The sequence below is a fragment of the Celerinatantimonas yamalensis genome (assembly GCF_046054155.1).
GTDB lineage: Bacteria > Pseudomonadota > Gammaproteobacteria > Enterobacterales > Celerinatantimonadaceae > Celerinatantimonas > Celerinatantimonas yamalensis.
This window is the reverse complement of sequence record NZ_JBEQCT010000010.1, coordinates 1-56,800: the sequence shown is the minus strand read 5'-3', so window position 1 is coordinate 56,800 and position 56,800 is coordinate 1. Positions and strand designations below refer to the sequence as shown.

Below are 56,800 nucleotides of genomic sequence, written 5' to 3'. Positions count from 1 at the left end.
CCATCCAAAAGTCACGCACGCAGCTGATTATACGACCCACCTTCCAGGCGGCTTTGGTGCCGTCCGAGAAGTGTGTGATCTATTGCTACAAGCACATGGCATCGATGATTATACGCAAGGCGCGAGCTTATGAGCACACAGAATATTGTCATTATCGTTTTATTAGCAGGCGCAGGACTACTTTGGGGCTGGTTGAATCTACATCCTGATGATTCGCAAACTAACACCAGCTCACAATCACCTGATTTTACAGCAAGTGAGCTATATACAGTCAGTTATGATAAATTAGGAAACGTACAATATCGGGTGTATGCCGATAGCATGAAATACTATGAAAAAAGCCAAACCAGTAGCTTTGAAAGCCCACGGATTTTAATTTATCCTGGTCCACAACGCCCTATTTGGCAGATTGTTTCACGTACAGCGAATGCGTATAAACAAAATTTGGTTACTTTTCATAAAGATGTAGTGATCAAAAATCTAAGCAACGATGGCTACATTCAAGATTTGCTGACATCATTACTTCATGTAAATTTAACTGAGCAAACGATGAGCACCGATCAAAAAGTGACCGTTGTGGGTCCGCAGTATGATCAAATTGGAATAGGCATGCATGGCAGTCTTGCCACTGAGGTGGTAACACTCCATCGGGACATTAACGCGGTATATCATAATGAACAAAATTAAATGGATAGCTTTCGCATTATTGACATTTAGCGCTTCAAGTCAGGCGTTAGAGTCCGATTATAGTCAAAAAATTGTTGTCAATGCCGATCAACAAAAAGTTGATATTAAAGATAATCGAGTCACATTCTTCAGTCATGTCATTGTCACGCAAGGATCGATCAAACTAGAAGCAGATCGGGTCACCGTTTATGGTACGGGGGAAAAAGGCAGTGAAGTGATGATCGCTGAAGGCAAGCCTGCACAATTTCAGCAAAAGATGGATAGCGGTCAACTGATGAAAGGCCATGCGAACCATGTTCGTTATGAACTGAAATCAAGAATTGTAACGCTAACTGGAAAAGCCCAGTTACAACAACAAGACAGTTTGGTCAAAGGTGATACCATTCGCTATAACATCAAAACACAAGAAATGGTGGCTGATGGTGGTAAAAAAGGTCATGTGACGACCATATTTGAGCCACAGCAACTCCAACAGACGAAAAAACAGTAGAAGTAACCTATATGGCATTGCTGAAAGCGGAAAGTCTGGCAAAAAGTTACAAAAAACGCCAGGTGGTAAAAAACGTGAGCTTACAGGTCGAGACTGGACAAATTGTCGGTCTACTTGGACCAAATGGCGCGGGTAAAACAACTACGTTCTACATGGTTGTGGGTCTAGTGCCACGAGATGAAGGCAATATTAGTATTGACGACCAAGATATTACGCTAAAGGCAATGCATTCGCGCGCGCGCATGGGGATCGGTTATCTACCGCAAGAAGCCTCTATTTTTAGAACGCTGTCGGTCGAAGATAACATCATGGCAGTGCTCGAAACGCGTAAAGAGCTCGACCGCGGTGCTCGGCGATTAGTTCTCGATGAACTGCTGGATGAATTTCACATCGGCCATATTCGGAAAAGCTTAGGACAGAGCCTCTCAGGTGGCGAGCGTCGACGTGCAGAGATCGCTCGAGCACTAGCCGCAGCTCCCAAATTTATTTTATTGGATGAACCATTTGCAGGGGTTGATCCGATTTCGGTGATTGATATTAAAAAAATTATTGAACACCTACGCGACCGCGGACTTGGGGTTCTTATTACTGATCACAACGTGCGAGAAACGCTCGATGTTTGTGAATATGCTTATATTGTTAGTCAAGGTGAACTGATTGCCTCAGGCTCGCCTGAGCACGTTTTAGCTAATGAGCATGTAAAGCGAGTCTATCTCGGCGAAGAATTCAAGCTATAGTCTTTTTATCAGTATTTATTATGCCTTACGGCTGAAATTTAGAAGGGATCAGATTCGTTCATGAAAGCCGCTTTGCAGTTACGTTTGGGTCAGCAACTGACCATGACACCGCAGTTACAACAAGCGATTAGATTGTTGCAACTGTCGACGTTGGATCTTCAACAAGAGATCCAAGAGGCACTCGATGCCAACCCACTCTTAGAATCTGATGAAAACGACTTAGAACATGACAATGACACGCAACATGACGATAACAATGAAGCCGCCACGGAAACGACTGATAGCAGCCAAATAGAGACCTCTGAATCAGTCACCAATGAGACGGTGAGTGATGATCTTCCGGTTGATTCAACGTGGGATGAAATCTATAGCGCATCATCGGCACCAGCAGCTCCGATCCCTGATGATAACGAGCATGTCTATCAAGGTGAAACCAGTGAATCATTGCAAGATCACCTATTATGGCAGATGCGACTCACACCATTTAGCGAAACAGATCAAGCCATTGCACTCGCTATTATCGATGCTGTCGATGAATCCGGCTATCTCACCTCCAGTTGTGAACAACTGCTAGAGGGCTTAAATGGCGATGAACAAACCATCGGATTAGATGAAATTGAGGCGGTGATTAAACGCATCCAGCATTTTGATCCACTCGGTGTGGCTTCACGCTCTTTACAAGAATGCTTACTACTGCAATTGGCTCAATTTGCCAAAGATACCCCTTGGTTAGAGGAAGCCAAGCTTCTCGTAGGGGAACACATTGATTTGCTTGGCAATCGTGATTATCGAACCCTATCGCGCAAAACAAAACTCAAAGAAGCGCAGTTAGCCGATGTCATGCGCTTAATTCAAAGTTTAGATCCAAGACCTGGAAGTAGTATCAATTCCAGCCAAGCTGAGTATGTTATTCCTGATGTATCGGTGAAAAAATACAATGGCCACTGGCAAGTTGAGCTCAATCCTGATGCAGTGCCCAAATTACGAGTGAATGCTCAATACGCTGCATTAAGTCGCAATTCGCGTAACAGCGGCGATGGCCAGTTTATTCGCACTCATTTACAAGAGGCGAAATGGTTTATTAAAAGTTTGGAAAGTCGCAATGAAACGCTATTAAAAGTAGCAAAATGTATTGTTAGTCATCAACAAGCGTTCTTTGAATATGGCGATGAAGCGATGAAACCGATGGTGCTCAATGATGTCGCCGAAGCTGTTGAAATGCATGAATCAACAATTTCACGCGTTACAACGCAGAAATATATGCACACGCCACGAGGCATCTATGAGTTAAAATATTTCTTCTCTAGCCATGTAAGTACAGAAGGGGGCGGCGAATGCTCATCAACCGCGATCCGTGCGTTAATCAAAAAATTAGTGGCGGCTGAAAATCCAGCTAAACCGCTAAGTGACAGTAAAATTGCAGACATCTTAGCAGACCAAGGAATCCAGGTCGCACGGCGAACGATTGCGAAATATCGTGAATCACTGGCGATCCCACCTTCCAATCAACGCAAGAGCCTGATATAAAGGCCGGTCAATAACGGAGGATGAACCTATGTCCCATGATCATGACAACGATAGCTCATTTATAAGTCAGTCGAGCATCATTAACTAACGGGCAGTTCAACCCATCAACCGAGTCCCTAACGGGTGGTCAATCGGCGACACGCTTATAGCAAACTATCCAATTGATAGATATTGATATTTTTAGTCCCAACCACTCGATGAGGCAACAGTGAATAGACATTAACGTTATGCAACTGACTCAAGTTTTAAGCAAAGACTGCACGCACAGTATCAGCGATTGCCAGTCTAAAAAACGCGCACTGGAAATAATCAGTGAACTCGCCGCCACGCAGCTTGGTATCTCAGAAAAAGAGATATTTGATAGTTTATTTGGCCGCGAAAAACTCGGTAGCACAGGAATAGGTCAAGGTATCGCAATTCCCCATGGCCGAATTGAAGACAGCTACCCCCCTACGGCGATTTTTATCCGCTGTGAGCATCCCATTAGCTTTGACTCTATCGACAAGCAACCTGTTGACCTAATTTTTGCGCTATTGGTGCCAGGAGATGAGAACAAACAATATTTGAAAATCCTCGCAGCTGTCGCGGAAAAGCTTCACAATAAACAGATATGTAAAAGCTTACGCCAAGCAGACAGTGATGATGATATATATCAAATCATCACCACCTGAGGAACAATATGGACTTTTTTATTGTAAGTGGTCGATCAGGTTCGGGGAAAACGGTCGCCTTAAGGGTGCTCGAAGATCTAGGATTTTACTGTGTCGATAATCTTCCTTTAGGGCTTTTACCGCTACTCCCGGCTACATTAGCCGGTCACTATCTCAATGCCGCCGTCAGCATTGATGTGCGTAATTTACCAAGCGATCCCAAGCAACTCCAAGCGATTATCGCCAAATTTCGTGAGCAGGTGAAGCTCACCAGCTTATTTGTCGATGCAGATGATGCTACGTTAATCCGCCGTTATAGTGAAACTCGGCGAATTCATCCGCTGAATAAACAACATTACTCACTCGCTGAAGCAATCAGTGCTGAGAGTATGCTACTCGAACCTTTGTCTTGTCATGCTGACTTACGGATTAATACGAGTCAACTGTCTATTCATCAACTTCGAGAGTTGCTCAATGAGCGAGTCATGGGCAAACCAAACCAACAACTTGCCTTAGTATTTGAGTCATTTGGTTTTAAAAATGGTCTCCCCCCTGATGCCGATTACGTTTTTGATGTGCGATTTTTACCCAATCCTCACTGGCATGATGAACTACGTCCGTACACTGGCTTAGATGCTCCCGTGCAGCACTTTTTTGGTCAGCAGCCTGAAGTTCGTGAACTAATCTGGCAATTAGAGAGCTTGCTTAGTAGTTGGCTGCCTCATCTTGAACGCAATAACAGAGCCTATGTAACGGTTGCTGTCGGTTGTACTGGCGGGAAGCACCGGTCGGTATATGTCACCGAGCAGCTCAGTGATTTCTTTTCGAACCAATACCATGTCCAAACACATCACCTAAACTTACCAAAGGTAGAAGCGGCTGCCGATGAAAATTAGACAACAATTAACGATTACCAATAAATTAGGTCTGCATGCGCGTGCCGCCATCAAGTTAGTGGAATTAGCGGCTATGTTTGATGCTGAAGTCATGCTGATTACCGAAGATAAACAAGCGTCGGCGGCAAGCGTCCTTGGGTTACTCCTATTAGAACGAGCCCAAGGCCAGCAAATTGTAGTTGAATGTGACGGTCACGATGCACAAGATGCATTGACGGCAGTTAGAGCGTTGATTGAAGCGCGTTTTGAAGAGCAAGAATAATGCTTTCGCATCATCAGTGATGTTATAAAATCTGATTCGGTTTACATCGATCATGTAAATCATATTTGAGGGCACCTTTATGCCAGAGCTGGAACAGCATCATCATAGTCAACATCTACGGATCCTCGAACTTAATCGCGCCCTCAATGATGGGATGTTCGTCCATGTTAGACGAATGCTCCAGCAAATGCCGGCTTGTGACGTTGCGCTTTTACTACAATCGACCCCTATTACAGAACGAAAAATACTATGGCAGTTAACCGATCCTGAACAGCAAGGGGAGATTTTAGAAGAACTCAACGAAGATGCAATGGAAAGCATTCTGAAAATGATGGACCCGGAAAACCTGGCTGCTGCCACCGAAGGGATGGATATTGATGATCTAACCTATGTGTTACGTAGCCTGCCAGACGATGTTTATCAGCAAGTGCTCGAGCAGATGGATAGCGATGAGCGTCATCGTGTCGAAATAGCATTGGCCTATCCTGAGGATACCGCTGGCAGCTTGATGAACAACGATACGATCGCTCTTCGTCCAGATGTATCCATTGATGTTGTACTTCGTTATCTGCGCCTGCGCGGCGAGCTTCCTGAGGCGACCGATGCGCTGTTCGTCGTCGATAAAGAAAACAAATATCTCGGCGATGTTCCGCTGGCAAGATTATTGACCGTCGATCCAAGCGAAAATGTCGAATCCATTATGGGCAAACGCCCTGAACGAATTATCCCTGTTTCGATGAGTGAAAATAGCGTTGCGCAATTGTTTGAACGCCACGACTGGATCTCTGCGCCTGTTGTGGATCTACAAGGTGAGTTAGTCGGTCGAATAACCATTGATGATGTGGTCGATATTATTCGTGAAAACACCGAGCACTCGATGATGGGGATGGCCGGGGTCGATGATGACGAAGATACTTTCGCCCCGATTTGGCAAAGCACCAAAGGACGAACCCTATGGCTTGGCATCAATCTATTAACCGCACTATTTGCCGCCTCAATTAGCAATTTATTTGAGAACACCTTAGCCCAAATGGCAACGCTTGCGGTATTGATGACCATTGTCCCAAGTCAAGGAGGGATCGCGGGTACACAAACATTAGCTGTTGTGATCCGGGGGCTAGCTGTCGGTCATATTGGCGCGAGTAATATGCGTTGGTTAATCTTTAAAGAAGTCGCTATCGGTGGCCTAAATGGCTTGATTTGGGCGGTGACCATCGCTGGGGTCGTCTATATCTGGAAAGATAGTATTCAGTTAGGCTTAATCAGTGCAGCAGCGATGTTCGCGGATATGTTTATGGCAGGCCTTGCTGGGGTATCTATTCCTCTTTTTATGCAAAAAATGAAAATTGATCCGGCTTTAGCCGGAGGCATGGTGCTGACAACGGTCACCGACTCAGTCGGAATTTTCTCATTTTTAGGAATTGCGACACTATTACTCAACCATCATATTGCCATTTAAAATCAATTGACGGTGAAACCAGCAATGCTCGTTTCACCGTCTTATCATGTTAACTGCCAGCAATTTTCATTGAATCAACCAAAATGGACCCTACACTAATTGCATGATTAGCATCACGATCATTGCCAATAGCGACAATATTTTGATAGATATCTTTGAGCTGACCGGCGATGGTGATCTCATGCACAGGATAGGCAATTTCACCATTTTCAACCCAAAAGCCAGCTGCGCCTCGCGAATAATCACCCGTCACAATATTAACGCCCTGCCCCATTAGTTCAGTCACCAGTAACCCAGTTCCCATCTGTTTGAGCAAGTCACGCTGCGTCAGTGCACTATCAGAAACAAGCCAGTTATGAATACCACCCGCATGACCCGTTGGTTGCAAGGCCATTTTACGCGCAGCATAACTGGTTAATAGATACGTCTGTAACTGTCCTTGATGAATAATATCGCGCGCACGCGTTTGCACCCCTTCATTATCAAACGGGCTACTTCCCAAGCCTTTTTTAACCCATGGATCTTCATGGATAGAGAACCATTTAGGAAATAGATCATCGCCGAGTGTATCTAGCAAAAAAGATGAGCGCCGGTATAAATTGCCACCACTAATCGCCATCGCAAAATGCCCCAACAAGCCACCCGCGACATCTTTATCAAAAATAACAGGCACATGGCAGGTATTTATTTTCCGGCTGTTTAAGCGAGCCAGTGTTTTATGCGCCGCTTCATCGGCAATCGCCTGAACATCACGCAGATCCGCAAAATCAACCGCAACGCTATACGCATAATCACGTTGCATATGCTGACTTTCACCAGCGATCAACACACAACTTAAACTATGTCGACTCGTTGGAAAGCCTTCGACAAATCCATGGGTATTACCATAAACTCGTACCCCGTAATGACTATTCACGCTTGCACCATCACTCGCACGAATGCCTTGATGAGTAAGCGCATGACGCTCACATGCGCTGGCCATTTCAATGAAACGATCAGCATCCAGCTCAGTCGGATAAAACAGATCTAGATCAGGAATTTGAGTCGCCATCATCTCTTTAGGTGCAAGCCCAGTAGCCGGATCAGCAGATGTCACCTCACTGATATCGACGGCGGCCTGAACGGTTCGACAAATAGCTTCTTTGGATAAATCAGAGGTGGAAGCATTCCCCTTTTGCTGACCTTTATAGACAGCAATACCGAGTGCACCATCACGATTAAATTCTAATGTTTCGACCTCACATTGGCGGGTTGAAACCGAAATACCAGTTTGCTTTGAAATAGACACTTCTGCATCACTGGCGCCACGGCGCTTTGCCTCATCAAGGGCAAATGCGACGGCCTGCTTTAACTGCTTGAGCTCTTTTGCTACAGATTGCTGAACTGATGACATATTCGACCTTTTCTCTTGGCATCTATCGGTCAAGCATAACAAATATGATACCTAGTTTGTTAAAATAACCGTTACATAATCTAAACTTCGCTTCGTAAAGGTTACGCACTCGCAGACAATTCTTGGTAAACTAAAGGTTATTTACAGCAACGAAGTAATCCTATGAGCGACCCTAATAAAGACTGGCAGGATGATGATGAGTGGATCAGCAAAAGCGAGCTGAAACGAGAAGCTCAACAGTTACAACGCCTAGGCAAAAAGATTTGTGACCTACGCCCAGCCTTTTTAGCCACGATTCCGTTAAGCGAACCAATGCAAGAAGCAGTCGCTTTAGCGAAACGCCTCACTGGCAAACGCGAAGCACTACGCCGTCATATGAACTACGTCGGCAAGTTGATGCGAAACGAAGATATCGCAGCAATAGAGCAAGCGATGGAAAAAATAACCAATCGCCATCTCTATGCCAATCAACGCCAGCATCAACTCGAGCAATTACGCGATGAGCTTATCAATGCGCCCCAAAGTGACGATGTCATCAATGCATTGCTAGACAATCAGCCCCAGTTAGAACGCCAAAAGCTGCGGCAGTTGATTCGCCAAGCAAAATTTGAACAGAGCAAACAAAAAGCGCCAAAATCTGCTCGTGAGTTATTTCGCTACCTCAGTGAGCAATACCACGACTAAAACAACCGCCATACCAGCCTTTGATGATGATTGGCACCCTGTTTACAAGGTGCCAATGTACTATGCGGTGCCGCCAACGGTTAACTCATCCAATTTTAGAGTTGGTTGTCCAACCCCAACAGGGATACTTTGCCCATCTTTACCACACACACCAACGCCTGCATCTAAATCTAAATCATTACCCACCATAGAGACTTTAGCCATCGCCTCGGGCCCATTACCGATGAGTGTCGCACCTTTAATTGGAGCGGTGATTTTACCATCTTCAATTAAATAGGCTTCAGAGGCAGAAAAAACAAATTTACCCGAGGTAATATCAACTTGCCCGCCACCAAAATTCGGCGCATAAATACCACGTTTAACCGAGGCTATCATTTCCTCTTTCTCTGATTCACCAGGCAACATATAAGTATTGGTCATGCGCGGCATAGGAACATGAGCATACGATTCACGTCGACCATTACCTGTTGGGGCAACCCCCATTAACCGAGCATTCAGTTTGTCCTGCATGTATCCTTTGAGTACTCCATTTTCGATCAATACATTGTATCGACTAGGGGTCCCCTCATCATCAATAGAAAGCGACCCACGCCGATTGGCTAAAGTGCCATCATCGACAATAGTACACAGGTTCGATGCAACCTGTTCACCCACTCGGCCACTAAATGCCGACGAGCCTTTGCGGTTAAAGTCACCCTCTAGGCCATGCCCAACCGCTTCATGTAACAAGACCCCTGGCCAACCTGCGCCGAGGACCACAGGCATAAGTCCAGCTGGTGCATCGATGGCTTCTAAATTCACCAACGCCTGACGAACAGCTTCGCGGACAAATCCCATGGCACACTCTTCACCTGCGACATCTTCTAAGAAAAACTGATAGTCAAAACGCCCGCCGCCGCCAGCACTTCCTCGTTCACGGCGCCCGCCTCGTTCAGCTAATACACTGCAGTTAAATCGAACTAAGGGGCGAATATCAGCTGCAAGCGTACCATCTAATCCAGCAACCAGTATTTCTTCATAAACGCCACTTAAGCTAACGATCACCTGCGTAATGCTCGGATCTAAGCTGCGGGCAAATTTGTCAGCGCGCTCAAGTAAGGCAATTTTTTGCTGTTTATCTAGGCTTTCAATCGGGTTGCTATCAGTATAAAGCGCTCGTGTTGGCATGGCGGAAACAACCTGTATCCGCCCTTCACCTTGACTGCGGCTGATGCCGCGCGCCGCCTGACACGCTTTGGTCAAAGCGCTTAAATTAATATCATCAGAATAAGCAAAGCCGGTTTTCTCGCCCGCAATTGAACGCACCCCAACACCTTGTTCAATATTAAAGCTGCCCTCTTTAACAATGCCATCTTCGAGCACCCAAGATTCATGGCGACTATGCTGAAAATAAAGATCACCCTGATCGATATCAGGTCCACTGAGAATACTTAGCGCTTGGTTCAATGATGATGAATCTAGGCCCGCAGGGGCAAGTATAGATTGATTAACTTGTTCAAATGACATTGTATTTATTTACTCCAGCTGATCGTCATATGGGAATTAGGCTGCAACGGCATCCGCTGTCGCAATGATTGCAGTAAATGGTGATCGAATTTACCATAACAGATCCCGCACTGATCATCTAATTGGGCGATCACGTTCCCCCATGGATCAATAATACAAGAGTGCCCCCAACTCTGGCGAGTACTATCATGATGACCTACTTGTCCTGCAGCCAGTACATAGCACTGCTGCTCAATCGCGCGAGCTTTGAGCATAGTCAACCAATGAGCTTGTCCGGTTACCGAGGTGAACGCCGCAGGAACAAGTAGAACTTCACAGCCTTGTTGGCGTAGCCAGTGATACAAGTAACTAAAGCGTAAATCAAAGCAGATCGATAACCCGACCTGAGACTGTTGATGAGAAAACCATTTGGGGGTGTGCCCTGCGATAAACCGCTCCGATTCGCGATAATGTCCAACACCATCCGCAACATCCACATCAAACAAGTGCAACTTATGATAGTGAGTAATATATCGCCCCTTGGCATCAAACACGATACTGGTTGAACGGCAACGCTTTTCACCAGTCACGCGCGTTGGCAAACTCCCTGCGACTAAGGTAATTTGATATTGCTGTGCTAAGCCACTTAGCCATTGTTGCAAAGGCCCATCCCCTGGGGCCTCTGCAATCGAGCGGTAATCGGCACCGGCGCCCAACATCGCAAAGTTTTCCGGCAGTAACAGTAAATCCCCCGGGTTAGGTGGATTATGGGCAATAATATCCGTAATTTGACATTGATTCTGTCGCACATCAAGGGTTGCGCACATCTGCAGCGCAGCTAATCGCCATGAGTGTAATGAATGACTCATTGGTTACCTCATCGTTGCTTGTCTAACTGCTTCGGTTGTAATTTAACTTTGCCGTGCTCACGTTTAACTTCTATCAGTTTGGGATGATCAACATTGCCTGTAATATCAAAGTCGACTTGAGTAATCACTTCAATCATCGGTTCAAATAGCTTAGATAACGCCAGCACTGCAGCGCCCGTAATCGGTGTTACCGCAAAAGCGGCCAGTACTGGCAAGCTCGATGCGATCTTGGGTGAGAAGCTCATTCGATAATGAATTAACCCTGAATTTAAATCAACTTGCCCTTTCCCATGAATCACCCCAGGTACTGCATCCATATAAAAATTACTATTTTTGACAACGCCATTAGTCACATTCATCGAGGCTTTTGCGCTATTAAAATACAACCCTTTATCAAATATATCGCGAAAATCGAGCTTGAGTCGACGTCGCAGCGTATCAAGGCTTGCCAACGTAAACAGCCGCGTTCCTTTGTCACTTACATCCGTGAGCACTCCCTCGCCTGCACTCCATTGCCCTTTACCATTTAAAGTGGCGTACTCCGGATGATAGGGCAAACCGAGCCAATTGAGATCAAAGCTTCCTTTTAAAGGGGCTTGTTCAAGCTCTTTAGTAAAACCAAGCGACTCAATATACTTACCACTATCTTGGGTTGCGAAGGTACCTTGGACAAAACTTCTCATGCCTGACGGCGTCGCCAGCCAATTTAACTTGGCATCCAACTTCATTTTACCAGCGCCGCGAAGGCTTAATTGGCCATCTTTCATCTGTCCATTGGCAAAAGGAAGCCATAGCTTCAGCGTACCGATGTGATAACGCCCAAACTGGCAAGATTGACAATTGATAGACACAGGAACAGGCGTGGCCAACAATGAGCCGTCGCTTTGAACCGGAGTAACAGATGATCCAAACTGAGTCAGCGCCGATAAATTAAGCTGGGGTAAATCAGCCTGTTGAATATTAAGCTGCCAAGGATGAGTCAGCGACGGTTGCACAGGCAAAACTAACTGTCCGTTGAGCTGCTTACTTTGTAATTGCCAAAAGGCGTTACTTTGTTGATAGATAAGTTTTACTTGCTGTACAGGCTGAGCAAATGCGTTCACCTGTTTTGCTTGTAACTGCATTCCTACAAATGGGGGGAACAACGCTGCCGCTGCCGACGGCAACGATTTATCGGTTTTATCACGCTGAGTAGAGCCTGATAACAATGGCAAAACATAACCCAACCAAGGTTCAAGTGGAGCTTGATCGACATTGATATCTAAGATACTGCCGGCCGATGGGAGTTGCTGTGATAGTTGCGGTAACGTTTGCATATTGCCCACGTTTAATCGCAGTGCATTCAAATGAAACGGCGTATTATCGAAGCGAAATCGGCTATAGATTTTGTTTTTAACACTGACGATCCCACCGCCTGAGCGCTCATTGCCACTAACATATAATGTTGCTGGCCACTGCTGAGTTGATTTAGTCAAAGGTTTAGGTAGTGCCAATGTTAAATGTGTGAGTCCTGAATGAAATTTTGCGTTATAGTTGAAACCATCATCATATCCTAAGGAAACATTGACATCACCTTGCCAATTGAGTTGCCCGCTGGCGGGCGCCAACCAATGTGGATTACTTAAGCGTCGCTGCAGCGCGCTAATATCCCACCGTCCCTGCAAACCGAGGCCAATTTGGTAATGACTAGGTTGACTATCACCATTGAGATCGATACTCAACGGCTGTCCGTCCCATGTTGCATTCAGGCCATGAGCTCGTAATTGGGCATCTTGGAAGTTTAATTGACCATTTAAATTCGCCAAATTCATTGCCAAACTCGCCACGCTCATCTTCGCACGGTTAAATTTAGCATCTCCGGCCACTTCAACGGGTTGACCATTGAGAGGGATCTTTAAAAATAACCGTCCAGAAAGCCCCCCAGCGCTCATTGGCAATGCCTTCATCGACGCGGCTAAAGCAGGCACAGGCGACTTTTCAAGCAACTGATGCACTTTGACTAATGAGACATTGTCAAGAAGTGCATGAATCGCAACATCCCCCGTTGGTCGTAAGGTTTCAATTGCAGCATTCACGTGTTGAATCGGCACATCGGCTAACGTGCTCTGCTTACTTTCCATATGCAGCGACTCATTTTGAAACAAGAGATCAATATCTAAGTGCTTCAATGCAGGCCAATCAGGTTGAAACTTAAACGTAGCCTGACGCAGCGGCATAAAGGCCTGAAAAATACCATCAGGCTCGCGATAGGGAAACTTCGCTAAATCACCATACCAGAGCATTTTGGCATCTTGCGCCTGTCCCCCCTGAATAGCTTTTTGCAGATAATCAGCGACAATCTTAGGCATCAATGGAGATGGGTAAAAATGATGCGCTTGTTTGGCATCAAGGAGATCAAGCTTGCTACTAATGCTCAGCCAAGGCAATCGATGACCAGCTTGCCATGATAGTCGCCCTCGAGATTGAGCTTTAACCCACGGGCTATCTAATGTCAACTCATCCACATTCAGGGCATGCTCTGTTGCAGACCAGTTCAATGAGCCTTTAGCACGTAAGGCGGTTACCGGCCAACTGCTATCAAACAACGGTTGGAGTACAAGCTTTCCTTGGTTGATCTGCAGTTGATAGTTTAACTGTGTGTCATCCCCGCTCACATGGCCTGCCAAATTTGTAACGCCGGGCCACACCCCGGAGTGGGTCATTGAAAAATTATCCAACTGGGCTTGGTAGCTCAGTGAGCCTTGTGCCCATTGATAACCTAGCTGAATATCGCGTAATTGCCCCGAGGCCACTTTAGGGATCAGAAGGTCATCTCGATTGGAAAACAAAGAAAATAATGGTGCCAAAGGCGCTAATGAAATTTGATTAAGGTACCAATGCTCTTGTTTTTCACTCAATATACCTTGCAACTGCAACGGCCCCCAAGAAACGCCATCCGTATTCACCAGCAACTTATCACTATCAACCTGATAGTTTGCCCCGCGCCGTCGCAGTGCTAACTGACCACCATCAATATTGATCTGATGGGCAGATCTGTCTTGAGCACTTTCCCAATGCAGTGAACTAGGCAGCCATTGCCACTGCCATAATAAGGGTTTATCACCACCAAAACTCCCCCAAATATTGAAGTTTAAATCAGTATTCAGATGAGTTAAGGCCTTCGATTGAAATAACTCGCCGATGCGAGCCAATTGCAAATGCCGACCACTGGCATAAAAGCGCCCCGGAATATTTAGTAAACTATCTGAATGATGATCGTCATTAAGCTGCACCGCAAAGTGCACCGTACTATTGGGTTGCCCTAAATGTGGTAGATAAGCGCTTCCTTCGCCTTGATGCAACCCGTCATGGTTGCGCCAACGCATCGACTGAATATTGAGGATATGAGGAGGTTGGTTGGCGACAAATAATGAGAGCTTAGCATCTTGGATCTGGAAATTATCAAGTCGGCGTAAAAATAGATCGGCAAACACTTTGGCTGCCTTTAAATCAACCGAATCAGAGGATACATCTGAATAATCATTGACCCAAGGAAGTGATAACTGCACACCTTGCAAACGAATGTTTCGAAAGACAACTTGTCGCGTTTGCAAAGAAGCCAACATATTAAAATCGAGGATGACGGAACGGCTTTTTAACTGATAACGTTTTTCATTAGCTGGATGAAAACGCATATTTTTAAACACTAACACGGGCCGAAAATGATAAATAGAAGCACTCAATTGACCAATCTGTAATTCCTTGGTCGAATAGCCCGTCAACCATTGCAGCATGTCACCACGAAAATTATTGGCGTAGGCAAACAGGCCGCGGGCAATGCTGAGTAAAATTGCCGCGCAGATGATAATCCCTGCGAACGTTAACCAACAATGATGCAGTAGCCGCCTCAGTATCAGTGCCATAGCGTTACATCATTACCACATCAAATTGCTCTTGGTTATACATCATCTCTATTTGTACACGAACTTCTTTGCTCATAAATACCTCTAGCTCGGCCAAACTATGTGACTCATCACCTGTTAACATGTGCGCAACATTTGGCGATGCATAAACAATAAAGTGATCGGCTTTATAGGCTCGGTTCACACGTAAGATTTCTCGCAAGATCTCAAAACATACTGTTTCCACCGTTTTGACCGATCCACGACCATGACAGGTTGGACATGGACCGCAAAGTACATGCTCAAGGCTCTCGCGCGTGCGCTTGCGCGTCATCTCGACTAACCCCAATTGTGAAAAGCCACTAATATTGGTTTTAGCTCGATCACTGGCAAGCGCTTGCTCTAAACTTTGCAGCACTCGCTGGCGATGTTCGCCACGTTGCATATCAATAAAGTCGATAATGATAATGCCACCTAAATTGCGTAACCGTAATTGACGCGCTATCGCTTTGGTGGCCTCAATATTGGTATTAAAAATTGTTTCTTCTAAATTTCGGTGACCAACAAATGCGCCAGTATTGATATCAACTGTCGTCATGGCCTCTGTTTGATCGATGATGAGATAGCCACCTGATTTAAGATCAACACGTCGATGCAGAGCGCGTTGAACTTCATTTTCGATATCATAAAGATCAAATATAGGACGTTCAGCCGAATAATACTCTAGAATCGGCGCAAATTCGGGGACATAATCTTGACAAAAAGTCACCAATTCATCGTAACTGGTTCGCGAGTCCACCAGAATACGGTTGAGTCGTGTGCCTACAAAATCACGAACCGTGCGAGGTGCCAAGGAAAGATCTTCATAGATCATGCTACAACTCGGATATTTTTCTCGGCGCTGCAAGACTTTTCGCCATAACCGTTTCAAAAAAGCCGCATCTTGACACAATTCATGTTCGCCAACACCTTCTGCAGCGGTGCGGATAATAAAACCACCCAACTCATCCACATATTGAGTCGCTAGCATTTTCAACTGCTCTCGCGCCTTTTCACCTTCGATTCGTTGTGAAACGCCCACATGCGCACTTCCCGGCATCAAGACCAAGTAACGTGAAGGCAGGGTTATATCAGTGGTTAAGCGCGCCCCTTTAGTTCCCAACGGATCTTTGACCACTTGCACCATAATATCCTGCCCTTGACGGACCAATGATGCGATGTGTCGAGCTTGGAAATTAACCTGTTCTTGGGAGTCCACACACTCCGTATGAGGGACAATATCGGACGCATGTAAAAAAGCAGCTTTATCTAAACCTATATCAACAAAAGCCGCCTGCATGCCTGGGAGCACTCGACTAACCTTTCCTTTATAGATATTACCCACAATTCCGCGCTTAGCTTCACGCTCAATATGTATCTCTTGCAAGATCCCCGTTTCAACCAAAGCAACACGGGTTTCTGTTGGTGTTACATTGATTAATAATTCGGCCGGCATGACAACTCCTCATTATCCGAATTAAACGGACAAAAATAGATTTAGTAAGCGTTCACTCTCAACTAAAGGTAAACCAACTACAGCACTGTAACTTCCATGAATCGCTGTTATAAACTTACCACCAATCCCTTGAATTGCATAACTGCCCGCCTTATCACACGGTTCCCCCGTCTCCCAATAGCGGATGATTTCATCATCACTAATCATGCGCATCTGTACATCAGTACTCACCAATACACACTGACATTGGTATGCATTAACCATCGCTACAGCAGTCAGTACTTGATGCGTCCGTCCGCTCAGCTGTCGCAGTATCAGTTGACTATCCGCTAAATTAAGCGGCTTCCCGATAATTTGACCATCCACACTAATTGTGGTGTCCGCTCCTAAAACAGGTTTGGCGAGCGCCGCATGCGTATAACCGCGCTGAGCTTTGGCTTTGGCCATCCGCTGCACATAATCACACGCTGATTCGCCAACTTCTGCCGTTTCATCAATTTGCCCGTCAATAACGGCAAACTGATAATCTAAATAACGAAGTAACTCTTGACGACGAGGCGATGTGGAAGCCAGATAAAAATCCATCGTTACTCCATTCGAAAACGACGCCGTAATTTGCGCAGAAATAAAAAGATCCAAGGCCAAATGAGCATATTACTCAGCGCAGAGTAAAAATAGCCATTCGGTAAATGAATCGCATGAAGAATATAGTTCACCCAAAAAATCACGGCCTTATCGATAACCGTTAAGACACCAATTACCATGGCTTGTTGCCATAAAGAAAGATTACGCAGGCGAACATAATTAATTGCACTAATATAGGCAATTAGTGAAAAAGACAGCGCTCGAATGCCAAGCGTCGAGCCCAAGAGTAGGTCTAAGGTAAGACCACAGACAAATGCACCGACCACATTGAATCGATGCGGCAGCGCAATACACCAATAAAGCACACAAGCAAGTAGCCAATCTGGGCGAAAAGCATCAAATTGACTAGGCACTGGTAAAATTTGCAGCACCATCGCCACCGAGCAACTGAGCCACAGTACAACAAAACCCGTGATATTGATCATGGTGTTGCCTCTAGCGAATGCTCTTTCTTGTTGACCACTCTAGGCTGACTTTTATCTGGCCAAAGCAATAATAGATAACGTAATCGGTCAAGCTGCACCACTGGCTTGGCCTCTATGCTCATAAAAGGTTGCCCCTCTTGATAAGCTGCTTTGGTCACAATCGCGACGGGGTAGCCTTCAGGAAAACGGCCGCCCAATCCTGATGTAACTAATCTATCACCGACTTGGATATCTGTACTGCGCGCGACATTAGGGATCTGCAACCCAGTCATATTGCCATTCCCTTCAGCAATAGCGCGAATATCGTTACGCATCACTCGTACAGGAATAGCAGAGGAAACATCACTGATCAATAGAACCCGACTCGTTGTTTGAGCGACGTGTAAAACTAGCCCGACCACACCTCGATCATTGACCACGGGCTGTCCTTCATAGACCCCTTCTTCACTACCTTTATTAATCACTACCTGCTGAGAAAATGGATCCGAATCAACCGCCATAATCTCGGCCACCATGCGTCGCTCTTGATGATGCACGCTAGAGCCAAGCAAGGTACGCAATTGCGCATTTTCTTTGGCTAAGTTGGCCATGGTTAATAATTGTGTTTGTTGAATACGCAGTTGCTGTTTGAGTTTGGCGTTTTCCAAGCGTAACTGATGGGCTGAAATAAGCTGATCAGATGCATCATCCAGAAGAGTACGCGGTGAATTCGCCAAATATTGCAACGGTGAAACAAGCGAAGATAAGTAACCCCGAATTTTAGTAAACGGGGAAAAATGTGAATCCACATAGATGAGAGCCACCGAGACAACAAGCGCAACTAACAGGCGCAATTGCAACGATGGCCCACGAGTAAAAATCGGCTTCATAAGCAAAAACCTGTGCTAGCTAAAGCCAATCTTTATTCATATTGAAAGAGATCGCCACCATGCATGTCAATCATTTCAAGCGCTTTACCGCCGCCACGAGCAACACACGTTAATGGATCATCAGCGATAACAACCGGAATCCCTGTTTCTTCCATCAGCAATCGGTCGAGGTCTCGAATTAGAGCGCCACCACCGGTTAAGACCATGCCACGCTCTGAAATATCAGACGCAAGCTCAGGAGGCGACTGCTCTAAGGCAACCATCACCGCACTGACAATACCTGACAATGGTTCTTGGAGCGCTTCCAGGATCTCGTTGGAATTCAACGTGAAGCTGCGCGGTACCCCTTCAGCTAAATTACGGCCGCGAACTTCAATCTCCCTGACTTCATCGCCAGGATACGCGGAGCCAATCACGTGTTTAATTCGTTCAGCGGTCGCTTCGCCAATCAAACTGCCATAATTGCGGCGGACATAATTAATAATAGCATCATCAAACTTATCCCCACCAATGCGCACGGACGAAGAATAAACCACTCCATTGAGTGAAATAATGGCCACTTCAGTCGTCCCACCGCCGATATCGACCACCATGGAACCTGTCGCCTCAGAAACCGGTAACCCAGCGCCTATCGCAGCAGCCATTGGTTCATCAATCAGATAAACCTCACGAGCCCCGGCACCTAAAGCTGATTCTCGAATGGCGCGGCGCTCAACTTGTGTTGATCCACACGGAACACAAACCAATACACGCGGACTAGGACGTAAAAAGTTATTCTCGTGAACCTGCTTGATGAAATATTGCAACATTTTTTCGGTGACATAAAAATCAGCAATCACCCCGTCTTTCATTGGCCGAATGGCTGAAATGTTACCTGGGGTACGCCCCAACATCTGTTTGGCTGCATGGCCGACGGCGGCCACACTTTTGGGACTTCCAGCTCGCTCTTGACGGATCGCGACGACGGAAGGTTCATTAAGGACGATGCCCTGGTCTTTAACATAAATAAGGGTGTTGGCAGTTCCCAAATCAATCGAGAGATCATTGGAAAAAATGCCTCTGAGCTTTTTAAACATCGCTAGCTAAAATCCTGAAAATGTTGGGGGATGGAACGTCTCCGAATGAGCCTAACTTTACCAACGCTCGATCAAGAGAGCAAGCGCAACAATGGAACAATGAGTGATTGCTTACATGCATTCACAAATTGGCTTGTATGCACTCTAATCTAGCACATAAATCAATCAGTCTATACCGATAGTTATTCACTTGCCCTTTGGATAAATGATAAATTCAATGTGTTGAGCAATATTTTAGCATGATGCGTTGCCATGAACACGGATAGATCGAACACTTTGTTCACCAAATCCGGCCGCCAGCTCAATCAAAACAGGACAATGGTCGCTCTATGAGCAGCCCTTATTGGAGGACATCATACTAGCGGGTATCCTCTTGATCAGGCAGTTGGTACGGCGGCATAAACCATGAGCCTTGACCGGCAGTCACGCCAAGACGTTGCAACACTCGCCAATCTTGAGCCGATTCAACACCCACCGCAACGACTTGTGCTTTACCTTCGGCACTGGCCAATAGACTACTAATGGCCAACCTATTGACCTGTCGACGGGCTAAGTCTCGCACCAAGCTGGGATGCAATTTAATATAAGCGGGTTTAATATCATTGATATATTGGGTACTTAAGACACTCTGCCCAGCCCGATCAATCGCCAACAAGATCCCTTTATCACGCAGCGCATTAATGCGAGATTGTTGTCGTCGACCTAAAAAAGCGACTTGCTGCTCTTTTAATTCAATAATCAGCCGCCCCACTTGCCGTGGATTAGTCTCCATCGCCCAATACACTAATCGGCGAAAAACAGCCCGATCTTGTAACGTGCTCACATCCAAATTAACCGCCACAGCCAAAGTACTGGTTTCGAGCCGCTCAAATGCAGCATCAATTGCCATTAAGTCAAACACTTTAACCATGCCGCAACGTTCAACCCATGGCCAAAACACGCCTGCGCTTAACCAATGATCATCATCGCGAATACGTGTTAATAGCTCAATTGCATAGGGCTGACGGTTACTTGCCACAATCGGTTGCTCAAAGTAATGCACGCGTTGTTCGGCCGCAGCAACTTCTAACATGGTGCGCCATCGCACTGAGCCTTGCCCGATATAACTGGCCGTTAATTCGCGCTCAGTCAAATACCAACTGTTACCGCCTTGCTGTTTAGCGCAGCGCAGCGCATCATCCACTTGATGCATCACCTCTGTGGGTGAATCACCAAACTGATAACCCGCAATCCCTATAGCGACAAAATCTTCACGATAAAGCCCATCCGGTAATGGGATCCGCTCAAATTGCTTGATCAACGTTGCCGCCACACTTTCGGCTTGCCCCATTGTCACCTGCGCTAAAAGAATAGCAAATTGATCACCACTCACGCGCCCGAGCACCGCATCACTATTGTTCTTCACATAGTTATTGAGCAACTGCGCGACTTGCTGCAGTAATAGATCGCCGGCATCACGCGAATGTTGATGATTAATCTCATCCATAATCGTCAGCTGAATCAAAAGCACTGCACCAATATTCGCATCGACATCCAGCATTTCGGTTTCTAAGCGGTTACTAAAGTGAGTCAAATTCGCAAGCCCTGTCAACTCATCTACAAATGCATTTTCTCGGATCATACGATCAAAACGCGCTCGGTCTTGACGCGCATCCTCAAGCTGCAATAGTAACTGACTGATAGCCCGACTGGCACTACGTGGCCACTCCCCAGGGTAGGCATTCATCACCGTATCAATGTGACCACCAATGATACGTCGTCCCCGCCATTCAAGGCGCTCCGCACCTTGGAAAGCACGACGTAACCATTGAATACTGATCCACAACCCGACAATCACGGTTGCCAACCCCAAGAAAATATAGCTGAGGGCCCCCGCTTCATAGCGAATCCCCTTAAATGGGCTTTCGACCCATAGCGAAATTTTAAAATCAGGATGTGATTTAAGCTGATAGTGATAGTAAATTAACTCATTGGTCTCTCCGTGAAAACGTACTTCACGAAACGTATAGACGGTGCCGCTTTGGTTACTGACTTGCATACGAATAATCTGATGAGCGTGCAACCAATTAGGCAGCCACTGCGCAAATTCAGGCGTATCCGGCTGAACATCTAATTGGCTATCTAATAGTTGAACGATGGCGGCAACTTTATAGGATTGCTGATCGTAGGCAAGCTTGCGAAATGTGAGTGCGCCGCCAATCCCCACTAGAGCCACCGCAGTAACCACACAGATAACAATAAATAGAATAAATTTGTTTGATAATTTCACAGCAATCCATTCGCTTTTAAGACTTTCGGCTTAGCCTGCCCAATTCAGAGTCTAAGCATACGCAATTTACGGCGAGAAATCCTCTGCAAAAAAGTTGAAAAAAACTGTAGGAATGGCAGACTCCTTTATTGTACTGACCACATTTTTTCACTTTCATGGATAAGCAAATGACAAGCTGTCGTTGGCCGGGGACGGACCCGCAATATCGTAATTATCACGACCAATGTTGGGGAATGGCTGTTATCGACAGTCAAGAACTATTCGCTAAGCTCTGTTTAGATGGCCAACAAGCAGGGTTGTCATGGCTTATCATATTGCGCAAACAAGCAGAATATGAACGTTTGTTTGCCAATTTTGAACCACAGCATATCGCTCAGTTTGATCAACACGACATCGAGCGATTGTTAAAAGAACCCGGTATTGTCCGTAATCGCCTTAAAGTGAACGCCATCATCCAAAATGCTCGCGCCTACTTAGCGCTTGAGCAGCAGGGCGTCAACTTTAGCGATTATCTATGGCAATTTGTTGACTATCATCCCATCGATCATCAACTTACCGACGAACAATTTACCCCGACTACCAATGAACCGGCCCACGCTATGGCTAAAGCCTTAAAAAAAGTCGGATTTAAATTTGTAGGTCCAACCATTTGTTATGCATTTATGCAAGCTGTCGGCATGGTCAACGACCACCCACTGAGTTGCCCCGCCCATCAACGCTGTCAGCGACATGCAGCGGAACTTTTTAAGGAATAAATGGCCGATGTCATCTCATATCATGTTGGTTTTTTTAGGAACATTTTTCTTCGTCTCGCTTACCCCTGGAATGTGTATGACATTGTCAATGACGCTAGGCATGACTATTGGTGTCAAGCGAACCCTATGGATGATGGTTGGCGAGTTAATTGGCGTTGGAACAGTTGCAGTAGCCGCCGTCGTCGGTGTGGCCGCAATTATGTTTAATTATCCATTGGTCTTTCATATCTTAAAATATGTCGGTGGCGCTTATCTCATCTACTTAGGCTACCAGATGTGGCAGGCTCGCTCGAAGCTCACCATCGCACTGCCCAACAAACAATCTTGCGCTGCGCGCTCGCGCAAGACTCTTGCTTTACAAGGCTGGGTGACAGCGATAGCCAACCCCAAAGGCTGGGCATTTATGGTGTCACTTCTCCCCCCGTTTATCGATGCCAATGCCCCAGTGGCACCGCAACTGTCTATTTTAGTGGCGCTCATTTTATGTACCGAATTTACGTGTCTGATGCTCTATGCATCAGGAGGCAAGACGCTCGGACAATATTTGGCTCATTCCGGAAATTTAAAATGGCTCAATCGAATTTCGGGTTCTTTAATGGCGCTAGTCGGCGTATGGTTAGCATTTAGTTAGTCATCAATAGCAGCTCAAACCAAAAAGTCTTCTTCAATAATGTCCCTAAATAAGTTGTTCCAAGCGACAAACTCGGAAGGCTGATTAGCCAAATTGGCACGTTATTTGATTGATTTATGAGCACTGTATAAATTAAGACAAAAAAATGACGTATCAAGTGATCTATTGGTTCATGCTATATAATGCTGGATAAATGATTCTGACTGCAACCCAAAGAGACTAGAACTATGCGTAAATTAACAATTGTACTGGCAATGACCAGTTCACTGCTTAGCATGCAAGCAGCCACAGCAGCTTCATCAGGGCACAACAACAATAATATTAATTTTCAAGTCAATGACACAACCGTGTCTGGTGGCATTCAAGCTATGCCCAATGACAATTTGCAATTCTCTGCCAATGGGCAATATTCAAGCGACAATGGCACAATAGGCAACGTTGGCGTTGATTTTGTGCAACAAAATGGCAGAGTTGAATATGGGTTAGGAGCCAAAGCAATCGTTTTGTTTGCCAAAGGTCACGACGATGGCGGCGTGTTAGCATTAGGCGGTCATTACGCATATCAACTCAATGATCGCCTTAAAGCTGGGGGAGATGTGTATTATTCGCCAGACATTTTATCGTTCCATCATATCGATCGCTATTTATCTTATGGGGTCAAAGCATCGTATAACGCAGTGGATAATGTCAACGTTGTAGTCGGCTGGCGCCGGACGACTTTTGGCTATAGTGCCGGCCCTGATCTACGCTATCAAAACAACTTTTATATTGGTTCAGATTATAGTTTCTAGCCGCTTAGGCAACATCATGACTATTGCTGCTACGTAGCACAGCCTGCTCAATCAGCCCGGCTAATTCGCGCTGCTTACCTAGGTGAGCCAGCACCGTAATTTGACAATTGGGATATTGAGTTTGCAACTGCGAAACAATTGTTGGGATGTCATGACTAACATGAGCACCTGCCGCTAAAAAGTAAGGGAAAATAACAATCGCTGTATTCCCTTGCTCAAGCAACCCAGCTAAAGCTGACTCAAATGCGGGTTCTGCAAGTTCTAAAAAAGCACAACTAATCGAGCTAAAGCACTCGCTCATGCGCGATGCAAGTTGCTTAGTTAAAGCCATCACTTCATCGTTTGATAGGGTGCGTCGGCTTCCGTGTGCCACTAATAAAAATGCTGTCGACATCACTTTCCCTGAGCAATTTTAAACAAAAAAATATGGGTAGAAAATCTACCCATATCAACCTTAACACGACAGATCTCTGAAGTGCTGGATTATTTAACAGATTCTTTCAGTGCTTTACCAGAAACGAATGCAGGAACATTCGCAGCAGCGATCTGAATTTCAGCACCAGTCTGTGGGTTACGACCAGTACGAGCTGCACGATGATTAATTTTGAAAGTACCGAAACCAATCAGCTGAACCTGACCACCGCCTTTAAGCGTTTCAGTGATAGATTCCAAAGTAGCGTCGAGTGCTGATTTAGCTTGAGCTTTAGACAGATCCGCTTTTTCTGCAATAGCGTCAATCAGTTCAGTTTTATTCATAGATAAGTAATCCTTTGTGATTATTTTCGATTAGCCGAGAACACTTTAAGAGAAAAAAATACGCTTCGCAAAGATTTTTTACCCAAGAAGCCTGATTTGACGGGGGACTAACAGTTATCGACATGTTTTTATCGATTTTCCCAACGTCTTTCATTACTGTAACAGGAATTACTCATCCCGCAAACAGACCCCCAGATTGCTGACATCTTCATGTCGCGCGATTTCTCTGACCTCTTTAATAAAATTATGATCACGCTTGAAAGCACAAGCAAGATCATAACAACGTTGCTGAAATGCCAATTCTTGTTCAATGAGCGGCTGCTGTGAAAACTGCTCATCGCCCAGTTCACCGAACTGCATTTCTAAAAAATTCATCACCGAGCCCATTGATATCTGGCTAGCCTGACAAGCTTCATCACCCTCTGGCGCCAATATACTGCTAAACAGTACATCAAACGAGACACAGCAATCAATGGCTGGATAGACCCCATACACATCAAAATGATTGCGCTCTGGGATCAATGGCTCAAATTGCTCACGTTGCAGGGCAAAGTTGATTCGAGCTTTTGGGTACGCTAAGTATTCCCAAAATAGATCAAGATATTTCCTCAAAGCCTGCCCTGAAGCAAATTCAGTGCTCTCAGCAAACAACTGATAATTTGGCATCATCCGCTGCGTGAGACAGACACAAAACAGTGTTTGAGGCAGACGCTGCAACTGTCCTAGCTGTGTTAAAAAAGAGTCTGATAGCATCAACGAAACCTCTGGCTGATGAAAGTCCCAATTGTAAAAGAAAGTAGCCAAAGCACCAGTATTATCGCTTTAAAAACAATGAAAAGTAGCAATTCTGCGGTATTATCAGTAGAAAAGCAGAAAATTTAATCAATATCATTATCTTATCAACAGCACATAGGAGCCTTCATGTCTGTTAGCATCACACTATATGGCCCATCTTTACATTCATTGGCACACAAAATACAACAACGTCGGCCCGACTTGAAGGTTTTTTATGGTGACGACCTGCAGCAGCTCCCACTTGACGCACTCAATGCAAGCATTCTTATTTGCGCCCCTAATGATGGTCAAACTCTTATCGAAAAAATGCCAAATCTCTGCTGGTTTCAATCTACTTTTACAGGCATTGAACCACTACTCGCCCCTCACCTTCGTCAAAACTATCAGTTAACCAACATCCGCTATGCACTGGGCACTTTCATGAGCGAATATGTCTTCAGCTACATTTTGGCGTGGCAGCGTCAACATCGCCATTACTTCGAAGCACAGCATTTACATCGTTGGCAACCTCAGCCTTATCGTCCATTGCGTGATTACCAAATGGTCTGCCTTGGCAGTGGATCGTTGGCCCAAAAATTGGCTCTAACCGCGCGCCATTTTAATCTGAAAACTTCGGCGATAAGTCGTCGTGGAAACGCTCACGAGGCCTTCGACCATGTCTGCACGTGGGAACACAGCAAATCGTTACTCGAGCATGCCGATATTGTGGTAAATTTGCTACCGAGCACCCCGCAAACACAAGGCATCATCAATCACGCGCTATTAGATACACTCTGTGATGAAGTATTATTGATTAATGTAGGGCGAGCCAATAGCATCGATGAAGCTGCATTACTCACCTTTTTAGAGCATCACCCAAAAGCACAAGCAGTCTTGGATGTCGCACCAACAGAACCGCTGAATAGCGACCATATTTTTTGGGATCATCCACAAATTACCTTCACCCCTCATGTTGCCGCCCCCTCGCAAATCGAAGATATAGAACCTATCATCATGGAAAATCTCGACCGCTACCTCAATGGTCAAACACTCTTATATCTAGTCGATTTTGCAACTGGCTATTGAGCAACCATCAAGGCAATAAGTACGACTTTGAAAGTTGAGTTCACTCGCATCTCGCACAAAGTTCGTTATACAGTCCTTAACAGACAATGAATGAGCCAACCTCAGTGAGCGAATCACTGTACACAGCCTCATCTGATACTCAACTTATCACGACCTAAAATACACAACTCTTAAATTCTCACGGCGAACACAACGACACTAATGCAGCGAACTTAGCACAACATAAGTAGGATCTTGAAGGCATGTGGACAACGCTTCTGAAGGTGGTTCAACCCAGATCAAAGGAAGATGAGCCTGTTCAAGTGAAAACAAAACTTCATCCCATTTTGGCAAAGGGTCTAGAGGGCACGGCAACGCCGTGCTATCAATCAACAATGCATCGACCAACAGCTCATTAGGGGCCGCAAAGTCTGTCACTGAGAGCCACAGCTCGACCTGACAGCCATGCAATCGATAAGCCGCTTGATTAAAACGCTCAAGCTGCACCGCATCAGGTTCACTGGCAATAACCAACACCAGATTACGCCATGAAAAACGCTCTTTGAGCAATTGATCGAGTAGCTGATTCATCAATGGTTCATCGCACAATTGTTCTGGGCTAACCGGCAATAGCAAACGGCCGTCTTGTTGCTCAGACAACAACTGTTGCGCACCTTCTTGTGCGAGCATTAACAGCTGGCGAGCCTCAAGTGGCTGCTGTTTAGAAACTATTTGATAACCCATCAATTGGTTATGTCGCTCATCAGTAAGCCATCGTTTAAAATGCATGAGCTCCTCACACTGCAACAATTGATGGCGACAAAACGCCACATTACGTCCTTCATTCATGATGCTTAGCATAGAGAGCCAAACCCAAGTCCTCAATTGGGGAAAATCCCTATACCATGAGAGCACTCAAAATATGATCTATAATCACTACCTAAATTAAGGCCACCTCTGGCATGATAAAATGTGCATTACACTTCAAAAGGAATGATTACATGTTTAAACAAATGGCCCTTGTCAGCCTAACATCACTGGTACTGGCAGGCTGCGCGCAAACACACATGACCCAAACCACAGCCACCCCACCATCCAGCTATACAACCAAAGATCTGAATGAGCAGCAGATTCAAGGGCTTTTATGGATGCAAAAATCCGCTGAATATCGGGCTTTATGTTTTCAAGCCTTTAATATTGCCCACCTGCGGGTTAAACAAGCCTTAAACAGTGATCATAGTAAGCCATTAGCGGTTGTCGTTGATATTGACGAAACGGTGATGAATAACCTGCCGTATCAAGCTTGGTTGGTTGGGAAAAATCAAGGCTACTCAGGTAAAACGTGGCAGCAATGGGTTAACGATGAACAATCAACCGCAATTCCTGGCGCACTCACCTTTTTAAATTACGCTCGTGAGAATGGCATTCGAATTTTCTATATTACCAATCGCTCGGATAAGGTCCGCCAAGCTACTCTCAATAATCTCAAACAGCTTGGTTTTCCCGATGCCAATAATGATCATTTATTGATGAAAACGACCACCAGCAACAAGGGACCTCGTCGTGATAAGGTCCGTGATAATTATGATGTTGCCGTGTATATGGGAGATAACTTGGGTGATTTCACTCAAAAATTTGACGGCAAAAGCACCGTGCAACGTTCGCAGTTAGCCAACCAATACAAGGCTAAGTGGGGCGACGAATATGTTGTTCTACCGAACCCAATTTATGGAACGTGGGATGGTGCCGTATTGCATTATCGATGGGGTGCAAATGCGACGCAAAAAAATGAACTGCGCCATCAAACACTGAACAGCTGGCACCCCAAATAGCGTTAACTCAGTAAAATATTGGCCGCGATAGCCAATAGCAGCAGCGCAAATAAACGTTGTAGGCGCTGCTGTGGCCAGCAGTGTGACAATCGAGCACCAAGGCGTGCACAAATCGCACTGGTTAACACAATACCAAGCCATGCGGGCAAATAAATATAGCCAATACTCCATGGTGGTAAATTGGATTGATGCCAACCACTGATGATGTAACCCAAAGACCCCGTCAGTGCAATGGGCAATCCACAGGCCGCCGATATCCCCGCAGCTCGCTTCATAGATTGACCACAATAATTTAAAAAAGGCACAGAGACAGTCCCACCACCGACACCAAATAATGCTGATTTAAACCCGATGACCCCACCGACAAGAGCACTCACCCAAGGCGCAGGCATCGATCGCTGGTGCACTTGAGTGCGGCTCAATAACATCTTCAGCGCAATCAAGACCAAATAGATAGCAAACAACTCTTCTAACAGTTCACCATCAATAAAGTGCGCACCAATACTCCCTAGCAGCGCACCAAACACGATACCAACACTCATTTGTCGAACAATCGACCAATCAATTCCACCGCGTTTTTGATGCTCATATGTTGAATTTGTAGCTGTCACAATAATGGTTGCCAATGAGGTTCCCATTGCCATATGGATAGCCAGTTGCGAGGAAAAATGAGCCCAATGAAAAACCATCACCAGCGCCGGAACAATCAAGACCCCGCCACCCAAACCGAATAATCCGGAGAGTACACCAGCAAAAGCACCAAGCCCCAGACAGATCAAAAACATGTTGTTTATTACCTCAAGTAATCGCCCTAACAACATCGGGACGAATAATATTCCCGCACACTCCTGGGTCGGCCACTGCGCGCGAGCCCAACCCATCTTGCGACTTATCCTAACAAGTGAATATAACAACCCGAAGACAAAGAGAAGCCCTTGAGCTTTAGGAGGAAATAAAAAGCCGCAGCTTAATGTTAGCGAATATCAACTCTGCAGCTTATGACGACAGATAAGTTACCCGTGATAAGCACGGCTAAAACGATGAACCGCGTCAACAAATACACCCGCATGCTCTGGAAGAACATCTTGATGGATACCATGGCCTAAGTTAAACACATGGCCATGGCGGCCTTGGCCAAATTGCGCCAGAATACGTTGAACTTCTTGTTCTATTTCACTCGGGTTGGCATATAACATGGAAGGATCCATATTCCCTTGCAGTGCAACTCGATGCCCAACACGCAGCTTCGCTTGCGCCATATCGGTCGTCCAATCAATACCAATAGCGTCACACCCTGTGTCGGCAATCCATTCTAACCACTGACCGCCATTTTTAGTAAACAAAGTGATAGGAACACGCCGCCCACGGGACTCCCGAGTCACCCCCTCGACTATTTTTTGCATATAATCTAATGAGAAAAATCGATAACAATCAGGACTTAAGACGCCACCCCAGGTGTCAAACAACATCAATGCTTGAGCCCCAGCATCAACTTGTGCATTCAAATAGCTGATCACCGCGTCAGCTAGCTTACCCAGTAACAGATGCAATGATTGGGGATCGCTGAACATCATTTTTTTGATCTTAGAGAACTGTTTGCTCGATCCCCCTTCAATCATGTAAGTGGCAAGTGTCCATGGGCTTCCAGAAAAACCAATCAAAGGCACAGCACCGGCAAGCTCACGAGAGATAGTGCTAACCGCTTGCGTCACATAAGCCAAGTCGACCAGCGGATCAAGAGTAGGTAACGCTGCAATCTGGGAGCGAGTTTGCAGCGGGCGTTCAAATTTAGGCCCTTCACCTGTCTCAAAATACAATCCCAATCCCATCGCATCAGGAATGGTCAAAATATCAGAGAAAAGAATAGCTGCGTCCAAGTTATAACGGCGCAGCGGCTGCATGGTCACTTCACAGGCTAATTCAGGGCTTTGACATAACGACATAAAATCGCCGGCCTCAGCGCGTAATGCGCGGTACTCAGGAAGATAGCGACCGGCTTGGCGCATCATCCAAACCGGTGTTATATCAACATCTTGTCGCAACAAAGCGCGCAAATAACGGTCATTTTTCAAGTCAGTCATGCTACATCCTATGGTACTTAAACTTTGGGCATTGTAGGGTGCTTTCCTCGTAAACCCAAGCAAACGCGATGAATTAACCTGATCATTAATAATGTATTCCACCTCTGACGCTGATTTACTCATCCGTTTAGCGCTTGAGCCTCTTAGTTGTTGCTGTTTGTGCGCGAATGATGTCTACCAATTGGTCAATGATCGCACGCGCAATCGTCCCAACAGACGGCAAAGTTGGCAGCGCATCCAGAGAAAACCACTGCGCATCAGTCAGCTCACTGCGTTGGATCTGTAATTGGCCGCTTTGATAGTCAGCCAAAAAGGCCACCATCATCGAATGTGGAAAAGGCCAAGGTTGGCTACCTGCATAACGTAAATTATTGACGCGAATACCAACTTCTTCACCGACCTCTCGATGGACACACTGCTCAAGCGTTTCACCAGCTTCGACAAATCCGGCGACCGCCGTATAAATCGAAATATGGCGCTTAAGATGACTCTTATGACAAGCGAGTAAAATTTGTTCTCCGCGGCGAATTGCCACGATAATACTCGGTGAAATCCGTGGATAGGCGCGAAACCCACAGTCATTGCAGTGCATGGCAAGCTCCCAATCAATACGTTGCATTGGCTTGGCGCAGCGCCCACAAAACCGATGCGTTGCCAAGAACAACGCCTGTTGCATCGCCTGCCCAGCTATCATAAATAGTGCTTCATCCAACTCACTGAGCAATGCATACAGAGGCAACCACTCACCAACGCCCAAATCAATCGGTTTATCCAGTTCGAGTCGATAGCAAGGCTCGCCGCGATAATCAGTAAAATGCTCCGCTTGAGCAAGCCAGTATGTAGAAACTGGCATTTCCGTAAATTGACCAAAGGGAATGCGAGTTCCCTGATGAACACACAACAGCAGTTCGTGACAGGTGAAAAACCACCAGCCGGGCAACGACTCAGTATTAGGATGGCGCACTTGTGGTAAAGACATAAATCCCCCGGACTATATTGATAAAAAAATCATCTAATAAACCCACTTGACCTCTTGTGTGCATTCAGCCAAAGTTAAATGGTGATGGGGCTAATAACCCCAACCGACATCTTATTGCCGGAGGTACTTATGCTTAAACGTGTGGCTCAAGCACAACAACGCTGGGGTGGTGCGAACCAATCAATAGACAACTGGCTGACCGCCCGTAAAAATCTATTAGTTGAATACTGCCAATTAGTTGGACAAAAACAGTCCAAACCACTCGATGGCGCTGAGCAGATAGAAGCTGTTCAACACTTTTGTCACCATTTGGTCGATTATGTATCCACTGGCCACTTTGGAATTTTTGATCAAATCATTGATGATTGCCAAGATTACCAACGAGTTGATGGTTACATCAGTCAATTAACCGCCAGCACCGATCAGGTTTTGGATTTTTATGATCGCTTTAACAATGTCGCCGAGGTCAGTGAGCTTAATCATTTTATAGCGGTTCTTAGCTCTTTAGGGGAAAGTCTAGAACAGCGCTTTAGTATTGAAGATAAACTGCTCGGTGAGCTCTACCAGCATACTGTTGATGAACAATCGCCAGCATAAGATCCTCAAGCAGTCTACGGCCCATGTGGACACATGGGCACGCGTCTCAATTAGTTGGCTTTAGGCGCGGCTTTAGGCGCGGTTTTATCAGCTTGCTTAGCTTTTTCAGCTTGCTTTTGAGGATGTTTCACTTTGAGAAGTTCCACATCAAAAATCAATGTTGAATCGGCAGGGATCTGACCATTTGCTTGACTGCCGTACGCGAGTTTAGCTGGGATATAGAATGCATATTTGGCCCCTTCGTGCATCAACTGAACACCTTCAGTCCAACCTGGGATCACTTGATCTAACTTGAATGTAACGGGTTTACCACGTTTGTAGGAACTATCAAACTCTGTCCCATTAACCAACGTCCCTTTATAATTAACTGTGACAATATCATCAGCACTAGGGCGAGGACCGCTACCTTTTTTCAAGACTTTGTATTCCAAACCAGATTTAGTGGTTTTAACACCTGCTTTTTTGGCATTATCGACTAAAAATTTCTCGCCATCTGCTTTGTTTTTCGCTGCCGCTTTCTCAGCTTTTGCTTCAGACAGTTTGATCAACTGTTTTTTTAAGCCTTGCAGTGTTGACTGCATCTGTTTGTCAGATAACTGGATCTTGTCGGTTAAACCATCTTGCATCCCTGCAATGACATAACTACGTTCTAATTTCAGGCCCAATTTCTCTTGTTGTTTGAGAACCTGATCCACATAACGAGACATTGAAGCGCCCAGCACATAGGCTTGTTTTTGCGCTTCTGTTTTTAATTGTACTTTCTCTGCCGCATTCACTTGGCTAACAAAAGTACACATGGACGCAGCTAACAGTGATACTGCAAAATATTTCTTCATGGTTCGGCCTCCAGACCTTTTTACTTCTTTGAAAAAGCGATTTAAGCTAGGTTTGATCGTATATTGAACATTAACTCGAATAACTATCGCTCTATCGATGAGCGAACTATACTAGCGTCTATCGCTTCATGTAGGAAGGCATGGCTATTTTTTTCATACAAAAGTTCGTCTTAACAATCCGCTTATGGGGCCTTCTACTTATAGTTGGGTTAGTGTGTAGCTGCACGCCTAAAAGTGATTCAGTCATGATCGTTGAGCAGGCGCCACAAGGGGCTTATACCGCTGCATTAAGTGCTGATGGAAGCTTGAGTCTGATGTCAACATTCGCGCAGCAGGTCACACTTTGGCAATTACAGCCCACCCCAAAAATTCGCTTTCGTTGGCAGCAGCAATCACAAAATAACATTTTTGTGGCAAAATTTGCTCCAGAGCATCAATTCGCGATCACCGCTTCTCGCCACGATTTTGCCGTTTGGTCAACGCAAACGGGCCATTCGTTAGGATTTTACGCTATCAAGCAGTCCGTGATTCGTGATATCGCACTGTCGGCTTCTGGGACAACTGTATTAGCTGGACTTGAAAATGGTCATGTACTGGCAATCAATCTACGAACAGGGCGTCGTTTAGAGTTTTTAGGCCACAAAGAAGCCATAAATGCAGTTTGTCTGTCGGCGAATGGTCGCTACGCTTTAACGGCTGGCAATGGGGGCAAAGTTTTATTATGGGATACTCAAACAGCACAGATTATCATCCAACTGCAACTAAACAGTCGTGTCACCCAAATTGCCCTTTCCTCCGACGGCCATTATTTATTTGCCGCAGATAGCCATCATACAGCGCAGATCTACGCAATTCCTTCTGGACAAAAGATCAGTCGACTCAACATCCATACACGCCAACAGATCTTTAGCAGTGCTCGTTTTGTCGACCAAGGGAAATGGTTAGTAACGGGTTCACCCAATCGTCGTATTCAATTATGGGATACGCATACTGGCCAACTACTACAAAATTGGCAAGTTGGTCTGAATCATGCCCATCGCCCAGCGAGTGCAGTTGTATATGACGCCACAATCGATAACAATGGTCAACTTATCAGCGCCAGCTCCACCGGGTTGGTCGAATATTGGCACATCAATCAGCATTAAGACACTATGACATCCTATTTAGAAGCTCGCATTGAACAACTGGAAAACCAACTCACTTTCCAAGACGATAGCATCGCCCAATTGAACGATGCCGTCACTAACCAACAATGGCAGATTGAAAAATTGACGCAGCAAATCAAACTGCTCGGTGATAAATTGCAGCAAGTTCAGCCTAGTCAAATCGCATCCCAAGCTGAAGAAACTCCACCGCCTCATTACTAACAGGAAATAAGTGTATGGATTATCAGTTGCGACCGGCAACATCTGATGATCTCCCCGAGATTATCAGTATTTACAACAGCACCATTGCATCTCGGCAGGTGACCGCGGATATAACACCGATTACGCTTGCCGATAGACACGGTTGGTTGGAATCGCACCAGCAGCAGGGACATCCCGTTTATGCGATTTTCAAAGCAGAGACGTTAATCGGTTGGTTTAGTTTCAGCCCCTTTTATGGGCGCCCGGCCTACCGCCACACCTGTGAAATAAGCATCTATCTAGCGCCGCAAGCTCGCGGCCAAGGACTGGGAAAATGGATATTGCCGCGCACTGAACAGATTGCTCGGCAACAAGGGATTAAGGTGTTATTAGGATTTATCTTTAGCCATAATATACCTAGCATCAAATTGTTTGAGCACAACGAGTACCAGCGATGGGGCGAGCTTCCCCAAATTGCAGAACTTGATGAGCAGCGCTATAGCTTATCCATTTTAGGTAAGCATCTTGATGCCGTTTAACAGCTTATTCAGGTTTTAAAGTCGCGATCCGCTCGCCAAAACCCGATGAATCAACATCTTCGGGTTGTAGTGCGTGATAGCCGCAACTAACGCACACCACTTGGTCGCGCTCTTGCGGTGTCGTTCTAATGGCGAGCGAGTCTTGCTCGTGACATTTGGGACAGACTGCCCCAGCGATAAATCGTTGTTTCATTTAGCCCTTCTTAATGATAGTTCTTTTCGACAGCCCGGCGGCTTTTACGTTATGATCCCTTATTATTGCACAGCGAACCCTTAATATGATCACAGCCCAGAATATTAGTTTACAGCGAGGCATTAAAGTCTTACTCGAGCACACTTCCATGGTCATTCACCCTGGTCAAGCAGTGGGCTTAGTTGGCCAAAATGGCTGCGGCAAATCATCGCTTTTCGGCTTGCTTAAAGGCGAGTTAAGCGTTGATGCAGGCAATCTTGATATTCCCGCCAACTGGCAAATAGCAAGTGTCTCTCAGCATACCCCAGCGCTTGATTGCTCCGCTTTGGATTATGTCATCGATGGCGATCAAGAATACCGCCAGATCATGAATGATTTAGTCATCGCAGAAACCAACCAAGATGGCATCGCTATCGCGTCATTACATGGCCAACTGGATGCGATTGGTGGGTATCAAATTCAGGCCCGCGCCGCCACTTTACTCGCAGGGCTAGGCTTTAGCGATGAGAGTCAACAACAAAGTGTTGCAAGCTTTTCAGGGGGCTGGCGCATGCGTTTGAACCTCGCACAAGCACTGCTTTGTCGCAGCGATTTATTGCTACTTGACGAACCAACCAATCACCTCGATATCAATACTGTAGTTTGGCTTGAACAGTGGCTTAGTCGCTATAGCGGCACGCTCGTTATCATCTCTCATGACCGTGATTTTCTCGACCAAACCACGCAGAAGATCATCCATATCGAACATGCTCAATTCAATGAATATACCGGTAACTACTCAAGTTTTGAGACGCAGCGGGCCACCAGACTAGAGCAGCAACAAGCCCTACATGAAAAACAGATGCGCCAACGCGAACACTTGCAAAGTTATGTTGATCGCTTTCGCTATAAAGCAACCAAGGCCAAGCAAGCTCAGAGTCGGATTAAAGCGCTGGAGAAAATGCAATTGGTCGGGCCAGCGCACGCCGATTCACAATTTAGTTTTGAATTCCAAGCCCCTGATGCCCTGCCTATGCCGCTGCTCAATATGGATGAAATCAGTGCAGGCTATGATGGTGTCACCATTTTAGAAAATATTCAGTTCAATCTAGTCCCTGGTAGCCGAATTGGCTTGTTAGGACGCAATGGCGCGGGTAAATCAACATTTATTAAGCTGTTAAGCGGTGATCTGATTGCGCAATCTGGCCAGCTTGAAGTCAATGGTGGTGCAAAAATAGGCTACTTTGCCCAGCATCAACTTGAAACATTGCGTCCACAAGAGAGTCCTTTAGCCCACTTAAAACGCCTTGATCCGAACGCCACTGAGGCGAAACTTCGCAGTTACTTAGGCAGTTTTGGTTTTGCTGGAGATAAAGCTTTGGATCTGGTTGCTCCGTTCAGTGGTGGCGAGAAAGCCCGCTTAGTGCTAGCGATGATCGTCTGGCAGCGTCCCAACCTACTCCTGCTCGATGAGCCAACCAACCACCTCGACTTAGAGATGCGCCACGCATTAATGCTCGCACTGCAAAGCTTTGAAGGAGCCATGGTCATTGTCTCTCATGACCGAGCACTACTCAGAGCTAGCTGTGATGAATTTTATCTCGTTGATGAAGGGCAAGTGCGCGCTTTCGAAGGTGATTTAGAGCAGTATCAGCGTTGGGTCAGTGAGCAGGCAAGGCCTGCTGCGACCAGTAACAAATCAAACGAAACGAAAACATCGTCACGGCAAAATCAAAAACGTCAACAGGCAGAGCTGCGCAAGCAAACTCAGCCACTGCGTCAAAAAATAGCACAACTGGAAAAACAAACCGACAAGCTCACCGCAAAACTGCGTGACATTGAAACTCAAATGAGCGATCCGATCATATATGATGTGGCTCACAAAAGTGAGTTAGCGCAATTATTGCAAAGCCAAACGACATTGCGCCAACAACTCGATGAAAATGAGAGTGACTGGTTAGATTGCCAAGAACAGCTCGATGAGATAATCCAAGCACAAGAGTGACTCATATATTCATTGGATTTAACTGGATTTATGTAAATTTTTGTAAATATACCCCAGATGGATGAGTTATTTTTTAAAAAAAAGCCTCTATGATGAAGAGGCTTGTTATTATATTTTTGCTTGTATTTGCTTTAACAGCGCCCGGCTTTTTGCCGGGTTCTTTTTTAAGACTCAAAAAAAGGCCGCCTATCGGCAACCTATTCGCTTTACAACAACAAGATTAAAGGCTGTAGTTCGCCAATTGTGACGCGGCATTATCTAACTGTGTTTTCGCCATCTCATCGCCCATTGCTAGACCTTCTGCATAGACAACTTCAATATCACTAATACCTAAGAAGCCAAGCAATGTTTTCAGATAAGGGACCTCAAAGTCACTTCCACCATCTTTATGTAAACCACCACGAGTGGATACAATCAATGCTTTGGTATTGGTGATTAAACCTACGGGTCCTGTTTCTGTATAGCTAAAGGTTTCACCGGCGCGAGCAACAAAATCAAACCATGTTTTCAGTTGGGTTGGGATCGCAAAATTATACATAGGCGCACCAACAACTAATAGATCCGCTTCTTTAACTTCTTTAATCAAAGTATCAGAGAGTATTTTCGCTTCCTGCTGACGAGCACTTAACTCACCGGCGGGGCGCAGCATTCCAACTAGTTCACCATCAAGTACTGGAACTGGGTTAGCAGCAAGATCGCGCACAGTCACATCAGCATCTTGCGTTGCAAGGAATTGATCAATCAGTTTTGATGATTGGGAGTAGTCGCCCAGCACGCTGGATTTTAATGCTAAAATCTTTGCCATGAATAAACCTCCATAATGTAAGTAAAAACAGATTATCACGCTAAATCGTTCGAATATATTTGAATATATTGACCATTATGGTCGAATTAATAGAACTATTATATATTCGGAGCTAACCAGCGCTGCGCCTGTTCAATGGTCATTCCTGCTCGATTCGCATAATCTTCTAATTGATCGTATTGAATTTGGGCAACCGCAAAATAACGTGCCTGAGGATGGCTAAAATACCATCCAGAGACAGCGGCGCCAGGCCACATTGCATAATTTTCTGTCAACTTCATACCGATGCGCTTTTCGACATCCAACAATTGCCAAATAATTGCCTTTTCGGTGTGTTCAGGACACGCCGGATAACCAGGCGCGGGACGGATACCTTGATAACGCTCGCGAATAAGTTCATCTGCGCTGAGATCTTCATCGGGACTATATCCCCAAAAATCACGCCGCACCCGTTCATGCAAATATTCGGCAAACGCTTCAGCTAAGCGATCGGCTACCGCTTTAACCATGATCGCATTGTAATCGTCGCCAGCTTGTTTGTAGTTCTCAGACAATTCATCTTCACCAAAGCCACCACTGACGGCAAAAGCACCAATATAGTCGTCACGGCCACTATCCTTAGGCGCAATAAAATCTGCCAACGAATAGTTCGCACCTTTCGGCTTTTCTGTCTGTTGGCGTAGCTGATGACTCACCGCCAGTCGCTTAGTTCGTGTTTCATCGGCGTAGATTTCAATATCATCAACCACTGTATTAGCCGCAAATAACCCAATGATAGCGCGCACTTGTAACTGCCCAGATTGGCTCAGCATATCGAGCATGGCTTTCGCATCCGCGAACAAAATTTGTGCTTGCTCACCAACGACTTGATCATTGAGAATTCGTGGATATTTACCCGCTAATGACCACGTCATAAAAAATGGCGTCCAATCGATATAATCACGTAATGTTTCAATACTAACGTCATCGATCACCTGAACACCGAGCTGTTTCGGTTTAGGTGGCTGATAGGTGCGCCAATCGGTCACCAAACCATTGCCCCGAGCTGCAGCTAAGGTTACCGCAGCTGAGCGTGGCCGTTTACGCGCATGTTGCGCTCGGGCCACTTCATATTCTTGGTTGAGTTTTTCGACAAAGGCTGGTTTATGCATTTTAGATAACAGTGTCTGACAAACACCAACTGCGCGCGAAGCATTAGCAACGTAGACCACTGGGTGCGAATAGTTTTGCTCAATTTTGACAGCCGTATGCGCTTTTGAGGTCGTAGCCCCACCAATCAATAACGGTAAATCAAAACCTTGACGTTCCATCTCTTTAGCAACATGGACCATCTCATCAAGTGATGGGGTAATCAGGCCAGAAAGGCCAATCATGTCGGCTTGCTCATCCCGAGCCACTTGCAGGATCTTCTCACAAGACACCATTACCCCTAAATCGATCACTTCAAAGTTATTGCACTGCAATACGACACCGACAATATTTTTGCCAATGTCGTGCACGTCACCTTTAACAGTGGCCATCACAATCTTGCCATTAGATTGCTGTTCACCACTTTTTTCGGCTTCAATATAAGGATTCAAATAGGCGACGGCTCGCTTCATCACCCGCGCTGATTTAACCACTTGTGGCAAAAACATTTGTCCAGCCCCAAAGAGATCGCCGACCACATTCATACCATCCATCAATGGCCCTTCAATCACATGTAATGGTCGTTCAACGGATTGACGCGCCTCTTCCGTGTCCTCTTCAATAAATTCAGTAATACCTTTGACTAATGCATGTTCCAAACGTTTATTAACTGGCCATGAACGCCACTCGAGTAACTTCGGATCCGCTTCTTTAATTTGCCCATCACCGCGGTATTGTTCTGCGATAGCTAATAGTTCATCGGTCGCTAGCGGATGAGTATTGAGGATCACCGCCTCGACCTTATCGCGCAGCTGCGTTGGAATATCTGCGTAGATAGCGAGTTGCCCCGCATTGACAATGCCCATATCCATGCCATTGGCAATTGCATGATATAAAAACACAGCGTGGATGGCCTCTCGCAGTGGATTATTTCCTCGAAATGAAAATGACACATTGGATACCCCACCAGAGATCAATGCATGGGGCAAAGTTTGCTTGATACTCTTAACCGCTTCGATAAAATCAACGGCATAGTTATTGTGTTCTTCAATACCAGTGGCAACGGCAAAAATGTTAGGATCAAAAATAATATCTTCGGGCGCAAACCCAACTTCATCCACTAATATATGGTAGGTACGGGTGCAAATAGCGACTTTTCGCGCTCGTGTATCCGCCTGTCCTTGTTCATCAAATGCCATCACAATGACAGCCGCTCCATAGCGACGTAATAGCTTCGCTTGGGCAATAAATTTATCTTTACCCTCTTTGAGTGAGATGGAGTTAACAATCGGCTTACCCTGCACGCATTTAATTCCTGCTTCTAAAATCTCCCATTTGGAAGAGTCAATCATCAGCGGAACTTTCGCAATATCAGGTTCAGAAGCGATAAGATTGAGAAATTTCACCATCGCATGAACTGAGTCAAGCATTCCCTCATCCATATTAATATCGATGATTTGCGCCCCATTTTCGACCTGCAATGCGGCAATCTCTAAGGCTTTATCATATTCCTCGGCCACAATGAGACGCTTAAACAGCGCCGAACCAGTCACATTATTACGCTCACCGACATTCACAAATAATGACTGCGCATCGATATTAAGAGGTTCGAGCCCTGATAATCTGCAAGCGACAGGTAATTGTGGAATCACCCGAGGAGGCACGCCGGCAATGACCTTGGCCATTGCTTCAATATGCAAAGGGGTGGTTCCGCAACATCCTCCCACTAGATTTAACAATCCCGCTCTTGCCCACTCACCAATATGGCCGGCCATCTCTTCAGGCCCTAGATCATATTCGCCAAAGGCATTAGGTAAACCTGCGTTGGGATGGGCAGATACGTAAGTTTCACTAATGCGCGATAACTCTTCGACATATTGGCGCAGCTCTTTGGGCCCCAGCGCACAGTTGAGCCCCATTGATAATGGCTTAGCGTGGCGCAATGAGTTATAAAACGCTTCCGTGGTTTGCCCCGAGAGAGTGCGTCCAGACGCATCGGTGATCGTACCGGATATCATCAGTGGCAAACGGATTGCCTGCTCATCAAAGATACTTTCAACAGCGAATACCGCCGCTTTAGCATTGAGCGTATCGAAGATGGTCTCAATCATAATCAAATCAACACCGCCGTCGATCAGTGCTTGAACGGATTCTCGGTATGCGGTCACTAACTCATCAAAGTAGATATTGCGAAACCCAGGATCATTCACATCAGGTGAAATCGACGAGGTCCGATTTGTTGGCCCTAAGACACCGGCCACAAAGCGCGGTCTTTCGGGAGTTTGAGCGCTCATTTCATCAGCCACCGAACGGGCTAATCGAGCAGCCTGAAAATTAATTTCTGCCGAGAGAGATTGCATCTGATAATCAGCCATTGCAATCGAGGTCGTATTGAACGTATTGGTTTCAATGATATCAGCGCCTGCTTGCAGATACTGACGATGAATATCTGCGATGATTTCAGGTTGAGTGAGTACCAATAGGTCATTATTGCCTTTTAAATCGCAGGGCCAATCAATGAATCGTTCGCCACGATAATCGCTTTCATCGAGCTTAAAACCTTGAATCATGGTGCCCATACCACCATCAATTAACAAGATCCGTTGACTCAGTTGTGCGGTTAATAGTGTCATCATATTACTCACTGCCACTCCTTAGTTTTCATTGTTCTGTTAATCATGATCGCTCAGTTGCATTGAGTTCAAATCATAAGGGGTAATCTGATAAACACAGTAGTTGATCCAATTACTATAAAGAAGGCTGCCATGACTGCGCCAAGTCGACAACGGTGTCTGAGCGGGATCATCACTTGGAAAATAGTTGTCCGGCAATAAAGGGGATACACCCGCTTCAACGTCACGCTGATATTCATTGGCTAACGTGCAGGCATCATACTCTGGATGACCGGTGACAAACACTTGACGGAGATCTCGGCTCGCTGCAAGGTAGAGCTCATCATTTTTTAGTGTTGCTAAGATATCTAGATCAGTGTAGTGCTTTATTGCATGAAGTGGGAATCCAGCATTTCGTGATAGCGGAGCTAAAAAGGTATCATCAAAGCCACGCAATAATTTGTTATGACCACCAACGGTTTGGTGAGAAAAAACCCCTGATAGCTTTTTATCCAAAGTAAATTGAGGCATGTCATAGAGAACATTTAATGCCGCTTGAGCCGCCCAACACAAAAATAGCGTCGATGTGACATGAGTAGTTGACCAGTGAACTATTTCGCTCATTTGCTGCCAATAATAAACATCCTCAAAAGCGGTTAGCCCAAGCGGCGCGCCAGTAATAATCAAGCCATCGAAATTCCCGTTTCGTAGCCTATCAAAATCGCGATAAAACCGATCAATATGTTTTTGGGGCGTGTTTTTGGATGGCCGTTGGTCAATACGCAGCAGATGAACATCAACTTGCAACGGTGTGTTGGAAAGTAATCGCAGTATTTGATTTTCCGTCTCGATCTTTTTGGGCATCAAATTGAGTAAAATCACCTTAAGTGGTCGAATATCTTGCGCCGATGCCCGAGATTGTGGCATAACAAATATATTTTCTTGACGTAGCACTTCAGCTGCAGGTAACGCATCGGGGATCCGAATCGGCATAAATAGTTCTCCACAAATATCAATCTAGACATCTAGAAGCCCATTTTAAAGTGTTCCGAGGTGAAGTCTAGCCTTAATCATCCAAAGCTATCGGTCGGGGGGCATTCAGCAAGGCAACAATGAATAGGCTAAGCCTACAAAATAGGCGGCTGACTCAAGTATGGTATGGGCGATGGGCGATATTAGATTAGCCGTGGCTCGTTTACGGCTGGGTATTATGTAAAACAGTCGCTAAATTAGCTTGAATATGCAACTTATTAGTCATCAGAGTGACTGGCTATCATCTACAGTTTAGGTTCGGATGATGTATTGTAGTTAGTTCTAAGCAAAGGATATTCGACGAGCAAAGCAACATAACAGATCGTCAGATATACCAATTTCACCAGCCGGCTGCGTTTGGCAGACTCTCCCCATAATTTGCCACTAGCAATTCCAACTCCAGTCATCAGTGACATCAAACCAAACAGTCCACCTACAGACAAGAGCGATAGAAACACAAAGTGCTCAAGCATGACGATTGCCCACTAGGCTGAACAGTTCAGATTGCGCGTTGCACTTGGGGCATCGGTAAAATCCCTTTCCTTTGTTTGGCCATTTCATCTCAATGATCGTCATTGGCTCGCAGCAGCGAGTGCAGACCGATGACACTGATGTAACGGATCTCTCTTCACGACCACCAGCAGCTGGTTCAGAGGCTTGCTGACGTAGCAAATTAATCATTCCGCCCAACTTAGCATCGCTGTATGAACGGCCATTCCGGATACGGAACAAGGGAACATTTGCCGCTTGGAGCGCAGTTGTTTTTTCATAGTCGCGTTTGAAAGCACTGTGCCGCAATCATTCCCAATGTAGGGGTGCCCTCTCCTTTTTATTGGGCACCCATGAACCTGATTCGATTATTTTTGGGTTGGTTTGATGAATGGGTAGGCTTTGCCCTGCCAGTAGATTGTGGGTACTTTAATCGTCAAATCGGTATATGTGATATATGAAAAAACTACCCGAGGGTAAGATGGCATATAAAGAAAGAAATTGCCTGGTAGGTTCCTGGTAATATCTTTAAAAACAGTACTGGGGTTTATCGTCACCTCTTTACCTTTAACTTTAACATTCACGTTAACGACGCTAAGGAATGGTGTAGTAATGACAAATTCGCCGACATAAATTTCGCCTCCAGAAAACCCGTAACAATATGCTGTCTGCGTTGTTTTTTGAGCAATATTGACACTACAACTTCGGACTATTTTAGTTGATAAGTCCTTCGGAAAAGTTAGCCCTACGGGCTCATCCTTTCCGTCTATAGTTAGATTATAGCCTAAGAGATCATCATCATCCCTGCTTACTTGATGCAGGTGACCATATTTGCCAAAGACCTTTTTAGCTGCCGTGATTATGCGGGTACGAATGAAATTTTGCGCTGTAATTTCATCTTTGAAATCTGCTTTCGGCACATACACAATCCATCTTGGACGCCCAGCTGTATGCCCACTCAACGACATGTCAGTAATTTCGCCACCAGCCACATCAATGGCCCCAGTCAGATTGCCCGTTAAAATTTCAGCAATCCCCAAAAAAGTTGACACCGAATGCCCTCGATGCAAGCTCGCATGGCTCTTTTTCACTTCCTCTGGCGTAAAGTCCCGCAGTGGTGAGTGGTCGTCTAATAAATTGGTTTGGCTGGCGATGTTATAGGCAAAACTATGATGATTATCGAACGGCACCGGCTTAATCGGCTTGGGCTGGGAGGCACAACCGGCCAACAACATCAATGATGCAATCACGAACAGATATTTCATTTTTTTCCTTTTTATTTTTTCGCTATCAATAGCATAACAGTGGTTTTTAATTTCCTAAGTTACTTCTGTTTCGGTGTCTGGGTCTGGCTCCAGGCATCCTGATAAGCATCCGATCGGATCTGGTCGGCGTTCACGCCACTAGACCGGTCGATGGTGGTTTCCAGTACATTTGGACGAGGTGTCGTGGTCGAATAGTTCAAAATCGACCCAGACCCAGTCAGCGAGTCAATAGTCACATTCTTCGACTCAGCGAAGTTCCCAGTCTTAATCAAAATCCCAATCCATTCAGAGAGATCCACTTTATCCCAGTCCACTTTATTTAATTGAGAAATCGCCAGTCCAGTGCAGTTCGGATGTTTAGGCGTTCCCCAACTCAGTCCCATTTGAGGCTGCTTATAAATCTGCTCCATCATGATCTGGCTGAGCGGACTATTAAACTCGCAATACGACCGTTTGGTTTCCAGACAAACTCCGAGCACCTTACTGGTACAGTACGTCCCGATATAATGCGTCGAGAGCAACTCTCGCTTCATCGGTAAACTTAGCTCGTCCGGGGTACATTTATAGATGACATTTACCAACAAATTAAACACCACATAGGCCAGATAAGCATAATACACGTACATCAGAGCCTGACCCATTGGGCCATTTGTGGGGACCAAACAACTTTAGTTTGTTCTTGTTTAAAGAAGAAGCTTGCGATTTTATTCCTAAATTGCTTTTGCAGGAAGCTGTACTGCATGATTTTCTGTTTCATCTGAGCCATAACACCCTGACGAGCCGCGTTAGTTGTTGCTGTGGCAGAGGCCCTGAGGCCTTGTACAGCGACGAAAAAACTCAGTGTCTCGCTTACCCGATACTCAGCTCACCTTAGCAGCACTTGGTGATGCAAGGACGAATAAGTCACCAAAGACCAGAGATTTACTTGTTCACTCTGATCAAGGTTGTCATTTTAGCTCCCATGCTTATAGAAATAGGTTGGCAGCTTTAAAGATAACTCAGAGCATAAGTCGTAGAGGGAATTATTGGGTCAATTCCGTGAAGGGACGTTTTTTAGGTCGTTTACATCAAAGCGCTTAAATGGATTATCTTTCATTGATCACAGTTCGGTGGTGACAGCAGTTGAAGGTTATATTCGCTTCTATAACTACAAACAACGGTGACATAGCGGATTGGAAGACCTTACACCGTATGCAATGTATACGCAGATGCAAAAAGTGGCTTAGAAACTCTCCAATAATACTGGACCATTACACAACTGAACCGAAGTGAAGGGAGGTACAGTGTGACTCGCACCATTTGTCATGGCGAACATGGCGAAATCAGAAAGCGTTATAGAGAAGGACCAGAGGTTCAACTGGAATCATTGGAGCTGGGAAACAAGTGCTACTGTCTTATGAGATACACTGTATATGCAGCAAGCCCTTGGACATTTAATACTGATAGCCAGCCTACTGAAACTAATGAAGAAGATATATCCAGATTATCACCACTGAGATGCATGGCCATATTAATATGTTAGGGCTACTCATTCACCTTATCTGAAAACGTGATGAAGGCACTTGAATCAACAGGTTAATGAATATATAGATGCTTAGGTTTTCGCCCCATTGGACCTCAAATCCCAACAACCACTCAATCCCAATTATATTAAACTACTTTTGCAAAAATTAGGTTTCTGCGATGACTAGGTAACACGTATCATCGCTATAATAACAGCGGATTACGCTACCCATTGGTGAAATTGATAGATAACAAGTATTGCACAACTACCGGTCACATAGAGCGGCTAATGACACAAAGTGCGTAACAGTCAGCGAGTGCCATCGTTGAGCATCGTGAGCCATCTGAATTACATTCTTTACGCACCGCTAAATTAGTTGATGATAAGCTATAAATTCTAGGCATAAAAAAGCCGGGCAAAGGCCCGGCTTACAATATGTATCGATACTACTCGGCAGATTCTTCAGCAGATTCTGCACGATCAACCAGCTCGATATAAGCCATAGGAGCGTTATCACCAGCTCGGAATCCACATTTCAGGATACGGGTATAACCACCCGTACGTTCCTGGAAACGAGGCCCTAAGACTGAGAACAGTTTACCAACTACTTCTTTGTCACGTGTACGTGCAAAAGCCAGACGGCGGTTAGCAACACTGTCATTTTTAGCCAATGTAATCAGAGGCTCAACAACACGGCGTAACTCTTTCGCTTTAGGCAGTGTTGTTTTGATAACTTCATGGCGAACCAATGAACTGGCCATATTGCGGAACATAGCCTGACGATGGCTGCTGTTCCGGTTCAATTGACGACCACTCTTACGATGGCGCATGACCTTATCCTTCTAAATAATACTATGGACCAGTGACTGGTTATTTCTCAGCAATACTAGCAGGCGGCCAGTTCTCTAGGCGCATACCTAAAGACAACCCACGGCTTGCCAATACATCTTTAATCTCAGTAAGAGATTTTTTACCAAGGTTAGGCGTTTTCAAAAGCTCAACCTCAGTGCGCTGTACCAAATCACCAATATAATGAATTGCTTCTGCTTTTAAACAGTTAGCTGAACGAACAGTTAATTCCAGATCATCGACAGGACGTAGCAGGATCGGATCAAATTCCGGCTTCTCTTCTTTCTCTTCTGGTTCACTGACATCACGCAAGTCAACAAATGCATCCAGCTGCTCAGCCAAAATAGTCGCTGAACGACGAATCGCTTCTTCTGGATCCAAGGTACCGTTAGTTTCCATATCGATCACTAACTTGTCCAAGTCTGTACGTTGTTCTACGCGAGCAGCTTCAACGTTATAGGCAATTCGAACGACAGGGCTGTAGGCGGCGTCGACGAGTAAACGACCAATTGGACGTTCTTCATCTTCAGAATGAACACGAGTTGATGCAGGAATATAACCACGACCACGTTCAATTTTAATCCGCATACTTATTTCAGCATCGCTACTTAAATGGCAGATTACATGTTCTGGGTTAGCGATTTCGACATCGCCATCGTGGGTTATATCACCCGCCACGACCGGGCCTGCACCAGACTTGGTAAGAGTAAGCATTGCTTCATCTTTACCTTCGAGCTTCACAGCAATACCTTTCAGATTCAATAAGATCTCTAAAATATCTTCTTGAACCCCTTCCTTACTGCTGTACTCATGCAATACACCGTCAATCTCTACCTCAGTGACAGCGCAACCAGGCATAGATGAAAGCAGAATACGACGTAGCGCATTACCAAGCGTATGACCGAAACCTCGTTCAAGAGGTTCCAGAGTCACTTTAGCATGAGTAGGGCTAAGTTGCTCAATGTCAACTAGCCGCGGCTTTAGAAATTCTGTTACAGAACCCTGCATTGTGTCCTCTCTTAGAAATTAGCTTTACTTAGAGTAAAGCTCGACGATCAGCTGTTCGTTAATATCTGCAGACAGATCTGTGCGCTCAGGAAGGCGTTTAAATACACTTTCCATTTTTTTCGCATCAGTTTCTACCCAACTCGGTTTTTCACGCTGTCCTGCAATTTCCAGTGCAGCAATAACACGAGACTGTTTTTTAGCTTTTTCACGAACACTGATAACATCTTCCGGTGAAACCTGGAAAGAAGGTACATTAACAACTTTACCATTAACCAGAATCGCTTTGTGGCTAACCAGCTGACGTGCTTCAGCACGAGTAGAACCGAAACCCATCCGATAAACAACGTTATCTAAACGACTTTCGAGCAATCCCAGCAGATTTTCACCAGTATTACCTTTCAAACGTGCCGCTTCTTTATAGTAGTTACTGAACTGTTTTTCCAGAACACCATAGATACGACGAACTTTTTGCTTCTCACGAAGCTGCAAACCATAGTCAGAAAGACGTGGTTTACGGGCACCATGTTGGCCTGGTGCTGTATCAAGCTTACACTTAGTATCAACCGCGCGGACACCGCTCTTTAGGAATAGATCGGTACCTTCACGACGGCTAAGTTTGAGCTTAGGCCCCAAATATCTTGCCATTATTATATCTCCTGTCTATCCCAAGAATTACACGCGGCGTTTCTTAGGTGGACGACAACCGTTATGTGGAATAGGAGTCACATCAGTGATGTTAGTAACACGGAAACCTGCCGCATTTAACGCACGGATTGATGACTCACGACCTGGACCTGGACCATTAACGAAAACTTCTACGTTTTTTAGGCCGTAGTCTTTAGCAGCCTCAGCTGCGCGCTCTGCTGCAACTTGCGCTGCGAACGGAGTAGACTTACGTGAACCACGGAAACCAGATCCACCGGCAGTTGCCCAAGACAGAGCATTACCTTGGCGATCAGTGATGGTAATAATTGTGTTGTTGAACGAGGCATGAATATGAGCCATACCATCAGCAACTTGTTTTTTTACGCGTTTACGAGCGCGAGTCGGAGTTTTAGCCATTTGTCCTCACCTTATTTTTTAATAGGTTTGCGAGGCCCTTTACGGGTACGCGCATTAGTTTTAGTGCGCTGACCGCGGACGGGCAAACTACGACGATGACGGAGACCGCGGTTACAACCGAGATCCATCAGGCGCTTAATACTCATTGAAACTTCGCGGCGTAAATCACCTTCAACGGTAAATTTACTTACCTGCTCACGAAGCAATTCAATCTGGGATTCATCTAGTTCTCTGATCTTAACATCTTCAGCGATACCAGCTGCGGCACAAATTTGTTGTGCGCGAGTTTTGCCGATACCAAAGATTGCAGTTAACGCGATAACTGCATGTTTTTGATCAGGAATGTTAATGCCGGCTATACGGGCCATTAGGCACACTCCTATAATTTTTTCGTAAAACGAAGGCCATCTGCGAAAAGCCCGTAAGGATACTCAACAGATGACCAATTTGCAATCTAAATGTCTTGAAATCTACTTATTAGCCTTGGCGCTGTTTGTGCTTAGGCTCGCTGCAAATTACCCGAATAACGCCATTGCGTTTGATAATTTTGCAGTTACGGCAGATTTTCTTAACGGAAGCACGAACTTTCATTGCTATCTCCGCAAAAGTTTGACTAATTGAAATGCGACGGCTTATCGACCATAACCTTTCAAATTAGCTTTTTTCAGGACAGAATCATACTGATGACTCATCAGATGGGTCTGAACCTGTGCCATAAAGTCCATGATTACAACGACAATAATGAGCAGTGATGTACCACCGAAGTAGAACTGTACATTAAGAGCCTGTGTCATAAACTGTGGAACTAAACAAATAAACGTGATGTACAAGGCACCAGCTAGTGTCAAGCGAGTCATCACCTTATCGATGTAGCGCGAGGTTTGTTCACCAGGTCGTATCCCTGGAATAAACGCCCCACTCTTTTTCAAATTATCCGCTGTTTCCCGTGGGTTAAACACCAACGCGGTATAGAAGAAACTGAAAAAGATAATCGCGGCCGCGTATAGTATCACATAAAGTGGCTGACCGGGCTGCAATGTTAACGAAATATCAGACAAAAAGCCAAGGCCTTTATGCTGACCGAACCATTGCGCCAGAGTTCCTGGGAACAAAATGACACTTGATGCAAAAATTGCTGGAATCACCCCTGACATATTAACTTTCAATGGCAGATGGGTGCTCTGCGCAGCATATACTCGGCGTCCTTGTTGACGTTTTGCATAGTTAACGACAATGCGTCGTTGACCACGCTCCATAAACACCACAAAGAATGTGACCGCAAATACTATTACAGCAATAAGTAGCAGCAAAAGGACGTTGATCTCTCCCTGACGGGCTTGTTCAATAGTGCGGCCAATCGCAGGTGGAAGACCTGCAACGATACCCGCAAAAATCAAAATAGAGATCCCGTTACCAATACCCCGTTCAGTAATTTGCTCACCTAGCCACATCAAAAACATGGTGCCAGTTAACAAACTCACAATCGCTGTGACATAGAACGCCATACTCGGATCCGCAACCAACCCCGGAACCATCCGTGGCAAGCCTGTGGCGATACCAAATGACTGGAACAAGCCCAGTATTAACGTACCGTAACGAGTATATTGGGTAATTTTGCGCCGCCCTGCTTCACCTTCTTTTTTAAGTTCAGCGAGAGGCGGATGGACGACAGTAAGCAATTGAACAATGATCGATGCCGAAATATACGGCATGATACCCAATGCAAATATAGACGCCCGAGCTAAGGCACCACCGGAGAACATATTAAACATCTCGATGATAGTGCCTTTTTGCTGCTGAAATAACTCAGCCAGTACATTAGCGTCGATCCCAGGAATCGGAATAAATGAGCCTGCTCGGAACACAATCATTGCGCCCAAAACAAACAATAAACGTCGTTTCAGCTCACTCAGCCCGCCTTGTCCACCGTTCGATGGTAATCCTGGTTTCTTAGCCATTTTACGTACTATCCTTCGATTTTACCGCCAGCTGCTTCAATTGCAGCACGTGCGCCTTTGGTTACACCTACACCCTGGATAGTTACCGCTTTAGCTACATCGCCAGACAATACGATTTTTGCAGTCTTAGCATTAGAGGCGATAACACCAGCTTGTTTCAGAGTATCCAAACTTACCACGCCTTCCGCTACTTTAGCCAGCTCTGACGTGCGAACTTCAGCTGAAGTCAGTGACTTACGTGAAGTAAAACCGAATTTCGGTAAGCGCTGTTTCAACGGCATTTGACCGCCTTCGAAACCAGCGGACACACCGCCACCAGAGCGAGCTTTTTGCCCTTTGTGACCGCGTCCGGCGGTTTTACCCAAGCCAGAACCGATACCACGACCTACACGTTTGGCTGATGGTTTAGAACCAGCTGCTGGTGAAAGAGTATTTAAACGCATCTTATTCACCCTCTACCTTAACCATGTAGTAAACCTTATTAACCATACCACGAATAGAAGGAGTATCTTCCAATTCAACGGTATGACCAATGCGACGCAGACCTAAACCAGTCAGTGTAGCCCGATGTTTAGGCAAACGACCGATAGAGCTCTTAGTTTGTGTTACTTTAATTTTCGCCATGCCCAATTACCCCAGAATTTCTTCTACGCTCAGGCCACGCTTCGCAGCGACATCTTCAGGAGCATGCATATGCTCAAGAGCGTCGATAGTTGCGCGGACGATGTTGATCGGGTTAGTTGAGCCGTATGCTTTAGACAATACGTTCTGTACGCCTGCAACTTCCAACACTGCACGCATCGCACCACCGGCAATAATACCAGTACCTTCAGATGCTTGCTGCATATACACCCGAGAGCCTGAATGGCGCCCTTTAATCGGATGTTGCAACGTTGTGCCGTTCAGCTTAACTGTACGTAGGTTGCGACGAGCTTTTTCCATTGCTTTTTGAATAGCAGCAGGAACTTCTTTTGCTTTGCCGTAACCAAACCCTACTCGGCCGTTACCATCACCCACTACAGTTAATGCAGTGAAGCTAAAGATACGACCACCTTTAACTACCTTAGAAACGCGGTTTACTGCGATCAGCTTCTCGTTCAGATCACCGGTTTGTGCTTCAAATTTTGCCATGATTCACCCCTTAGAACTGAAGGCCAGCTTCACGAGCAGCATCAGCTAAAGCAGCGACGCGACCGTGATACTGGAAGCCAGAGCGATCGAAAGAAACCTGAGTAATGCCTTTTTCAACAGCACGTTCAGCAATCGCTTTACCAACTGCTTTAGCTGCATCAACATTACCAGTACTTTTCACCAGCTCACGAACCGCTTTATCAACAGTTGAGGCTGTTGCAATAACTGTAGCGTTCGGTGCAATTACCTGCGCATAGATATGGCGCGGAGTACGGTGAATCACCAGGCGAGTTGCACCCAACTCTTGCATAGCTTTGCGTGCGCGAGTAGCGCGACGCAGACGTGCACTTTTCTTATCCATAGTGTTACCTTACTTCTTCTTAGCCTCTTTGCGGCGGACCTGCTCGTCAGCATAACGAATCCCTTTACCTTTATAAGGTTCTGGACGACGATACGCACGAATGTCAGCCGCGACTTGACCTACAACCTGTTTATCAGCACCTTTGATCAGCAACTCAGTCTGCGAAGAAGCTTCTGCGCTGATCCCTTCAGGTAATTCATAAACAACGGGATGAGAGAAACCCAAAGTCAGGTTCAATTTATTACCTTGAACTTGAACACGGTAACCAACACCGATTAGCTGTAGACGTTTTTCGAAGCCTGCAGTAACACCGATAACCATGTTGTTAGCTAGTGCACGAGCTGTACCTGCTTGTGCAGTAGCTCCACCTTCAACAACTGAGAACTTCAGTTCATTCTCTTCTTTAGCGATTACAACGGCGTTATTTAAAGTGCGAGAAACCTCGCCTTTAGCACCCTTGATTGTCAGCTCCTGACCATTAATAGCTACTTCTACACCAGCTGGAATGGCTACGGGAGCTTTAGCGACACGAGACATAAATACCTCCGATTAAGCTACGTAGCAGACGATTTCGCCGCCCATGCCCGCTTTACGCGCTGCACGGTCAGTCATGACGCCTTGTGATGTAGAAACAACAGCGATCCCCAGTCCACCCATAACTTTAGGCAGTTCAACTGCACCTTTATAGATGCGCAAACCTGGACGGCTAACACGTTGAATCGTTTCAATAACTTTCTTGCCCTCAAAATATTTGAGGGTTACTTCTAGTTCCGCTTTAACGTCGCCAGAAACAGCATAGTCAGCGATGTAACCTTCGTCTTTCAAAACCTGGGCAATCGCCACTTTCAGTTTAGAAGAAGGCATCTTGACAGATACTTTATTGGCCGCTTGACCGTTACGGATGCGGGTCAGCATATCCGCAATAGGATCTTGCATGCTCATAATTGCTTACTCCGTGAATGATTGGCTTACCAGCTGGCTTTTTTCAGACCAGGAACTTCACCACGCATTGCTGCTTCACGCAGCTTAATACGGCTCAAGCCGAATTTGCGCAGATAACCATGTGGACGACCTGTAACATTACAGCGATTACGCTGACGGCTACGAGATGAGTCCCGTGGAAGATCCTGAAGTTTCATGACTGCATCCCAACGTTCATCATCAGATGAATGAACACTTGAGATCACTTGTTTGAGCGCTAAACGCTTTTCAGCATGTTGAGCGACCAGCTTGGCACGTTTATCTTCACGTGCTTTCATTGATTGTTTTGCCATAACCCTAGCCCTTATTTACGGAATGGGAAGTTAAAGGCAGCCAGCAGAGCACGGCCTTCTTCATCGGATTTCGCAGTGGTTGTGATAGTCACATCCAAACCACGAATTTTATCGACTTTATCATAGTCAATTTCCGGGAAGATGATTTGCTCACGCACACCCATACTGTAGTTACCACGGCCGTCAAATGATTTAGTACTGACACCACGGAAGTCACGAATACGAGGCATTGCGATCAAAATCAAGCGCTCAAAGAACTCCCACATCCGTTCACCACGGAGGGTTACTTTACAACCAATCGGGTAGCCTTCACGGATTTTGAAGCCCGCAACGGATTTACGAGCTTTGGTGACAAGCGGTTTTTGACCAGAAATAGCAGCTAGATCCGCAACAGCGTTTTCTAACAGTTTCTTGTCATTTAATGCTTCACCCACACCCATATTAAGGGTGATTTTCTCGATCCGAGGGACTTGCATGATGGATTTGTAGCCGTACTCCTTGTGAAGTGCAGGCACTACAGACTCCTTATACAAATCATGCAGTTTCGCCATCGTTTTACTCCAATTACTTAACTAGTTCACCAGAAGATTTGAAGAAACGAACTTTCTTACCGTCTTCAAATCGGAAACCTACGCGATCTGCTTTGCCTGAATCAGCATTAAAGATCGCCACGTTAGATACATTGATAGCCGCTTCCTGTTCAACGATACCACCGGCCACACCCAATTGAGGGTTTGGTTTTTGGTGTTTCTTAACCAGGTTGATGCCTTCAACAAAAATTTTACCGGCAGTATTCAGGACTTTAGTGACTTTGCCACGTTTTCCTTTATCTTTACCGGTTAATACTACTACTTCATCATCACGACGAATTTTATTTGCCATCTCTTGTTACTCCTTATAGTACTTCAGGCGCCAGAGACACGATTTTCATGAACTTATCATTACGCAGTTCACGTGTCACAGGGCCAAAGATACGAGTACCAATCGGCTGGTCATTGTTATTCAAAACAACCGCAGCGTTGCGATCGAACCGAATCAATGAACCGTCTTGACGACGAACGCCTTTACGGGTCCGCACTACCACTGCTTTGACAACATCGCCTTTTTTAACTTTACCGCGAGGAATCGCTTCCTTCACAGCAACTTTAATGATGTCGCCAACATTCGCATAGCGGCGGTGCGAGCCACCCAGGACCTTAATACACTGTACGCTACGTGCACCGGAATTATCGGCCACGTCAAGCATAGATTGCATCTGGATCATTTCAGTGCTCCGCTATTTTTACAAGAGGCTAAGCCTCTGTAACATTACAATTGACCTATAAAAGGTCTATGGCTGCCTAATTAAAGGGCGCGAAATTATACCACCCTTAACAAGCAATTGGTACCCCTATACAAAAAATATACAACAAGTCACCTAAGCTAATTGCTAGCTTAAGCAAATATCATCATAGGGGATTAATTCTAAGAAACGGCGACTATACACACAATTGAAGCCAAGTGCGAGTTTTTTATGAGCGACTCAGTAGAAAGGATATGCCACTACCAATGTCAATGCCAATTCTTTGCGATTTAGTGAAACTGAACGCGCCATGACGCCCTCCTTCTAGGCAAGGAGGGTACCTGATTAGGGACTATCTTCTTATTGACTTACTCAGCATTTGACGCTTATGTGGCGCGATTTATGAGGTAGTTTTAAATAAAATTAGCACCGCTTAAAATATGACGTCCCTTTTGAAATTTCACAACCATAGTCGCTTATTGTTCAGATATGAAACGTGAAAACACCAACGAAAACTTGAAGGCTATAATAATGGAACTCACAATAGCGAAGCTCATAGCTGAAGTGCGATTTAACTCGAAGCTATCACTATACTAAAATTTAAGATTACATCAGCGTTCTGCCACCATAGTGGGGATATATCTTATCTATGGCGATAACGATTTGAGAGGTAAAAGGATCATTCAAAGCTAATTCACGCAGATAAAGCTGCTGCAGCGATGAGCTCGTTTAACAAAATAACTTAGCAAGTTATCGAAGGATAGATACTGGCACGGCGATCAAAGCCATGGTCATATTCTCACATATTAACCCATCAACATGCATTAATACGAACAACGCTAATGGGTTAACACTGGGATACACAGTGCACACCAGCAAAACAAGTCATATATGTTGGCCTGCACTATCGAATCAAACTTGATGTTGAGGGCTCTTTTACCCAAAGAGTTCAACTAGGATAATTCAGTTTAAAATATGCCTGAAATTGAGTTCACTAAACCAGTATCCAAGGCAGGTAATGCCTCATTAAAATCTAGATTGACCTTGTTAGCAACACTCACGATCCGAGTTTGATAGCGCTTCCAATGTGTTTGCTGAGAGCTGCTAATTACTTTCGAACCACTCGACCCTTGATGCAACGTTGCTTTATCGTTTTCAGTGACTTCTATGTCACCCGAAGTACGTACAGATATTTGTAAATCAGTGATCATAGTAAAATAGACATCTGAAACCATCGCGTCAGCTGCCATGCCGATCAACCCACCGATGAGCCCGGTCCCAATACGACCATTTCCTCCACCAAATGCCGATGCGCCAACAGCGGCACCAACGAGTCCGGACCCATAACCACTGACGAGAGCGGATTGAGAGCTCGATGCATCTGATTTACCCACTTTAAGGATATTAGCTTGGATCATATAGTGAGCTTGATCTGGATCATCGGTCACTCGATAGCCTTTGCTTTGAATAGCTTCTTTGATTCTTTCCTTAATCTTTATATCTTGTTTATCGGATGTATTACGAATCTGTAAAAACACAACCCGTTTAGCCGCTTTAACTGGATCGAGAAATACGGTATCGGACATTTTCGTTTGAACATCTAGATTACGTTTCTTGATAGCGGTGTAGGTCGCAGAACAACCTGTTAGCATTACACACACAGCAGTGAACAATGCCACTGTTAATTTAGGCATAAACTTCTTCATTGAGGATTCCTTTCTAAAAGCCCTTGAAGCATAAGGGAATAAAACGGGCATAACTTACTTATATCTAACAAAAAAATCAAGAGGCAATTGATATTTTAATTAGGAATGGAGTAGTTACTTAGAAAGTTAGTAATTTCAATTTCATATGTATGTGTGATATGCGGATATGCTCAATGTATCTATCATCGCAATAGATACAAGTGCCGCACCGTCACCACACTAGATAGTCATAGCAAAATCAAACAGGAAGGATGACCATGTCATGATGGTCAAATAGATCATACACTCATCAGCCCTAAATCGCAGGCAAAAAAAAACCCAGCAAAGAAGCTGGGTTCTAAATAAGAAGCCTGGCCGTGACCTACTTTCACATGGG

62 protein-coding genes and 2 pseudogenes (1 of these 64 cut by a window edge) are annotated in these 56,800 nt (G+C 45.4%); 22 read left to right on the top strand and 42 right to left on the bottom strand.

What is annotated here, in order from left to right; all coding sequences use genetic code 11:
* From kdsC to mgtE, 9 genes are all read left to right on the top strand, one after another.
* Positions 1-133, top strand: partial view of a 3-deoxy-manno-octulosonate-8-phosphatase KdsC gene (gene kdsC, locus ABUE30_RS16895; RefSeq protein WP_408625012.1) — the end only. 428 nt of this gene lie to the left of the window's left edge; only the last 133 of its 561 coding nucleotides appear in the window; the start codon falls outside the window, past its left edge; the stop codon is at positions 131-133.
* On the top strand, positions 130-687 hold the full coding sequence (gene lptC / locus ABUE30_RS16890; protein WP_408625011.1) for an LPS export ABC transporter periplasmic protein LptC: 558 nt from the start codon (positions 130-132) through the stop codon (positions 685-687). The genes kdsC and lptC overlap by 4 nt, the downstream gene beginning before the upstream one ends.
* Positions 674-1,177 (top strand): lipopolysaccharide transport periplasmic protein LptA, encoded by a 504-nt coding sequence (gene lptA, locus ABUE30_RS16885; protein WP_408625010.1) that lies wholly within the window; start codon positions 674-676, stop codon positions 1,175-1,177. The genes lptC and lptA overlap by 14 nt, the downstream gene beginning before the upstream one ends.
* Before the next feature lie 11 nt (positions 1,178-1,188).
* The gene (gene lptB / locus ABUE30_RS16880; protein WP_408625009.1) at positions 1,189-1,914 is read left to right on the top strand and encodes an LPS export ABC transporter ATP-binding protein; all 726 of its coding nucleotides are present in this window, start codon (positions 1,189-1,191) and stop codon (positions 1,912-1,914) included.
* Positions 1,915-1,974: 60 nt separating this feature from the next.
* Entirely contained in the window at positions 1,975-3,441 is a 1,467-nt protein-coding gene (locus ABUE30_RS16875) for an RNA polymerase factor sigma-54 (protein WP_408625008.1), read from the top strand.
* 227 nt (positions 3,442-3,668) lie between these two features.
* On the top strand, positions 3,669-4,112 hold the full coding sequence (gene ptsN / locus ABUE30_RS16870; RefSeq protein ID WP_408625007.1) for a PTS IIA-like nitrogen regulatory protein PtsN: 444 nt from the start codon (positions 3,669-3,671) through the stop codon (positions 4,110-4,112).
* Between the two features lie 8 nt (positions 4,113-4,120).
* A complete protein-coding gene (gene rapZ, locus ABUE30_RS16865; RefSeq protein WP_408625006.1) occupies positions 4,121-4,987 on the top strand; it encodes an RNase adapter RapZ in 867 nt (288 codons plus the stop codon).
* Positions 4,977-5,249: an HPr family phosphocarrier protein gene (locus ABUE30_RS16860; protein ID WP_408625005.1), complete on the top strand. Its 273-nt coding sequence runs from the start codon at positions 4,977-4,979 to the stop codon at positions 5,247-5,249. Before rapZ ends, ABUE30_RS16860 begins: the two co-directional genes overlap by 11 nt.
* A 79-nt stretch (positions 5,250-5,328) precedes the next feature.
* A complete protein-coding gene (gene mgtE / locus ABUE30_RS16855) occupies positions 5,329-6,708 on the top strand; it encodes a magnesium transporter (protein WP_408625004.1) in 1,380 nt (459 codons plus the stop codon).
* A gap of 49 nt (positions 6,709-6,757) precedes the next feature.
* Here the strand turns inward: mgtE and pmbA are convergent, their stop codons facing one another.
* The gene (pmbA, locus tag ABUE30_RS16850) at positions 6,758-8,101 is read right to left on the bottom strand and encodes a metalloprotease PmbA (protein WP_408625003.1); all 1,344 of its coding nucleotides are present in this window, start codon (positions 8,099-8,101) and stop codon (positions 6,758-6,760) included.
* A 162-nt stretch (positions 8,102-8,263) separates the two neighbouring features.
* Here pmbA and yjgA point away from each other — a divergent pair, with 162 nt between their 5' ends.
* On the top strand, positions 8,264-8,785 hold the full coding sequence (gene yjgA / locus ABUE30_RS16845) for a ribosome biogenesis factor YjgA (RefSeq protein WP_408625002.1): 522 nt from the start codon (positions 8,264-8,266) through the stop codon (positions 8,783-8,785).
* Positions 8,786-8,845: 60 nt separating this feature from the next.
* Here the strand turns inward: yjgA and tldD are convergent, their stop codons facing one another.
* From tldD to ABUE30_RS16800, 9 genes are all read right to left on the bottom strand, one after another.
* Positions 8,846-10,291 (bottom strand): metalloprotease TldD, encoded by a 1,446-nt coding sequence (gene tldD, locus ABUE30_RS16840; RefSeq protein ID WP_408625001.1) that lies wholly within the window; start codon positions 10,289-10,291, stop codon positions 8,846-8,848.
* Positions 10,292-10,296: 5 nt separating this feature from the next.
* Positions 10,297-11,139, bottom strand: coding sequence for a carbon-nitrogen hydrolase family protein (locus ABUE30_RS16835; RefSeq protein WP_408625000.1), 843 nt, complete (start codon positions 11,137-11,139; stop codon positions 10,297-10,299).
* An 8-nt stretch (positions 11,140-11,147) separates the two neighbouring features.
* Positions 11,148-15,041, bottom strand: coding sequence for a YhdP family protein (locus ABUE30_RS16830; protein WP_408624999.1), 3,894 nt, complete (start codon positions 15,039-15,041; stop codon positions 11,148-11,150).
* 4 nt (positions 15,042-15,045) lie between these two features.
* Positions 15,046-16,515, bottom strand: coding sequence for a ribonuclease G (gene rng / locus ABUE30_RS16825; RefSeq protein ID WP_408624998.1), 1,470 nt, complete (start codon positions 16,513-16,515; stop codon positions 15,046-15,048).
* Positions 16,516-16,536: 21 nt separating this feature from the next.
* Positions 16,537-17,100: a Maf family protein gene (locus ABUE30_RS16820; protein ID WP_408624997.1), complete on the bottom strand. Its 564-nt coding sequence runs from the start codon at positions 17,098-17,100 to the stop codon at positions 16,537-16,539.
* Between the two features lie 2 nt (positions 17,101-17,102).
* Positions 17,103-17,585, bottom strand: coding sequence for a rod shape-determining protein MreD (gene mreD / locus ABUE30_RS16815; protein ID WP_408624996.1), 483 nt, complete (start codon positions 17,583-17,585; stop codon positions 17,103-17,105).
* On the bottom strand, positions 17,582-18,454 hold the full coding sequence (mreC, locus tag ABUE30_RS16810) for a rod shape-determining protein MreC (protein WP_408624995.1): 873 nt from the start codon (positions 18,452-18,454) through the stop codon (positions 17,582-17,584). Before mreC ends, mreD begins: the two co-directional genes overlap by 4 nt.
* Positions 18,455-18,486: 32 nt before the next feature.
* A complete protein-coding gene (locus ABUE30_RS16805; protein WP_408624994.1) occupies positions 18,487-19,530 on the bottom strand; it encodes a rod shape-determining protein in 1,044 nt (347 codons plus the stop codon).
* A gap of 358 nt (positions 19,531-19,888) precedes the next feature.
* Positions 19,889-21,799 carry an EAL domain-containing protein gene (locus ABUE30_RS16800; RefSeq protein WP_408624993.1) on the bottom strand — a complete coding sequence of 637 codons (1,911 nt, stop codon included), beginning with the start codon at positions 21,797-21,799 and terminating at the stop codon, positions 19,889-19,891.
* A gap of 167 nt (positions 21,800-21,966) precedes the next feature.
* Between ABUE30_RS16800 and ABUE30_RS16795 the strand changes: the two genes are divergently transcribed.
* From ABUE30_RS16795 to ABUE30_RS16785, 3 genes are all read left to right on the top strand, one after another.
* Entirely contained in the window at positions 21,967-22,554 is a 588-nt protein-coding gene (locus ABUE30_RS16795; RefSeq protein WP_408624992.1) for a DNA-3-methyladenine glycosylase I, read from the top strand.
* A gap of 7 nt (positions 22,555-22,561) precedes the next feature.
* On the top strand, positions 22,562-23,185 hold the full coding sequence (locus ABUE30_RS16790) for a LysE family translocator (RefSeq protein WP_408624991.1): 624 nt from the start codon (positions 22,562-22,564) through the stop codon (positions 23,183-23,185).
* 227 nt (positions 23,186-23,412) lie between these two features.
* A complete protein-coding gene (locus ABUE30_RS16785) occupies positions 23,413-23,976 on the top strand; it encodes a YfaZ family outer membrane protein (protein WP_408624990.1) in 564 nt (187 codons plus the stop codon).
* A 4-nt stretch (positions 23,977-23,980) separates the two neighbouring features.
* Here ABUE30_RS16785 and ABUE30_RS16780 read toward each other — a convergent pair whose 3' ends face one another.
* From ABUE30_RS16780 to ABUE30_RS16770, 3 genes are all read right to left on the bottom strand, one after another.
* The gene (locus ABUE30_RS16780) at positions 23,981-24,370 is read right to left on the bottom strand and encodes a sirohydrochlorin chelatase (protein WP_408624989.1); all 390 of its coding nucleotides are present in this window, start codon (positions 24,368-24,370) and stop codon (positions 23,981-23,983) included.
* An 89-nt stretch (positions 24,371-24,459) separates the two neighbouring features.
* Complete coding sequence (locus ABUE30_RS16775; RefSeq protein WP_408624988.1) at positions 24,460-24,732, bottom strand: HU family DNA-binding protein; 273 nt, start codon at positions 24,730-24,732, stop codon at positions 24,460-24,462.
* 168 nt (positions 24,733-24,900) lie between these two features.
* Positions 24,901-25,485 (bottom strand): YjaG family protein, encoded by a 585-nt coding sequence (locus ABUE30_RS16770; protein ID WP_408624987.1) that lies wholly within the window; start codon positions 25,483-25,485, stop codon positions 24,901-24,903.
* A 168-nt stretch (positions 25,486-25,653) separates the two neighbouring features.
* Here ABUE30_RS16770 and ABUE30_RS16765 point away from each other — a divergent pair, with 168 nt between their 5' ends.
* On the top strand, positions 25,654-26,592 hold the full coding sequence (locus ABUE30_RS16765) for a D-2-hydroxyacid dehydrogenase (protein ID WP_408624986.1): 939 nt from the start codon (positions 25,654-25,656) through the stop codon (positions 26,590-26,592).
* A gap of 198 nt (positions 26,593-26,790) precedes the next feature.
* Here the strand turns inward: ABUE30_RS16765 and ABUE30_RS16760 are convergent, their stop codons facing one another.
* Entirely contained in the window at positions 26,791-27,420 is a 630-nt protein-coding gene (locus ABUE30_RS16760; protein WP_408624985.1) for a hypothetical protein, read from the bottom strand.
* 152 nt (positions 27,421-27,572) lie between these two features.
* On the opposite strand from ABUE30_RS16760, the gene ABUE30_RS16755 reads away from it, so the two are divergent.
* Positions 27,573-28,403, top strand: coding sequence for a 5'-nucleotidase, lipoprotein e(P4) family (locus tag ABUE30_RS16755; RefSeq protein ID WP_408624984.1), 831 nt, complete (start codon positions 27,573-27,575; stop codon positions 28,401-28,403).
* Between the two features lie 2 nt (positions 28,404-28,405).
* Here ABUE30_RS16755 and ABUE30_RS16750 read toward each other — a convergent pair whose 3' ends face one another.
* From ABUE30_RS16750 to nudC, 3 genes are all read right to left on the bottom strand, one after another.
* Positions 28,406-29,284, bottom strand: coding sequence for a sulfite exporter TauE/SafE family protein (locus tag ABUE30_RS16750; protein ID WP_408624983.1), 879 nt, complete (start codon positions 29,282-29,284; stop codon positions 28,406-28,408).
* 132 nt (positions 29,285-29,416) lie between these two features.
* Complete coding sequence (gene hemE / locus ABUE30_RS16745; RefSeq protein ID WP_408624982.1) at positions 29,417-30,484, bottom strand: uroporphyrinogen decarboxylase; 1,068 nt, start codon at positions 30,482-30,484, stop codon at positions 29,417-29,419.
* A gap of 127 nt (positions 30,485-30,611) precedes the next feature.
* Positions 30,612-31,463, bottom strand: a complete 852-nt coding sequence (gene nudC, locus ABUE30_RS16740; protein WP_408624981.1) for an NAD(+) diphosphatase — start codon at positions 31,461-31,463, stop codon at positions 30,612-30,614.
* A 129-nt stretch (positions 31,464-31,592) separates the two neighbouring features.
* Between nudC and rsd the strand changes: the two genes are divergently transcribed.
* Entirely contained in the window at positions 31,593-32,060 is a 468-nt protein-coding gene (rsd, locus tag ABUE30_RS16735; protein ID WP_408624980.1) for a sigma D regulator, read from the top strand.
* 50 nt (positions 32,061-32,110) lie between these two features.
* On the opposite strand, the gene fkpA is transcribed toward rsd, so the two are convergent.
* On the bottom strand, positions 32,111-32,896 hold the full coding sequence (gene fkpA, locus ABUE30_RS16730; RefSeq protein ID WP_408624979.1) for an FKBP-type peptidyl-prolyl cis-trans isomerase: 786 nt from the start codon (positions 32,894-32,896) through the stop codon (positions 32,111-32,113).
* A gap of 245 nt (positions 32,897-33,141) precedes the next feature.
* On the opposite strand from fkpA, the gene ABUE30_RS16725 reads away from it, so the two are divergent.
* The 3 genes from ABUE30_RS16725 to ABUE30_RS16715 are packed head-to-tail and all read left to right on the top strand — an operon-like array spanning position 33,142 to position 34,781.
* Positions 33,142-34,041, top strand: coding sequence for a WD40 repeat domain-containing protein (locus ABUE30_RS16725; RefSeq protein WP_408624978.1), 900 nt, complete (start codon positions 33,142-33,144; stop codon positions 34,039-34,041).
* Positions 34,042-34,047: 6 nt separating this feature from the next.
* A complete protein-coding gene (locus tag ABUE30_RS16720; protein WP_408624977.1) occupies positions 34,048-34,263 on the top strand; it encodes a SlyX family protein in 216 nt (71 codons plus the stop codon).
* 14 nt (positions 34,264-34,277) lie between these two features.
* A complete protein-coding gene (locus ABUE30_RS16715; RefSeq protein WP_408624976.1) occupies positions 34,278-34,781 on the top strand; it encodes a GNAT family N-acetyltransferase in 504 nt (167 codons plus the stop codon).
* Between the two features lie 4 nt (positions 34,782-34,785).
* On the opposite strand, the gene ABUE30_RS16710 is transcribed toward ABUE30_RS16715, so the two are convergent.
* Entirely contained in the window at positions 34,786-34,974 is a 189-nt protein-coding gene (locus ABUE30_RS16710; protein WP_408624975.1) for a YheV family putative zinc ribbon protein, read from the bottom strand.
* An 85-nt stretch (positions 34,975-35,059) separates the two neighbouring features.
* Here ABUE30_RS16710 and ABUE30_RS16705 point away from each other — a divergent pair, with 85 nt between their 5' ends.
* Entirely contained in the window at positions 35,060-36,958 is a 1,899-nt protein-coding gene (locus ABUE30_RS16705) for an ABC transporter ATP-binding protein (protein WP_408624974.1), read from the top strand.
* 220 nt (positions 36,959-37,178) lie between these two features.
* Here the strand turns inward: ABUE30_RS16705 and ABUE30_RS16700 are convergent, their stop codons facing one another.
* The 5 genes from ABUE30_RS16700 to traN all read right to left on the bottom strand — a co-directional run bounded on the left by ABUE30_RS16700 (position 37,179) and on the right by traN (position 44,915).
* Positions 37,179-37,763: an FMN-dependent NADH-azoreductase gene (locus ABUE30_RS16700; RefSeq protein WP_408624973.1), complete on the bottom strand. Its 585-nt coding sequence runs from the start codon at positions 37,761-37,763 to the stop codon at positions 37,179-37,181.
* Between the two features lie 98 nt (positions 37,764-37,861).
* Entirely contained in the window at positions 37,862-41,527 is a 3,666-nt protein-coding gene (gene metH, locus ABUE30_RS16695; RefSeq protein WP_408625051.1) for a methionine synthase, read from the bottom strand.
* Positions 41,528-41,563: 36 nt separating this feature from the next.
* Entirely contained in the window at positions 41,564-42,496 is a 933-nt protein-coding gene (gene metA, locus ABUE30_RS16690; protein ID WP_408624972.1) for a homoserine O-acetyltransferase MetA, read from the bottom strand.
* Between the two features lie 896 nt (positions 42,497-43,392).
* The gene (locus ABUE30_RS16685) at positions 43,393-44,289 is read right to left on the bottom strand and encodes a hypothetical protein (protein ID WP_408624971.1); all 897 of its coding nucleotides are present in this window, start codon (positions 44,287-44,289) and stop codon (positions 43,393-43,395) included.
* 59 nt (positions 44,290-44,348) lie between these two features.
* Positions 44,349-44,915, bottom strand: a complete 567-nt coding sequence (gene traN / locus ABUE30_RS16680) for a conjugal transfer protein TraN (RefSeq protein ID WP_408624970.1) — start codon at positions 44,913-44,915, stop codon at positions 44,349-44,351.
* Between the two features lie 211 nt (positions 44,916-45,126).
* Between traN and ABUE30_RS16675 the strand changes: the two are divergent.
* Positions 45,127-45,515: pseudogene (locus tag ABUE30_RS16675) on the top strand (IS3-like element ISVa4 family transposase); the annotation flags it as partial.
* A gap of 23 nt (positions 45,516-45,538) precedes the next feature.
* Positions 45,539-45,739, top strand: a pseudogene (locus ABUE30_RS16670) (Tn3 family transposase); the annotation flags it as partial.
* Between the two features lie 500 nt (positions 45,740-46,239).
* On the opposite strand, the gene rplQ reads toward ABUE30_RS16670, so the two are convergent.
* The 18 genes from rplQ to ABUE30_RS16580 all read right to left on the bottom strand — a co-directional run bounded on the left by rplQ (position 46,240) and on the right by ABUE30_RS16580 (position 56,424).
* On the bottom strand, positions 46,240-46,623 hold the full coding sequence (gene rplQ / locus ABUE30_RS16665; protein ID WP_408624969.1) for a 50S ribosomal protein L17: 384 nt from the start codon (positions 46,621-46,623) through the stop codon (positions 46,240-46,242).
* A gap of 40 nt (positions 46,624-46,663) precedes the next feature.
* Complete coding sequence (locus ABUE30_RS16660) at positions 46,664-47,650, bottom strand: DNA-directed RNA polymerase subunit alpha (RefSeq protein WP_408624968.1); 987 nt, start codon at positions 47,648-47,650, stop codon at positions 46,664-46,666.
* A gap of 24 nt (positions 47,651-47,674) precedes the next feature.
* Positions 47,675-48,295, bottom strand: coding sequence for a 30S ribosomal protein S4 (gene rpsD, locus ABUE30_RS16655; RefSeq protein WP_408624967.1), 621 nt, complete (start codon positions 48,293-48,295; stop codon positions 47,675-47,677).
* Positions 48,296-48,322: 27 nt separating this feature from the next.
* On the bottom strand, positions 48,323-48,712 hold the full coding sequence (rpsK, locus tag ABUE30_RS16650; RefSeq protein ID WP_131911149.1) for a 30S ribosomal protein S11: 390 nt from the start codon (positions 48,710-48,712) through the stop codon (positions 48,323-48,325).
* Between the two features lie 11 nt (positions 48,713-48,723).
* Positions 48,724-49,080, bottom strand: coding sequence for a 30S ribosomal protein S13 (gene rpsM / locus ABUE30_RS16645; RefSeq protein ID WP_408624966.1), 357 nt, complete (start codon positions 49,078-49,080; stop codon positions 48,724-48,726).
* Between the two features lie 109 nt (positions 49,081-49,189).
* Entirely contained in the window at positions 49,190-49,303 is a 114-nt protein-coding gene (gene rpmJ, locus ABUE30_RS16640) for a 50S ribosomal protein L36 (protein ID WP_408621096.1), read from the bottom strand.
* Positions 49,304-49,344: 41 nt separating this feature from the next.
* Positions 49,345-50,670: a preprotein translocase subunit SecY gene (secY, locus tag ABUE30_RS16635; protein WP_408624965.1), complete on the bottom strand. Its 1,326-nt coding sequence runs from the start codon at positions 50,668-50,670 to the stop codon at positions 49,345-49,347.
* Positions 50,671-50,678: 8 nt separating this feature from the next.
* Complete coding sequence (gene rplO, locus ABUE30_RS16630) at positions 50,679-51,113, bottom strand: 50S ribosomal protein L15 (RefSeq protein WP_408624964.1); 435 nt, start codon at positions 51,111-51,113, stop codon at positions 50,679-50,681.
* Position 51,114: 1 nt separating this feature from the next.
* Positions 51,115-51,294: a 50S ribosomal protein L30 gene (gene rpmD, locus ABUE30_RS16625; RefSeq protein WP_408624963.1), complete on the bottom strand. Its 180-nt coding sequence runs from the start codon at positions 51,292-51,294 to the stop codon at positions 51,115-51,117.
* Positions 51,295-51,300: 6 nt separating this feature from the next.
* Positions 51,301-51,801, bottom strand: coding sequence for a 30S ribosomal protein S5 (gene rpsE, locus ABUE30_RS16620; protein ID WP_408624962.1), 501 nt, complete (start codon positions 51,799-51,801; stop codon positions 51,301-51,303).
* Between the two features lie 10 nt (positions 51,802-51,811).
* The gene (gene rplR / locus ABUE30_RS16615; protein WP_408624961.1) at positions 51,812-52,162 is read right to left on the bottom strand and encodes a 50S ribosomal protein L18; all 351 of its coding nucleotides are present in this window, start codon (positions 52,160-52,162) and stop codon (positions 51,812-51,814) included.
* A gap of 9 nt (positions 52,163-52,171) precedes the next feature.
* Positions 52,172-52,699, bottom strand: a complete 528-nt coding sequence (gene rplF, locus ABUE30_RS16610) for a 50S ribosomal protein L6 (protein ID WP_408624960.1) — start codon at positions 52,697-52,699, stop codon at positions 52,172-52,174.
* A gap of 12 nt (positions 52,700-52,711) precedes the next feature.
* Complete coding sequence (rpsH, locus tag ABUE30_RS16605) at positions 52,712-53,104, bottom strand: 30S ribosomal protein S8 (RefSeq protein WP_408624959.1); 393 nt, start codon at positions 53,102-53,104, stop codon at positions 52,712-52,714.
* A gap of 26 nt (positions 53,105-53,130) precedes the next feature.
* Positions 53,131-53,436, bottom strand: coding sequence for a 30S ribosomal protein S14 (rpsN, locus tag ABUE30_RS16600; RefSeq protein WP_408624958.1), 306 nt, complete (start codon positions 53,434-53,436; stop codon positions 53,131-53,133).
* Between the two features lie 11 nt (positions 53,437-53,447).
* On the bottom strand, positions 53,448-53,987 hold the full coding sequence (rplE, locus tag ABUE30_RS16595) for a 50S ribosomal protein L5 (RefSeq protein WP_408624957.1): 540 nt from the start codon (positions 53,985-53,987) through the stop codon (positions 53,448-53,450).
* 13 nt (positions 53,988-54,000) lie between these two features.
* A complete protein-coding gene (rplX, locus tag ABUE30_RS16590; RefSeq protein WP_408624956.1) occupies positions 54,001-54,318 on the bottom strand; it encodes a 50S ribosomal protein L24 in 318 nt (105 codons plus the stop codon).
* A 13-nt stretch (positions 54,319-54,331) separates the two neighbouring features.
* On the bottom strand, positions 54,332-54,700 hold the full coding sequence (gene rplN / locus ABUE30_RS16585) for a 50S ribosomal protein L14 (protein ID WP_408624955.1): 369 nt from the start codon (positions 54,698-54,700) through the stop codon (positions 54,332-54,334).
* A 986-nt stretch (positions 54,701-55,686) separates the two neighbouring features.
* The gene (locus ABUE30_RS16580) at positions 55,687-56,424 is read right to left on the bottom strand and encodes a complement resistance protein TraT (protein WP_408624954.1); all 738 of its coding nucleotides are present in this window, start codon (positions 56,422-56,424) and stop codon (positions 55,687-55,689) included.
* Positions 56,425-56,800: the final 376 nt, after the last annotated feature.

Excerpts from the sequence above, each read along its gene's own strand:
- lptC (WP_408625011.1), top strand. The coding sequence starts at position 130 with ATGAGCACACAGAATATTGTCATTATCGTTTTATTAGCAGGCGCAGGA.
- lptA (WP_408625010.1), top strand. The coding sequence starts at position 674 with ATGAACAAAATTAAATGGATAGCTTTCGCATTATTGACATTTAGCGCT.
- lptB (WP_408625009.1), top strand. The coding sequence starts at position 1,189 with ATGGCATTGCTGAAAGCGGAAAGTCTGGCAAAAAGTTACAAAAAACGC.
- ABUE30_RS16875 (WP_408625008.1), top strand. The coding sequence starts at position 1,975 with ATGAAAGCCGCTTTGCAGTTACGTTTGGGTCAGCAACTGACCATGACA.
- ptsN (WP_408625007.1), top strand. The coding sequence starts at position 3,669 with ATGCAACTGACTCAAGTTTTAAGCAAAGACTGCACGCACAGTATCAGC.
- rapZ (WP_408625006.1), top strand. The coding sequence starts at position 4,121 with ATGGACTTTTTTATTGTAAGTGGTCGATCAGGTTCGGGGAAAACGGTC.
- ABUE30_RS16860 (WP_408625005.1), top strand. The coding sequence starts at position 4,977 with ATGAAAATTAGACAACAATTAACGATTACCAATAAATTAGGTCTGCAT.
- mgtE (WP_408625004.1), top strand. The coding sequence starts at position 5,329 with ATGCCAGAGCTGGAACAGCATCATCATAGTCAACATCTACGGATCCTC.
- pmbA (WP_408625003.1), bottom strand. The coding sequence starts at position 8,101 with ATGTCATCAGTTCAGCAATCTGTAGCAAAAGAGCTCAAGCAGTTAAAG.
- yjgA (WP_408625002.1), top strand. The coding sequence starts at position 8,264 with ATGAGCGACCCTAATAAAGACTGGCAGGATGATGATGAGTGGATCAGC.
- tldD (WP_408625001.1), bottom strand. The coding sequence starts at position 10,291 with ATGTCATTTGAACAAGTTAATCAATCTATACTTGCCCCTGCGGGCCTA.
- ABUE30_RS16835 (WP_408625000.1), bottom strand. The coding sequence starts at position 11,139 with ATGAGTCATTCATTACACTCATGGCGATTAGCTGCGCTGCAGATGTGC.
- ABUE30_RS16830 (WP_408624999.1), bottom strand. The coding sequence starts at position 15,041 with ATGGCACTGATACTGAGGCGGCTACTGCATCATTGTTGGTTAACGTTC.
- rng (WP_408624998.1), bottom strand. The coding sequence starts at position 16,515 with ATGCCGGCCGAATTATTAATCAATGTAACACCAACAGAAACCCGTGTT.
- ABUE30_RS16820 (WP_408624997.1), bottom strand. The coding sequence starts at position 17,100 with ATGGATTTTTATCTGGCTTCCACATCGCCTCGTCGTCAAGAGTTACTT.
- mreD (WP_408624996.1), bottom strand. The coding sequence starts at position 17,585 with ATGATCAATATCACGGGTTTTGTTGTACTGTGGCTCAGTTGCTCGGTG.
- mreC (WP_408624995.1), bottom strand. The coding sequence starts at position 18,454 with ATGAAGCCGATTTTTACTCGTGGGCCATCGTTGCAATTGCGCCTGTTA.
- ABUE30_RS16805 (WP_408624994.1), bottom strand. The coding sequence starts at position 19,530 with ATGTTTAAAAAGCTCAGAGGCATTTTTTCCAATGATCTCTCGATTGAT.
- ABUE30_RS16795 (WP_408624992.1), top strand. The coding sequence starts at position 21,967 with ATGACAAGCTGTCGTTGGCCGGGGACGGACCCGCAATATCGTAATTAT.
- ABUE30_RS16790 (WP_408624991.1), top strand. The coding sequence starts at position 22,562 with ATGTCATCTCATATCATGTTGGTTTTTTTAGGAACATTTTTCTTCGTC.
- ABUE30_RS16785 (WP_408624990.1), top strand. The coding sequence starts at position 23,413 with ATGCGTAAATTAACAATTGTACTGGCAATGACCAGTTCACTGCTTAGC.
- ABUE30_RS16780 (WP_408624989.1), bottom strand. The coding sequence starts at position 24,370 with ATGTCGACAGCATTTTTATTAGTGGCACACGGAAGCCGACGCACCCTA.
- ABUE30_RS16775 (WP_408624988.1), bottom strand. The coding sequence starts at position 24,732 with ATGAATAAAACTGAACTGATTGACGCTATTGCAGAAAAAGCGGATCTG.
- ABUE30_RS16770 (WP_408624987.1), bottom strand. The coding sequence starts at position 25,485 with ATGCTATCAGACTCTTTTTTAACACAGCTAGGACAGTTGCAGCGTCTG.
- ABUE30_RS16765 (WP_408624986.1), top strand. The coding sequence starts at position 25,654 with ATGTCTGTTAGCATCACACTATATGGCCCATCTTTACATTCATTGGCA.
- ABUE30_RS16760 (WP_408624985.1), bottom strand. The coding sequence starts at position 27,420 with ATGAATGAAGGACGTAATGTGGCGTTTTGTCGCCATCAATTGTTGCAG.
- ABUE30_RS16755 (WP_408624984.1), top strand. The coding sequence starts at position 27,573 with ATGTTTAAACAAATGGCCCTTGTCAGCCTAACATCACTGGTACTGGCA.
- ABUE30_RS16750 (WP_408624983.1), bottom strand. The coding sequence starts at position 29,284 with ATGGGTTGGGCTCGCGCGCAGTGGCCGACCCAGGAGTGTGCGGGAATA.
- hemE (WP_408624982.1), bottom strand. The coding sequence starts at position 30,484 with ATGACTGACTTGAAAAATGACCGTTATTTGCGCGCTTTGTTGCGACAA.
- nudC (WP_408624981.1), bottom strand. The coding sequence starts at position 31,463 with ATGTCTTTACCACAAGTGCGCCATCCTAATACTGAGTCGTTGCCCGGC.
- rsd (WP_408624980.1), top strand. The coding sequence starts at position 31,593 with ATGCTTAAACGTGTGGCTCAAGCACAACAACGCTGGGGTGGTGCGAAC.
- fkpA (WP_408624979.1), bottom strand. The coding sequence starts at position 32,896 with ATGAAGAAATATTTTGCAGTATCACTGTTAGCTGCGTCCATGTGTACT.
- ABUE30_RS16725 (WP_408624978.1), top strand. The coding sequence starts at position 33,142 with ATGATCGTTGAGCAGGCGCCACAAGGGGCTTATACCGCTGCATTAAGT.
- ABUE30_RS16720 (WP_408624977.1), top strand. The coding sequence starts at position 34,048 with ATGACATCCTATTTAGAAGCTCGCATTGAACAACTGGAAAACCAACTC.
- ABUE30_RS16715 (WP_408624976.1), top strand. The coding sequence starts at position 34,278 with ATGGATTATCAGTTGCGACCGGCAACATCTGATGATCTCCCCGAGATT.
- ABUE30_RS16710 (WP_408624975.1), bottom strand. The coding sequence starts at position 34,974 with ATGAAACAACGATTTATCGCTGGGGCAGTCTGTCCCAAATGTCACGAG.
- ABUE30_RS16705 (WP_408624974.1), top strand. The coding sequence starts at position 35,060 with ATGATCACAGCCCAGAATATTAGTTTACAGCGAGGCATTAAAGTCTTA.
- ABUE30_RS16700 (WP_408624973.1), bottom strand. The coding sequence starts at position 37,763 with ATGGCAAAGATTTTAGCATTAAAATCCAGCGTGCTGGGCGACTACTCC.
- metH (WP_408625051.1), bottom strand. The coding sequence starts at position 41,527 with ATGATGACACTATTAACCGCACAACTGAGTCAACGGATCTTGTTAATT.
- metA (WP_408624972.1), bottom strand. The coding sequence starts at position 42,496 with ATGCCGATTCGGATCCCCGATGCGTTACCTGCAGCTGAAGTGCTACGT.
- ABUE30_RS16685 (WP_408624971.1), bottom strand. The coding sequence starts at position 44,289 with ATGAAATATCTGTTCGTGATTGCATCATTGATGTTGTTGGCCGGTTGT.
- traN (WP_408624970.1), bottom strand. The coding sequence starts at position 44,915 with ATGTACGTGTATTATGCTTATCTGGCCTATGTGGTGTTTAATTTGTTG.
- rplQ (WP_408624969.1), bottom strand. The coding sequence starts at position 46,623 with ATGCGCCATCGTAAGAGTGGTCGTCAATTGAACCGGAACAGCAGCCAT.
- ABUE30_RS16660 (WP_408624968.1), bottom strand. The coding sequence starts at position 47,650 with ATGCAGGGTTCTGTAACAGAATTTCTAAAGCCGCGGCTAGTTGACATT.
- rpsD (WP_408624967.1), bottom strand. The coding sequence starts at position 48,295 with ATGGCAAGATATTTGGGGCCTAAGCTCAAACTTAGCCGTCGTGAAGGT.
- rpsK (WP_131911149.1), bottom strand. The coding sequence starts at position 48,712 with ATGGCTAAAACTCCGACTCGCGCTCGTAAACGCGTAAAAAAACAAGTT.
- rpsM (WP_408624966.1), bottom strand. The coding sequence starts at position 49,080 with ATGGCCCGTATAGCCGGCATTAACATTCCTGATCAAAAACATGCAGTT.
- rpmJ (WP_408621096.1), bottom strand. The coding sequence starts at position 49,303 with ATGAAAGTTCGTGCTTCCGTTAAGAAAATCTGCCGTAACTGCAAAATT.
- secY (WP_408624965.1), bottom strand. The coding sequence starts at position 50,670 with ATGGCTAAGAAACCAGGATTACCATCGAACGGTGGACAAGGCGGGCTG.
- rplO (WP_408624964.1), bottom strand. The coding sequence starts at position 51,113 with ATGCGTTTAAATACTCTTTCACCAGCAGCTGGTTCTAAACCATCAGCC.
- rpmD (WP_408624963.1), bottom strand. The coding sequence starts at position 51,294 with ATGGCGAAAATTAAAGTAACACAAACTAAGAGCTCTATCGGTCGTTTG.
- rpsE (WP_408624962.1), bottom strand. The coding sequence starts at position 51,801 with ATGGCAAAATTTGAAGCACAAACCGGTGATCTGAACGAGAAGCTGATC.
- rplR (WP_408624961.1), bottom strand. The coding sequence starts at position 52,162 with ATGGATAAGAAAAGTGCACGTCTGCGTCGCGCTACTCGCGCACGCAAA.
- rplF (WP_408624960.1), bottom strand. The coding sequence starts at position 52,699 with ATGTCTCGTGTCGCTAAAGCTCCCGTAGCCATTCCAGCTGGTGTAGAA.
- rpsH (WP_408624959.1), bottom strand. The coding sequence starts at position 53,104 with ATGAGCATGCAAGATCCTATTGCGGATATGCTGACCCGCATCCGTAAC.
- rpsN (WP_408624958.1), bottom strand. The coding sequence starts at position 53,436 with ATGGCAAAACAATCAATGAAAGCACGTGAAGATAAACGTGCCAAGCTG.
- rplE (WP_408624957.1), bottom strand. The coding sequence starts at position 53,987 with ATGGCGAAACTGCATGATTTGTATAAGGAGTCTGTAGTGCCTGCACTT.
- rplX (WP_408624956.1), bottom strand. The coding sequence starts at position 54,318 with ATGGCAAATAAAATTCGTCGTGATGATGAAGTAGTAGTATTAACCGGT.
- rplN (WP_408624955.1), bottom strand. The coding sequence starts at position 54,700 with ATGATCCAGATGCAATCTATGCTTGACGTGGCCGATAATTCCGGTGCA.
- ABUE30_RS16580 (WP_408624954.1), bottom strand. The coding sequence starts at position 56,424 with ATGAAGAAGTTTATGCCTAAATTAACAGTGGCATTGTTCACTGCTGTG.